The following is a 57,065-nucleotide window of genomic DNA, read 5'->3' on the forward strand; positions in this document are numbered from 1 at the left end:
CCTCACCGGCGTGGGCATCCAGCAGGCCGGCAAGGTCTTCTACGGCGGCATGCTGCTCAAGACCAGCGGCATGACCTACAAGAAGTACCGCACGGCCACGCTCAGCTCGGCCAAGACGCTCGACCCGACCTGCGCGCTGTTCACCAAGACCAAGGCCGCCTGGGACGCGATCAGCGTGCCCGCGCAGACCGGTGACCCGACCTGCACCCCCGGCCCGGGTCAGAACGACTTCTCGATCACCCTCAACCCGACCGCCGGCACGGTGGCCCCGGGCGCGTCCGTCGGCTCCACGGTGGCCACGACCATCACCAGCGGCCAGGCGCAGACGGTCAACCTGACCGCCTCCGGTCTGCCGAACGGTGTAACCGCCCAGTTCAACCCGGCCAGTGTGCAGTCCGGCGCCAACTCCACGCTGACCCTGTCGGCGAGTTCGACCGCCACGGCGGGCACGTCCACGATCACGGTGACCGGCACAGGTACCGGCGCAACGCACACCGCGCAGTACACGCTGACGGTCAGCGGCACGTCCTCCCCGATACCCGACGTCAGCGTCGCGAACGTGCAGGCGCACCTGTCCCAGCTGAACACCATCGCGACCCAGAACGGCGGCAACCGCCGCGCGGGCAGCGCCGGTTACACCGCGTCGCTGGCCTATGTGAAGGGTAAGCTCCAGGCGGCCGGCTACCAGGTCACCGAGCAGACCTGCACCTCCTGCACCTACCGCTCCAACAACCTGATCGCCGACTGGCCCGGCGGCCCCGCCGACCAGGTCGTCATGTTCGGCGCCCACCTGGACAGCGTCCAGGCCGGCCCCGGCATCAACGACAACGGCTCCGGCTCCGCCACCCTCCTGGAGAACGCGCTCGTCCTCGCGCAGGCCAACCCGAACCTGACCAAGCATGTGCGGTTCGGCTGGTGGGCCGGCGAGGAACAGGGCCTCCAGGGCTCGCAGTTCTACGTCAGCCAATTGAGCTCGACACAGCGCACCGCGATCAAGGGCTACTACAACTTCGACATGGTCGGCTCGCCCAACGGCGGCTACTTCATCAACAACATCAACTCCGCCACCGCCGCCCCGATGAAGGCCTACTGGGACTCGCTGAACCTGCGTCCCGAGGAGAACGTCGAGGGCCAGGGACGCTCCGACGACTACTCCTTCCAGCAGGGCGGTATCCCCACCTCCGGCTACGCGGCCGGTGCCGACGCGGTCAAGACCTCCGCACAGGCGCAGAAGTGGGGCGGACAGGCGAACCAGTCCTACGACTCCTGCTACCACTCCGCGTGTGACACCTCCTCCAACATCAACGCGACGGTTCTGGACCGCAGCGCGGACGGCGTCGCCTACACCATCTGGAAGACCGCGGTCGGCGGCGGCAACCCCGGCAACGACTTCTCGGTCGGTGTCAGCCCGAACTCGGGCAGCACCCAGCCGGGCGGCAACACCACCGCGACCGTCAACACCCAGACCACCAGCGGCAACCCGCAGACGGTGAACCTGACCGCCTCGGGCGCGCCGAGCGGCGTGGACGTGACCTTCAACCCGACGTCGGTCCAGTCCGGCGCGTCCTCGACGGTGACCTTCCAGGTGGGGGCCAACGTCGCGACGGGTACGTACCCGATCACCATCACCGGTACCGGCACCGTGCAGCACGCGACGACCTACACGCTGACCGTCGGCACCGTCAACCCGGGCAACTCGCTGCAGAACGGCGGCTTCGAGCAGGGCACCGCCAACTGGACGCAGAGCGCCAACGACATCACCAACAGCACGCAGGCCACCCCGCACAGCGGTGGCTGGTACGCCTGGATGATGGGTTACGGCAGCACCGCCACCGAGACCCTGAGCCAGGGGAACATCACCATCCCGGCCAACGCCACGCTGCGCGTGTGGGTCAAGATCACCACCGAGGAGGTCGGGAGCACCGTCTACGACACCCTCGGCGTCCAGATCAACGGCACCACGCTGGCCACCTACTCCAACGCCAACGCGACCGGCACCTATGTGCAAAAGACCGTGGACCTGAGCGCCTACGCGGGCCAGACGGTCAGCCTCCAGTTCTCCGGTTCCGAGGACGAGTCCGCGACGACCACGTTCTACGTGGACGACGTCTCGATCTCCTGACCCCGTCCCGAAAGGCACCGCACCACGAGTGACCGCCCCGCCCCCGGCAGCGCGCCGGGGGCGGGGCGCACTCGTGTCCGGGCCCGCGCACCGGCCGCGCCTCAGGCCCGGTCGTGTGCCCGCAGCCGGCGGCCGACCACGCCCAACGCCTCGGCCAGTACCGCCAGTTGCTCACGATCCAGGACGTCGATCAGGACCTCGCGCACCCGTGCCACATGCGCGGGCGCGGCGCCACGCAACCGCGCGGACCCCTCGTCGGTCAGCACCGCGTAGACCCCGCGCGCCTGTTCCGGGCACGCGCGCCGGCGAACCAGGCCCAGCTTCTCCAACTGGGCGACCTGGTAGGTGATCCCGCTCTTCGAGGTGATCAACCGGTCGGCCAGTTCGGCCATCCGCAATTCGCCGTCGGGCGCGTCCGCGAGGTGTACCAGGATCTCGTACTGCGGGTGGGACAACCCCGCCTCGTCCTTGAGCTGGCGCTCCAGAGCCCGGTCCACCCGGTGGCCGGCCTCGACGAAGCTCGTCCACGCGGCCATCTCCAGGTCGTCCAGCCAACGCGGTTCGCTCATGCGGCAAACCCTACCCAGCTTGTCGAAGCCGGGGTCGGCCTGTAGCGTCGAAGTAGTTCAAATTTGAACTGGCCCACCGCAACCTCGCGGCGCGCACCGCCACACGTGGTGACACCGCGTACGGCGCCGCCGCATGTCCGCACGCCGCAAGATCGCGCCGGCGACCTCGCCATCGACAGGAGCACCCGCATGTACTCCCCCGCCGAGACGACCCACCGCGACCCCGATCAGGCGACCCGCACCGCGCCGGCCGGCGCGCCCGCCGGGTCGCTGCACGGCTACGACCTCGGCCTGGCCCTGCTGCGCGTCGTGGTCGGCCTGACCATGGCCGCACACGGCACACAGAAACTCTTCGGCTGGTTCGACGGCTCCGGCCTGGACGGCACCGGCCAGTTCTTCACCATGAGCGGCTACCCGTCCGGCAAGGCAATGGCCACCGTGGCCGGCCTCACCGAGACCTTCGGTGGCCTCGCCCTCGTCATCGGCCTGTGCACCCCCCTGGCCGCCGCCGGGATCGTGGGCACCATGATCAACGCCATCGCGGTCAAGTGGGACGGCGGCTTCTTCGCGCCGAAGGGCGTCGAGTACGAACTGCTGCTCACCGCGGCCGCCGCCGCTCTCGCGCTGACCGGCCCGGGCCGGCTGGCCGTGGACCGCTTCCTGCCGGTCCTGCGCAGCCACCGCGTGGCCTACGGCATAGCCGCCGTCGCGGTCGGCGCAATCACCGCCGGCGTCATCCTGATGTTGCGCGACTGAGCACGAGCACACGAGCACGCCCCGAATCACATGCGGCCGCCCCCGGGATCCACGGATCCCGGGGGCGGCCGCATGTCGTGCCTCCGACGTTCGGGCCGGGCACCCGGCGTTCCGAATATTTTCATAGGGCCCGGGGGTATTCGACCGGCCGAAACGATACCCTACGGGGGTACCTTGCGGTCGAGCCGAGACCGCATGCGCGACCAAGGAGGCCCGCGATGACCGGATACGACGACGGCAAAGACGCCTACCTCGCCCGCCTGAAGCGGGTGGAGGGCCAGGTCAGAGGGCTGCATCGGATGGTGGAGTCGGACGCCTACTGCATCGACGTGCTGACCCAGGTATCCGCCGTGACCAAGGCGCTCCAGGCCGTCGCCCTGGGGCTGCTGACCGATCACCTGGGGCACTGTGTGGTCCAGGCCGCCGGGCAGGGCGGCGACGCGGCCGACGCCAAGGTCCGCGAGGCCGCCGACGCGGTGGCCCGATTGGTGCGCTCCTGACGGGAGTTCCCCGCGTTCGCACCCCCCGTTCGGAAACAGGAATCCATCCCCTCGGCTTGACAACATACCCAGGGGGGGTATGTTGTAGTCGAAGCCGTCGACCGGAACACCTCCGGTGCGGCGGACCCGAGAACCAGGAGGCTTCGCCATGAGCACGACCACTTCCGTCACCTCGACCTACACCGTCACCGGCATGACCTGCGGCCACTGCGTCTCCTCGGTCAAGGCCGAGGTCGGCAAAATCGACGGCGTCACGGAGGTCGCGGTCGACCTCGCGAGCGGCAAGGTGACGGTCACCTCCGATGCGGCCCTGGCCGACACGGCCGTCGCGGCGGCGATCGACGAGGCCGGCTACGAACTGGTCGCCCCGGCGGCCGAGGCCCCCGAGGCCGGCGCGAGCTGCTGCGGCAGCTGCCACTGACCCGTCGAGGGGGGCGCCGCCCGACACCGGCGCCCCCCTCATCGGACCACCCGCGGCCCCGGTCGGCCACACCACCGGGCCCGCCGCACCACGGCGACCACCCGCCCCACCGTCTCGAACGCGGCGTCCGACGCGGTGTCGAACGCGCCATCGAACAGGGAGAGAGCATGAACACCGCAGTCAAGGTCGGCGCGTTCGGCGCCGGCGTGGTGCTGGCCTTCGGGGCCGCCTTCGGCATCGGCCACGCGGTCGGCCCGGTCGGCTCCGATCCCGCCCCCGCACACGGCGGCCACGGCGGCACCCAGGCGGGCCCGTCGGGCGGCGCCCGCTCCCCCGGCGCCGCACCGGCCGCCGCCGAGATGCCGGGCGGCCTCCAGGTCTCCGAGCGGGGCTACACCCTGGTCGCCGCCACCGAGCCACTGCCGGCCGGCACCGCCACCGACTTCCGCTTCCGCGTCCTCGGCCCGGACGGGCAACCGTGGACGCGCTACGACCGGGCCCACGACAAGGACCTGCACCTGATCGTGGCCCGCCGCGACCTGTCCGGGTTCCAGCACGTACATCCCGTGCTCGGCGCCGACGGCACCTGGAGCGTGCCGCTGACCTTCGCGAACGCCGGCACTTACCGGATGTTCGCCGACTTCACGCCCACCGGCGACCCCGGCGGCACGCTCACCCTGGGCGCCGACGTCGTGGTGGCCGGCGACTACGCACCGGCCGCGCTGCCCGCGCCGAGCCGCACCGCCGTCGTCGACGGCTACACCGTCACCCTGGCCGGCGACCTGACCACAACATCCGCACCGCTCACCCTGAACGTGAGCAAGGACGGCCGCCCCGTCACCGATCTCCAGCCCTACCTCGGCGCCTACGGCCACCTGGTCGCGCTGCGCCAGGGCGACCTGGCCTACCTCCACGTGCACCCGCAGGGCGCGCCCGGCGACGGCAAGACCCCCGCGGGCCCCGGCATCGGCTTCCACGCCCAGGCCCCCAGCGCGGGCAACTACCGCCTCTACCTGGACTTCCAACACGAGGGCAGGGTCCGCACCGCCGAGTTCACCGTCACGGTGGGCGCCGCGACCGCACCGACTCCGCCGCCCGCCCAGTCCACGCAGCCCAACCAGCCCACCCAGCCCACCCAGCCCGAGCACGGCGAGCACGCCCACTAGGGATGCCCGACGCCACCCTCGGCCGTGGCCGACGTTTGACGTTTTGATACCCCCCTAGGGTATAGTTCAGGCATGATCGCGGGACGGCACCGGCCGCCACCGCCCCCGGCCCCGCGACGGCCGCGCAACCACCGATCCGAACAGGAGCAGGCGATGGGTTCGACCACCGAAACCTCGACGCCACAGGACAGCGGGCAGATCGAACTGTCGATCGGCGGCATGACCTGCGCCTCGTGCGCGATGCGCATCGAGAAGCGGCTGAACAAGCTCGACGGCGTGACCGCGACGGTCAACTACGCCACCGAGAAGGCGAAGGTCAGCTACGCCGGCGAGATCGCGCCGGCCGACCTGATCGCCCAGGTCGAGGCGGCCGGATACACGGCCGAACTCCCCGCCCCTCCCGTCACCGCCGGCGGCACCGGCGAAGCCGCGCCGGAGGCGGATCCCGAGGGTGGTCGGGTCCGGGCCCTGCGCGACCGGCTGCTGATCTCCGCCGTACTGACCGTGCCGGTGATCGCGATGGCGATGGTCCCGGCGTTCCAGTTCACCAACTGGCAGTGGTTGTCCCTCGCGCTGGCCTGGCCGGTCGTGGCCTACGGCGCGTGGCCGTTCCACAAGGCCGCCTGGACCAACCTGCGGCACGGCACCTCGACCATGGACACGCTCGTGTCGATGGGCACGCTGGCCGCGCTCGCCTGGTCGGTCTACGCACTGTTCTGGGGCAGCGCCGGCGAACCCGGCATGACCCACGCGTTCTCCTTCGCCATCGAACGCAGCGACGGAGCCGGAAACATCTATCTGGAGGCCGCCGCCGGGGTGACCACCTTCATCCTGGCCGGGCGCTACTTCGAGGCCCGCGCCAAGCGCCGCTCCGGCGCGGCGCTCAAGGCCCTGCTCGAACTCGGCGCCCGCGACGTGGCGGTGCTGCGAGACGGGCGCGAGGAGCGCATCCCGGTCGAACAGCTCGTCGTCGGCGACCTGTTCGTGGTCCGTCCCGGCGAGAAGATCGCCACCGACGGCGTGATCGAGCAGGGCACCTCGGCGGTCGACGCCTCGATGCTCACCGGCGAGTCGGTCCCCGTCGAGGTCGCTCCCGGCGACACCGTCACCGGCGCCACCGTCAATGCCGGCGGCCGGCTCGTGGTCCGGGCCACCCGGATCGGCGCCGACACCCAACTCGCCCAGATGGCCCGGCTGGTCGAGGACGCGCAGAACGGCAAGGCCCAGGTACAGCGCCTGGCCGACAAGGTCTCCGGCATCTTCGTCCCGATCGTGATCGCCCTCGCCGCCGCCACTCTCGGCTTCTGGTGGGGCACCGGCCAGGGCATCGCCGGCGCGTTCACCGCCGCCGTCGCCGTGCTGATCATCGCCTGCCCGTGCGCCCTGGGCCTGGCCACCCCGACCGCGCTGATGGTCGGCACCGGGCGCGGCGCCCAGCTGGGCATCCTGATCAAGGGCCCCGAGGTACTGGAGTCCACCCGTCGCGTCGACACCGTCGTGCTCGACAAGACCGGCACCGTCACCACCGGCCGGATGACGCTCCTGGACGTGCACCTCGCCGCCGACGAGACCGAGGCCGAGGTGCTGCGCCTGGCCGGTGCCCTGGAGAACGCCTCCGAGCACCCCATTGCCCAAGCCGTCGCCAAGGGCGCCACCGAGCGGGTCGGCGACCTGCCGGACCCGGAGGACTTCGCCAACGTCGAGGGGCTCGGCGTGCAGGGCATCGTCGAGGGCCACGCCGTTCTGGTCGGCCGCACCCGGCTGCTGACCGAGTGGGCGCTCGACCTCCCGGCGGAGCTGGAGCGGGCCATGGCCGACGCCGAGGCGCTGGGTCGTACCGCCGTCGCGGTGGCGTGGGACGGCAAGGCGCGCGCGGTGCTGGTCGTCGCCGACGCGATCAAGCCCACCTCCGCCGAGGCCATCCGCCGCTTCCGCGAGCTGGGCCTGACCCCGATCCTGCTCACCGGCGACAACACCACCGTCGCGCACACCGTCGCCGCGCAGGTCGGCATCGACCGGGAGCACGTGTTCGCCGAGGTGATGCCCAAGGACAAGGTCGACGTGGTCACCCGCCTCCAGGAGGAGGGCCGGATCGTGGCCATGGTCGGCGACGGCGTCAACGACGCCGCCGCGCTGGCCAAGGCCGACCTCGGCCTGGCCATGGGCACCGGCACCGATGTCGCCATCGAGGCCTCCGACCTCACTCTGGTGCGCGGCGATCTGCGCGCCGCCGCCGACGCCATCCGCCTCGCTCGCAAGACCCTGGGCACGATCAAGTCCAACCTGTTCTGGGCCTTCGCCTACAACGTCGCCGCCCTCCCGCTGGCCGCCTCCGGCCTGCTGAACCCGATGCTCGCCGGTGCCGCGATGGCCTTCAGCTCGGTCTTCGTGATCAGCAACAGCCTGCGGCTGCGCGGCTTCAAGGCTCTGGCCGACGACACCCACCCGACCCCGTAGTCCCGACTCGCACACACGAACGGTCCGCCCCTCACACCACGAGGGGCGGACCGTTCGTGCGTGCGAGCGGCCGATTCAGGCGGGGTGCGGCGCGCCGAGATAGGGGAAGTCGGGCAGCAGGTCGGTGTGCGGCCCGATGTGGTCACTGGTGATCCTGCCGTTGGACAACATGGTCAGCCGGGCCGAGGTGACGTCGTCGGTGAGCGTGCGGCCGTTGGGATAGGCGGCGGGCCGGGAGCGGTCGAAGCGCAGTACGTCCGGCAGGACCGTGCGCAGCGTACGTTCCGCTTCGGCCCGCTCGTAGTGGCCGAAGTGAGCGAGTGCGGCGATCCACGCCTCGTGATAGGTGTCCCAGTCCTGCGCGGGCTCGCCGGCGTTGTAGGCGTCCTTGACGTCCTCGGCGTTGAAGTACGCGGTCAGCGAGGGATGCGCGCCCCGGTCCACCGATTCCAACCCGCCGTCCTGCCGCAGACTCACCCGGGCCCAGACCCCGATCACCGGGTCGGCGCCGAGTTCGGCGTCGGGCATCTCCAGCACGATGCCGAGCACGTTCTTGTCGGCGCCCCAGTCCACTCCGGTCCACTGGAAATCCTTGACAATGCCGTCCAGATCGGCGAAGAACGGGTCGCTGCGCAGGCCGACGGCGAAGCGGTACGGATCGGCCCGAACCACGATCGCGTCGGCGTCGCCGGCCACCGGCGCGTCGACGACGATCGGCTCGCCCGTCGCCTCGTGCGCGCGGGCTGCCGCGCCGGTCGCCCGATACACGGTGGCGGTCTGGCGTCCGTCCTTGGGCACCGAGAAGACCACGCTGAACGCCACGTCGGCCTGCAGATCGCCGTCGGTGTCGACGTTGATCCGGTACACCGCGTCCGGGTGCAAGGTCGCGCCCGCCCCGGCGATGGGGTGCACGTTCATGATCAGGACGGTGCGACCGCCGGGCCGGGAGAACACGAACAGGTCGGTGAGGTCGAGCCGGGCGTCGTCCTTGGGGGACCGCAGGTCGGGTCCGCTGAGGTGATGAGACATGCGCTCAGCGTCGGGTACGTACGCCTCGCCGGCCCGGCGGCGGCAGGCGACGCGCACCGGTGGTCACCCGTCCGGCCGCACCGTCGCGCCGCCTGCCCGACGGCACCACCCGGCGATACGACCGCGCGGTCCGCCCGGCGCCCGCGTGGGATGCCGGGCGGACCGTCGGGTCACTACGGTGCCGGAGCGGTCGCGTTGATCACCGCGAACGCGCCGCCCTGCGGGTCCGTGACCACGGCCATCCGGCCGGCCATCATGTCGAACGGCGGCTTGAGCACGTTGCCGCCGGCCCGGACCAGCGCGTCGACGACGCTGTCGGTGTCGTCAACGGAGAAGTAGGTCAGCCAGTGCGACGGCGTGCCCGGCGGCAGCTGGTCGAGCCCCTGCATCCCGCCGACCACCCGCCCATCCGCGCTCAGCGAGTAGTAGCCCTCGGCCCCCTCCATCGGCTTGGCCTCCAGACCGAGCGCGGCCTTGCCGAACTTCGCCGCAGCGCCCGTATCGCTGGTGTTCAGCTCGCTCCAGATCACCGAACCGGGCTCGTTGACCACCTGCGCCCCGCCGAAGTCCCGCGCTTGCCACAGACCGAACACCGCGCCGGTGGGATCGGCGGCGACGCACATCCGGCCCAGGGTCATCACGTCCATCGCGGGCATCATCACCGTGCCGCCGGCCTTGGCGATCTTCTCCTGGGAGGCGTCCACGTCGGCGGTGGCCAGGTAGGTGGTCCAGGCCGTCGGCGGGGTCGGTCCGCCGTCGGGGGACATCGCCTTCATGATGCCCGCGACGGCCTTGCCGTTGAGCGTGCAGACCGCGTATCCACCGGTCTCCGGCGGGCCCACCTCGCCCTGCCAGCCGAACAGGTCGCGGTAGAAGTCGAGCGCGGCCTGCTGGTCGGGCACCATCAGGTCGACCCAGCAGGGTGTGCCGGGCTTATAGGGACTGGTTACCTCGGGCATGACGGAACCTCCAGAGAAGAACGACGCCCCCGAACCCGTCGTCACTCGCCATCGTGGGCAGCCCCCATCGGGCCGCCACCGACGCGCCGGTACCCGCCGGACCACGTCCGTCAACCTCCGGTCGGGCCACGTCGCTCACCCGCCCGGCCCGGGACGGGTTCGACGCGGTCGCCGTCGTTCACCCCGGGCCGATCCGCAGGGGTCGGGAACGTCCCTACCGGCCGGGTCGCCGAAGTCGTCTCCCCCGCTCCATGACACGACACCGCCGGCCGCGCGGACCAGCCTGCGGGTGAACGTGTGTCGAGGGTCGGTCAGGATCCGTCCCGCCGGGCCCTCTTCCACCAGCCGGCCCGCGTCCAGGACCGCGATCCGGTCCGCGAGCCGGGCCGCCGCCGCCAGGTCGTGGGTGATGAACACCAGGGACAGGCCGCTATGTTCCCGGGAACGGGCGAGCAGGTCCAGCAGCTCCGCCCGGGCCGCGCCATCCAGGCCCGAGGTGATCTCGTCGCAGACCAGCACACCGGGTCGGGCAAGCAGGGCTCGGGCCAACGCGGCACGCTGCAACTCGCCCCCGGACAGCGCGCCCGGTCGGCGCTCCGCCACGGGCGCGGCCAGGCCGAGTTCGGCCAGCGTGTCGAGCGCCTGCGTCCGAGCCGCGTCCGGGTGCACACCGCGCAGCCGTACGGCCGTCCGGGCCACCTGGTCCAGGACCGGCCGGCCCTCGTCGAACGAGGCCCGCGCATCCTGGAACACGTATTGCACGGCCGCCAGTTGGTCGGTGGTACGACCACGCAGCGAGCGGGGCAACGTCGTCCCGTCGAACCGGATCCGCCCGCGGTATCCACTGTGCAGGCCGGCGAGGCAGCGGCCCAGTGTCGTTTTGCCGCTGCCCGAACGGCCCACCAGGGCAAGGCATTCGCCGGGTGCCACGGACAGGCTCACCCGGTCCAGGACGGTCACCCGGCGCCGCACGCCCGCCGGGTATCCGGCCGTGAGGTCCCGAGCTTCCAGCCGAACGGCGGTGGTGGGGTCGGGGCCGTCGTCCGCGGCCGGCCCTCGGGGCCGAACCTCCACCCGCTCGGGCGCCGGCAGCACCCGCGCCGTCGGCCCGAATGCGACCGGCCGCCCGTGCGCCAACAGCACCACCTCGTGCGCGAGTCGGCGCACCACGTCGAGGTCGTGGCTGAGCAACAACACCGCGATCCCCTCTCCGGCCAGGGCAGCCAGCCGCGCCACGACACCCTGCTTGGTCAGCGCGTCCTGCCCCGTGGTCGGCTCGTCGGCAACCACGACCCGCGCACCGAGCAACAACGCCTGGGCCACCACGACGCGTTGCTGCTGCCCGCCGGAGAGCTGATGCGGGAAACGCCGCACGACCTCCTCGGGGTGCTCGATCCGCGCCGCCCGCAACGCCTCGTCCACCGCGGCCCGGTGCGACCCTCGGCCGCCCGCGCCCACCCGCGCCCGCGCTCGCGCGATGTCCCGCAACAACACGCCGACCCGACGCACCGGGTTGAGCACCGCGCCGGGATGTTGCGGGACGTACCCGACCGCTCCCCCGCCCACCACCCGTACCTCGCCCGTCACCCGGGCGCCGAGCGGGAATTCGCCGAGCAGGGCCAGCGCGGTGGTGGTCTTGCCGCTGCCCGACGGCCCCACCAGCGCGGTGATCCGCCCGGCACGCAGCGTCAGATCCACCCCGTCCACGATCGCCCGACCACCCACCGCAACCCGCAACCCGCGCACGAATGCCACGGGTTCAGCGTCGCTCATCGGCCCTTCCCCGCCCGGCCGTCGGCGTCCGCAACGCCGTGTCGAACGCCAGGTTCGTGCCCATCGACAGCGCCACGATCAGCGCCGCCGGTACCACCACGGCCCACGGTTGCAGGAACAGGCCGGGCCGGTTGCGGTCCACCATCACCGCCCAGTCGGCGGCGTCCGGGGCCACACCCACGCCCAGGAACGCGGCGGTCGCCACCAGGTACAGCGCACTGGCGAGCCGGGTCCCCGCGTCGGCGGCCAGCGTGCGCCGGATCGACCGCAGCGGGTAGCCGACCGTGATCCGCCACCAGGACTCGCCCTGCATCCGCAACGCCTCGACGGCGGGCCGCGCCGCCACCTCGGTGCCCGCCGCGGCCACCACCCGCGCGGCGTCCGGCATCGCCACCAGAGCGATCACCGGCACCAGTTCGGCCGGCCCCGGCCGAAACAGCGCGGCCACGAGCAGCACGACGAGCAGCGACGGTATCGCGATCAGCACGTCCAGCGGCCGCATCAGCACCTCGGCCACCCACCCGCGCCGCGTCGCCGCGGCGGCCAGCCCGAGCGGCACCGCCACCAGATAGGCCAGGACCGTCGCGGCCACCGCCACCAACACCACCGATCGCCCGCCGAGCAACACCTGCCGCCAGACGTCGCGCCCGGCGAAGTCGGTGCCCAGCCAATGCCCTTCCCCGGCGCTGAACGACACCGCGCGCGGCTGCACGGGCCCCGCGAACCACGGCCCGATCAACGCGATCACCAGCGGCAGCCCGATCAACGCGAGCGCCACCGCATACCGCCGACCACCACCGTCGCCCCAACTCGATTTCCCCAAACGTGAGTTCACTACGCCGCCACCTCCACGCGCGGCGCCAGCCGCAGCGTCACGAGGTCGGCGACAAGGTTGACCGAAACGGTCACCACACCGAACACCAGCGCCAGCCCCTGGATCACCGGGATGTCGCGCGCCGCGACCGCGTCCACCAGTACGGTGCCGAGCCCGGGGATCACGAACAGCGCCTCCACCACAATCACGCCGCCCAGCAACCAGTCGCAGGTGCGGGCCAGTTGCTGGATCGCGGGGGCAAGGGCGTTCGGCAGCGCATGCGTCCGGCACACCCGGGCACCGGACAGACCCAGCCGCCGCGCGTGCGCCACGTACGGCGACGCCATCGCGTCGATCATGCCCGCACGCACCAGCCGGGCGATCGTGCACACCGGCCGGGACAGCAGCACCACCACCGGCAGCACCAACACGGCCGGACGGCCGAGCAGATCACCGTCGGTACCCACCGCCGTCGGCGGCAACCACCGCAGTTCCAGCGCGAACAGCGTGATCAGCAACACCCCGAGGGCGAACTCCGGAACCGCGTGCACCGCCGACGTCAGCGCGCTGATCAGGCGATCCACCGGGCCGCCCTCGCGCCGCGCGGCAAGCACCCCCAGACCCACCGACAGCGGCACGAGCAGCACGACCGTGGCCCCGGCCAGTATCAGGGTGGGGCCGAACCCGTCGGCGAGCAGGTCGGCGACCGACCGGCCCGAGACCAGCGAGGTGCCCAGGTCACCGTGCGCCAGACGCTCGATCCAGGCGGCCAACCGTCCGCCGACCGAACGATCCAGGCCCATCGACTCCCGGATCCGAGCGATCCGCTCGGGGTCGGGCTGGTCGCCCGCCAGGGCCACCGCTGCGTCCCCCGGGAGCGCCTCGGTCAGCGCGAAGATCAACAGCACCACGGCCGCGATCTGGACCGGGCCGAGCAGCAGTCGGCGTGCCGGGCGGCCACGATCCGCGCTCACCCGAGCCAGACCTTGTCGAACCGGGCCCAGTCCAGCGTATTGGCGGGCGCGTTCGTCGCCACGCCGCGCACCCGGTTCGCGGTGGCCACGATCCAGTCCGCGAAGCCCCAGATCAAAAACCCGCCCTCGTCGTGGAGTCGGCGCTGCATACGCTCGTACAGCGCGGTGCGCAACGCCTCGTCGGGGGTGGACTGGATCTGCCGATACAGTTCGTCGAAGTCCCGGTCCCGCCAGTGTGTCGCGTTGGTGGTGGATCCGGTCAACAACCGCTGGGAGACGTGCGATTCGATCGGCATCGCCCCCGAGCGGTAGGACGCGAGCGTGCCGGAGGTGAGGATGTCCTTCCAGTAGGTGTCCTTGTTGCCGATCCGCACCTGAACGGTGACCCCGGCCTTCGCCGCCTGTTCCTTGAAGATCCCGGCGGCCTCGACGAATCCGGTGGCGGCGGGCGCGGTGTCCAGGGTGACGGTCAGACCTTCGGCGCCGGCCTCGCGCAGCAGCGCCCGGGCCCGGGCCAGGTCCTGGGTGCGCTGCGGCAGGCTCGCCGCGTAGTAGCGATATCCCTTGCCGAAAAGGTCGTTGCCCACCTCCCCGGCGCCGGACAGTGCCCCGTCCACGAGTTCCCGACGGTCGGCGATCAGGCAGAACGCCTGCCGGACCCGCCGGTCGTCGAACGGCGGCCGATCGGTCTTCATCACGAAGCCCTGCATCGCGCTGTTCCGCAACCGCAACACGGTGATCCGGCCCCGGCCCTCGTGCACCCGCGCGGTGGCCGGGTTCAGCTCGTGCGCGTACTCGACCTGCCCGCCAAGGAGCGCGTTGGTCCGCGCGGACTCCTCGCCCGCGATCACGAACTCCAGTTCGTCCAGGTGCGGACCGCCGTCCCAGTAGCCGTCGTTGCGTCGCAGCAGCAGCGAACTCCCGGGCTTGAACGACCCGAACACGAACGGCCCCGATCCCACCGGCCGCTCGAAGGAGTCCGCGCCGGTCGGCACGATGTAGGCGCCGAAAGCCGCAAGCACGTTGGGGAATTCGGCGTAGGGCAGCTTGAGCCGGAACTCCACCGTGGCCGGGTCGATCACCCGACTCGCGGCCTGGTCGATCGACTCCAGCGCGGCCTTGGCCCGAAACGCCCGTGCGGGGTCGGCGATCCGACGAAAGCTGTACAGCACGTCCTCGGCGGTCACGGGCCGGCCGTCGTGGAAGGTCGCCGGACGCAGCTGTACCCGCCAGGAGTCCAGCGTCGCGTTCGGCTCCCACCCGGCGGCGAGCCGGGGTACCGGGGCCAGGTCCGCGCCGTAGTCGGCGAGCTTGTCGAACAGCGCCTTGGCCCGGGCCACGTCGACGAACAGATTGGCCAGGTGCGGATCCAGCGTCTCGTTGGCACCGCCGCCCGGGAAGGCCGCCCGCAGTCGCCCGCCGCGCCTGGGCGTTGCCTCGCCCGGCGTACCGGCGTGCGGCCCGGGCTCGGCCGTGCCGCCGGCGCAGCCCACCGCCAGGGTCAGCGCGGCAACGCCCCCGGCGGTCAGGAAGGCCCGGCGGGAGGTTCCGGCGCGGGCTGCGCCGAGGGGTATGCGGGGGTGGATCCGGCTCATGGGTCGTTCTCTCCGTGTCGGCGGTGATGGTGGGCGGGGTGATGCCGGGTCAGCGGCGGCGGGCGACCACGTGCAGGCGGTCGCCGTGCCCGGTCGCGGCGGGCGGGGCGCCCTCGATCCAGGGCGGGTCGGTACGCGGTCCCGGGTGGTCGTAGAGGTCGAGCACGTCGAAGCCTGCGACGTCGAGGAAGTAGCCCAGCTCGCGGGGGAACAGCAGCCGCCACGCGGAGAGTTGCGTCCGGGCCGGCGCTCCGTCGTCCGACGTCCATTCCCGGCGTCGGCGCAGCAGTTGGGCGCCGTGGTCGACCCACAGGGTGGTGCGCGAGGTGTAGGTGACCCCGGCGTGCACGACGGTATCGGTCCGGGGTTCGGTTTCGGTCCGGGCACCCTCGGCGCCCTGGAGGAAATAGGCGCCGTTGCGCAGCTCGGCCACGAACAGCCCGCCGGGCACGAGGTGTTCCCGACAACGATCGAAAAACGCCGCGAGGTCGGTGTTCTCGTGGCAGTACAGCAGCGCGCTGTCCAGGCAGACCACGGCGTCGAAGACACGTCCGAGGTCGAAGTCGCGCATGTCGGCGAGGCGGTAGTCCGGGCCGGGGTGGTGGGTGCGGGCGTGGCGCAGCATCGCCGCCGAGGTGTCGATGCCGACCACCTCGCGGGCGGCATGGGCGTGCAACCAGGCCGCGTCCCGCCCGGTGCCGCACCCCACGTCCAGCACACGCGGCCCGCCGCCGTGGCCCCGCAGGGTCGCGTCGGTCCACCGGGCGGCGCGCCGGTCGGGGTCGGGGAAGCGGCGTTCGTAGAGTTCGGGGGTATCGGTCAGGAGATTGCGGGTACTCACGTCGGTTCGCTCTCGGCTTCGTACGGGTCGCGGGCGCCCATCGGGGCGAGTTCTCGGGCGTGCGGCGGTAACAGGTGCTCACGACAAGCTCTCGGCCGTGCGGCCGGCGTGGGTGCTCGTCGCGGCAAGCTCTCAGCCGCGCAGCCGGCACGGATGCTCATCACGACAAGCTCCCGACCGTGCGGCCGGCACGGGTGCTCATCGGGACTCGCTCTCGGCCCTGGGGTGGTCGGGAGTACGCGACGCCGCGGCGGGCTCGACGGCGCCGGTCCCGGGCGCGGTCGACGGCAGCGTCCCACCCCGGCGCAGCCACCCCACCGCCGAGGCCGAGACCAGGCCCAGCAGCGCGCAGCAGGCCCACGGCAACCACGCCCGGCCACCGTCCGCGCCCGCGTCCATCGCCCAGCCGATCCCGGCGTTGCCGGCCGCCGCCGCGATGCCGGACGCCGCGTAGAACAGCCCGAAGCAGGTGCCGGTCAATCGGTCCGGGCCGAAGGCGGGGACCAGTTCGAGCACGAACGGCTGGGCGATCATCACACCCAGATGCAGCAGCAGGGCGGCGGCGATCAGCGGCACCATCCGCACCACCGCGTCCCAGGTCCCGTCCGGGCCGGCGCCGCCGGCGACCACCATCGGGGGCATAAAGGCCAGTCCCGTCACGGCCGTTCCGATCGTGATCCACCGGGTACGGTCCCCGCGCGCTTGGAGGAAGCGGGTGATCCGCAGTTGCAGCAGCAGGTTCGCGACCGTCCCGGTGAGGAACAGCAGCCCGACGGCGGCCTCCTGGCCGGTCGCGTGCCGAACACCGTCCGGGAGCAGCAGGTACAGCTGCGTCTCCAGGCCGTACAACCCGGCCATCGCGATCGAGAACGCCACGAAGGCTCGGTTGCCCAGGACTTCGCGCCAGTCGGCCAGAACCGAACGCTCCGGCGCGGGCACCGGGCGCGCCGGCAGGACGAGCGCCTGGGCGATCGTCAGCGCCGCGAACAGCACGGCCGCGGTCAGTGCGGCGGCGGTGAAGTCGACCAGGAGCAGCAGGCTGCCGAGCAGCGGGCCGACCAGGGCGCCGGTGGTGGCGAAGACATTGAACAGGGCGAACGCCTCGGCCCGGCGCGGCCCCGCCTCGCGGGCGAGGTAGGTGCGCACCGCGGGGTTGAACAGCGCCCCGGCCAGTCCGCTGAGCAGCGCGGCGGCAAGCAGCACCGGAAGTCCGTCGCCCAGCGCGAACAACCCGAATCCCACGGTGCGCAGCGCACACCCGGCGATGATCACGCCGCGTGCGCCGAGCCGGTCGGCGGCGGAGCCGCCGAGGATGAACAGGCCCTGCTGCGCGAGGTTGCGCACGCCCAGGACGATGCCGACGACGGCGGCGGACATCCCCAGGTCGTCGGTGAGGTGGGTGGCCAGATACGGGATCAGCAGGTAGAAGCCGATGTTCACGCCCAGCTGGTTGACCAGCAACAACCGCACCGCGAGCGGGAATTCGGCCACCGCGCGAAGTGTCCTCATCGGGCGGCCCCGATCGTGCGCCGCACACCCAGCCCGGGCGCGTGTCCGGCGGCACGCACGGTGCCGTCGCTACCGCCGATGCCGGTCCACGGATCGTGCGCGAGCAGCAGATGCCCGTCCAAGTCGACCCAGCGGGCCCGGTCGACGAGGTGTACGGCGGGCGCGATGCCGAGCGAACTGCCGGTCAGACAGCCGAACATGACCTCGGTACCGCTGCCGCGCAGATCCTCGACGATCCGCGACGCCGCACGCAAACCGCCACATTCGGCGAGTTTGAGGTTGACCCCGGGAATCCGTCCGGCCAGCCGCAGCACATCCTCGCGGGTGATGGCGTCCTCGTCGGCGATCACCGGGATCGGCGCGTGCCGAGCGATCCGCGCCAGCACCTCGGGCCGCCCGGCGGCGATCGGCTGCTCCACCGCCTCGACCCCGAGGAGGGCGAAGCGCGGCAGCAGTTCCATGGTCTGCGCCTCGCTCCACGCGCCGTTGGGATCGAGCAGCAGCCGGGCGTGCGGCACCGCGTCGCGCACGGCCGCGACCCGGGCCAGATCGTGCGCCGGATCGGGTGCACCGGCCTTCACCTTGAGCACGGTGAACCCGAGTCCGGCCAATCGTGTCGCCGCACCGGCCGCGTGCTCGATCCCGCCCAGCCCGATGGTCCGGGCGGTCACCGCCGCCGGCGCCCGTTCGGCGCCGAGCAGCCGATGTACGGGCTGCCCGGCGCGCTTGCCCACCAGGTCGAGCAACGCCGCGTCGAGCGCGGCCCGCACCCCGAGCGGCAGCCCGCTCGCTCCGCTGCCGGCCAACTCCCGCGAAGCGCTCTCCGGTTCGCCGAACCGCCCCAGCCACGGCCGCGCCACGCGCGCCAGCGCCGCCCCGATGTCATCGGCCGACAGTCCGAGCCGAGTGCTGCCAAGCGCCTCACCCCACCCGCGTGCCCCTTCGTGCTCGACACACACCCAGACGGCGTCCCGCCCGGCCATCACCGACCGCGAAATGCGCAACGGCTCACCCAGTTCGAGCCGGGTGGTCTGCCACGTGAGCCTCATGCGGACCCCGTTATGGAGGTCTGGGGCATGCTCGCGACGCGGGACGCGGGCGTGGCGGCCGACGCGGGCGCGTGTTCCCCCACCGACGGCCCCGGGCCGCCCGGCGTGCGCGCGACCGTGCGACAGCGCGCCCAACCGCCGACCTCGACGATCCCGGGGTCCAGGATCTCCACCGGGTGGGTGGGCACGTGAGCGCCGTCCAGGCCGTGCGCGGCGCAGAAGGCGTCGTCGTAGACGGTGCCCAGGTACCGGTGCGGGCCGTCCGGGAAGATGGTGGCCACGGTCGTACCGGGGTGGACCCGGGCCGCCCACGCGGCGACCAGGGCGACCGCGCCGGTGCTCCAGCCGCCGCTGACGAAGCTGCCCTGGGCCAGCCGGCGGCATGCGTCGACGGCGGCGGCCGGGCCGACCCAGTGCACCTCGTCGAACGCGTGGTGGGCGACGTTGCGCGGCCGGATACTGCTGCCGAGCCCGCGCATCAGGCGTGGTCGGGCGGGCTGGCCGAAGATGGTCGAGCCGACCGAGTCGACGCCGATCACGGTCAGCGCCGGCCAGCGCCGACGCAGTGGCCCGATCAGCCCGGCGCTGTGCCCGCCGGTGCCCACGCTGCACACCAGGATGTCCACGTGGTCGAGCTGGTCGGCGAGTTCGGTCGCCATCGATGCGTAGCCCGCCGGGTTGTCGGGGTTGTTGTACTGGTCCGGCCAGTAGGCGCCGGGCGTGCCGCGCAGGATCTCGCGCAACCGGGCGAGCCGGGCGGCCTGCCAGCCGCCGACCGCCGCCGGATGTTCCACCAGGTCCAATTCGGCGCCGTGCGCGCGCAACAACTGCCGCATGGACGGTTCGAGTTCGCGGTCGCCGACGAGCCGGACCGGATGGCCGAGCGCCTGTCCGGCGAAGGCCAGACCGATGCCCAGTGTGCCCGAGGTGGACTCGACCACGAGCGCGCCCGGGCGCAGTTCGCCGCGTCGGCGGGCGCCGCGCAACATCGATACGGCGGCGCGGGCCTTCATGCCGCCCGCGCTCAGGTATTCGAGCTTGGCCCAGAATCCCGGGTGCGGGCAGGGCAGTTCGGTGCCGACGCGGACCACGGGGGTGCGGCCGAGCAGGGCCAGCAGGTCGGGATTGGCGCCGGTGGAACCGGCGGCGCGCGGAAGCGGGAGGGTATTCACGCGGCACCTCCGGATCGGTGCGCCGCGCTCGTACGTTCGGGCCGGTGCGCCGCACTCGGCTCTCCGGGTCGGTGTGCCGCGCCCGGGTCGCCGGGCCGGTGTGCCGCGCTCGACCCGCCGTAGCGGTAGACCACACCGGGTCCGCCGTCCAGCCAGAAGAACGGATAGGGCTCGGCGCACACCGCGCTCACCCCCGCGCCCACGAAGTGCGGCAGGATCGCGCTGCCGGTCTGGGCGAACATCACCAGCGGCTTGCCGGTGCTCGCGGCATGTGCGCGCAGCGGCTCGAAGGTGTCGTTGCCCAGCGTCATGCCGGAGGCCAGGATCGCGTCGCAGCCGTCCAGTTCGGCCTCGGCGTCACGGTGGATCGGCTCGCCCCATTCGGTACGCCCACCCTCGAAGTCGCACGGCACGCAGCCGATCCCGAGCGTACGCAGCCGCTCCAACAGCGAGTTGACCACGCCCACGACCAGCACCGTGCGTACCCGCGCCAGGGGCAGCAGCTCGACCACGGCCCGGGCCCGGGCCCGCGACTTGGTCAGCGAACTCCCGGCCGGCAGCGGGTACGCCCGGGCACCGTGCTCGGGGCCATGCGGGCGGGCCCGCATCAGGTAGGCGTCCAGGGCGGCGATCCGGACCGGCGCGAGCGGATGCGCCAGCAGGTCGGCCACGCGGGCCCCGACGCATTCGTCGATGATGTCGGCGGGCAGCGTGCCCGGCTCGGCGGCACACGAGCCGACCGCCGCGCCCAATCGCACGCTCAGCACCTCGTTGCGGTAGCCGGTGGTGCGTTCCGCGTGCCGGACGGCCTGCACGGTGCAGAAGGCGGTACTCACCCGCTCCTGGTTCGGGTCGGCCCCGAACTCCCCGGCGCGGACCCGGACGAGCAGATCGTCGAGGGCGCCCGGGGGGCCGGGCACGGATCGCGGCCGGCTCACCCGGTCACCGCCGACACGGCCGCGTAGCGGGGGCGCAGCCGACCCAGCATGCGCTCGGCCGACTCCCGCGCGCCGGCGCCCCGGGAGGCGGTCAGCACGTGGCCCAGATACTCGTTGTTGCTGGTCGCGGCCCGTACCGCCCGCCCCGGTTCGGCCAGGGTCAGCTCGACCACGCCCGGCTCGCCGCGTACCGCGTCGGCGCCGTCGATGCCGGCGAGCGTGCCCGTCCCGTCGGCCGACAGGTCGCGTTCGTCCGGCAGCAGCAGGCCGATGGCCGCACTGCGCACGCCGGTCTCCCGCACCGCGAGGTCGGGACGTCGGCCGAGCGCGACGTCGACACAGGCCACGACCAGGTCGACGCCGGTGACGTGCCGGACCAGTTCGGTGATGCGATTGCCCGCCGGCCTGGGGTTGACCTCGATCGTGCGCGGCCCGTCGGAGGTGAGCCGGATCTCGGTATGCGCCACGACGTGGTCCAGGCCCAGCGCCTCGACCGCGCGTACGGCGGTGTCCGCGGCGGCCCGCGTGTGGTCCGGCCCCAGTGCGGCCGGGAACATGTGTCCGGTCTCGACGAACGTCGGCTCGGCGCCCAGGCTCTTGTCGGTGACGCCGACCACGTGGGTGTGCCCCGCCCGGGTGACCGTCTCGACACTGACCTCGGGCCCGGTGAGGTATTCCTCGATCAGCACCACCGGGGCCCGGCGCCGGCCCCGCGCGTTCACCGTAAGGTCCGTGATCGCCCGCTGTGCGCGGGCCAGTTCGACCTCGTCGTGGACGACACGCACCAACATCCCGGCGCACAGGTCCACCGGCTTGACCACGACGGGGTAGCCGATCTCGCGCGCCGCGGCACGCGCCCGCGCCCGGTCCGCGCACAGCGCGAAGCGCGGGCCTGGCACGTCCGCCTCGGCCAGGCGCAGTCGGGTCAGATCCTTGCGGCAGGCCGCCTCCACCGCATCCGGCGCGGGAGCGGGCAGGCCGAGCCGGGCGGCGATCCGCGCCGTGGCCGGCAGGTAGTAGTCGCACGCGGACAACACCCCGTCGAACGCGAACACCTCGTGCAGTCGTTCGACGGCGGCCGGCAGTTCCGCCGCGTCGTTGGTCTCGGTCGTGACGATGTTGCGCGCGGACAGCAGCGGATGCGGCGCCGCGCCGGGCGTCGCGCGCAGGTAGTGGTGCAGGTCCCGGGTGAGGAACGTGAACTCGTGTCCGGCCTCGTGGATCGCCCGGGGCAACAACCCGCTCATCGCCCCGACCCAACTTTCGACAACCAACAGATGACCCACCGAACTCCCTCTCCGACCGCGGCGACGGCTCTCTCGCAGAGCATCGATCCGCCGTGACCGTATCGGGAATGGTTTTCATTTTCAATACAACATCAACGAGAGCCGCCGTCCGTACCCGCCGCACCCATCCGCGCCGGCCCGCCACCGCGCCGCCACCGTCCCGAAACCACACCCGAACCGCGCTCGGCAGCACATCGGTACTGCCGAATCCGGGCTTCGACCCCGCCCCGAAACCCCCGAACCCGGTTTCCCATGTCACAACCCGTCCGCAACACCGCACGCAGAGCGGCCGATCCAAGCTTTCTTCGGGCAATTCCGCACGCGGAAACGTGTTTTGGTGCATGTCACGCGCGGAACGGGCGATCATGGACCCAGCGCGGGTGGGATGCCCCCGCCCGCCGAAGGGGAACAACGTGGTCCGGTCCGCCGGATCGCGACTGCCCCGACCCGATTGCCGAACCACGAAAAGGAGTCGCCGGATGGTCGCATCGTCGGTTGACGAACTGAGAGTTGCATTGGAAAAGGAGGCCACGGAACTGGCCGGGCAACGGGACCGGCTGCAAGAGGAACTGGCCGTGGTAGAGGCCCAGTTGGCCGCTCGGCTGAGCGCGGTGGAACAACTGGCGCTGATCCGCCCGCTGACCGCGTCGGCGCCGGCCCCGGCCGAGGAGGCGGCGGCGGAGCCGGTCGCCGAAGCCGCGGTCGCCCCGGCGCCCGAGGCCGAACCCGTGCCCGAGGCCGAACCCGCCGTGGAGGCCGCGCCCGAGGCCGAGGCCACCGCCTCGCCCGAGCCGGTCGTCGAGGCAGCACCCGAACCGGCCGCTCCGGAGACCCCGGCGGCGACCGTTCCGGCCCCGCGCCGCAAGAAGCAGGCGGTCGCGGCGGTGGCGGAGCAGACGCGGATACAGTCCGCCTCCGCCCGCAAGGCTCCGGCCGGCAAGCCCGCGGCCAGGAAGTCCACCCGCACCAAGGCCGGCGCCGCGGCGAAGGCGACCGCCGCCAAGCCGGCCACCGCCAAGCCGAGCGCCACCAAGCGGACCACCACCAAGGCGGGCACCGCGACCAAGGCCGCCAAGGCCAAGGCCACGGAAGCGCCCGCTCCCGCGGCGGCGCCGGCGGCCCGTCCGGTCCGTTCCCACCTGCGCGACGAAATCGCCGCGCTGTTGGCGGGCACCGGCGAGCCGATGAACGTGCGTCAGCTCACCGAGGCCCTGGGCGAGGTCGCCACCAAGAGCCGCATGGAGAGCGTGCGCACCTCGACCGAGGGTCTGGTCAAGGCCGGACGCGCGGTCAAGACCGGTCGCGGCCTGTTCACCGGCCCCGCGGCCTGAACCACCCCGGGTCCGCCCGGTTCTCCGGACGATCGCCGGCTCGACGACCCACCTCGACACCACCGGGGCCACGTCGAGCCGGCGGTCTCCGTCCCGGCCGAAGACCGACCCGCCGACGGACCCGCCCCGCGCCTACCGCACCCGACGCCGCCAGGGCCGCCACCACGACGACCCACGCCGACGCGCGTCCGTACCCACCGGATTCGCCGGCGCCGCCGGCTCCGGCCGCGTCGCCCGCCACCGGGCGACGGCCTCCTCCTCGTCGAACGGCCGAAGGCCCAGCACCGGCCCGGGCGGCGGCATCCGCAACGCGGCGACGATCTTGGTATTGATCTCCGTCACCATGCGCCGGACCTCCCGCTCCGAGCGGGCCCGCTCGATCGCCGCCATCGTGTCCTCGGCCTCCTTGCGGAGCGCCAGGGTCGGCGGCAATACCGAGATGCCCTCGCTCTGCATCTTGCGGCGCACCCACCACAGCTCGTCGTAGGGCGCGTCGATCGCGGCCAACGGTTTACCGGCTCCGGGCAGGTCGTCGAACTCGCCCCGCGCGGCGGCGGCGTCGATCTGCCGGTCCACCCACGAGTCGAACGGAACCTCGGGCGGCTTGCGCTCGGTCACGGAACTCCTCCTCCGCACGACGACGTCGGTTCCCCTCCAGCATGCCGCACCCACCCCACCGACCGGGCGGCGGCGGATCGGCGGCGGGCCACACCCCCGACCCCGCCGTCGACCCCGAGGTCACCAGCCGCAGGAGCACACCTTCGGCTTGTCGGCCCGAACGATCGCCGACCGCATCCCGTCGGTGATCTCGTGCGAGGGCTCGACGGTGATCCGGATGAACCCGGCCGCCCGCAGCCCGGCCCGATACTCGCTCGCCGCCAACGCGCCGGCCAGACACCCGGCGAACGACCCGCGCGCGATCTGCTCCTCGATCGTCAACCCCTCGCCGGCCACCACGTCACACACAGCGAACCGGCCGCCGGGGCGCAGCACCCGAAATGCCTCGGCGAACACCGCGCCCTTGTCCACCGCCAGACTGATCACACAGTTCGAGATCACCACGTCGACCGTCGCGGCCGGCAGCGGCACCGCCTCGATCGAGCCCTTCAGGAACTCGACGTTGTCCACTCCGGCGCGCCGCGCGTTCGCCCCGGCCAACTCCAGCATCTCGTCCAACAGATCGAGCCCGTACACCCGCCCCTTCGGCCCCACCAGACGGGCCGAAAGCAGTACGTCGATGCCGCCGCCCGAGCCGAGATCGAGCACCCGCTCGCCCTCGACCAGGTCCGCCGCCGCGGCCGGATTGCCGCACCCCAGGCTCGCGGCCGACGCCGCCCCGGGCAGCCACCGCAACTCCTCCGCGCGATACCGCCCCGCCCCGAACCCCCGACCGACCCCGACCCCACTGCCGTCACAGCAGGATTCGCTGGTCACACTGCCCCCGGCCAGCACGACGCTCGCCGCCGCCACATAGGTCGCGTGCACCCCGGCACGCACATCGTCCATGGTTTCGTCTGCCACGGTGTCCTCGCTCATCCACGGTCCCACCCCCGACCCCGACCGGTCGGCGGTGGCAGTCTGGGGGCATTCGCGGGTGCAATCGCACCATGTCGGCCAATGGACGGCTATCGTTCGCCCGAAGGTCATCAACACCCGACGACCCACCCGAACAAGCCACGCCCGCGAACCCGGGTCGGCGCGAGACGCGGCCCGCTCGCGGGCGGGCCCTGAGATGATCCGCCGACCCGGTGTTCCCGCGCGGCCACGGCGTGTTCACCGCCCTCGGAGGTATCCATGTCGGTCACGATCCGCGTGGCGCCGGCCACCTCGGGCCCGGGCCTCCGGCTGGACGCGGACATGCCGCCGCTGGTGGCCGCCCTGCGCTCGCACGGCGCCGACGCCGAGGCGGTGTCCTGGGATCGCGCCGACGTGGACTGGTCGGCGTACGACGCCGTGGTGATCCGGTCCACGTGGGGCTACTGCGAGCGGCCGGTGTCCTATCTGGCCTGGGTGGACGCGGTCGAGGCGGTGACCCGGCTGGACAATCCGGCCACGCCGGTGCGCTGGAACACCGACAAGCGGTATCTGCGCGAACTCGCCGCGCACGGCGTCCCGGTGGTGCCGACCCGCTTCGTCGCCCCCGGCGAGCGGGCGATCCTGCCCGAACGCGGCCACTTCGTGATCAAGCCCACCGTCTCCTCCGGCGCCCGGGACAGCGCCCGCTACGCCGCCCCGGAGCACCACGACGCGGCGGCCCGCCACATCGCCGCGCTGCACGCCGGCGGCGAGACCGCGATGGTACAGCCGTACCTGTCCCGGATCGACGAGGGCGAACGGGCGCTGGTCTTCCTCGGCGGCACGTTCGGCCACGCCATGCGCAAGGGGCCGGTCCTGACCGAGGTCGGCGTCCTCGACAACGACCGCCACCCGCACCCGGGTCTGGCCCCGTACACCCCGACCGCCGCCGAACTCGACCTGGCCGTCGCGGCGTTGTCCGTGGTCCCGGTCGCAGCACATCCGCTGCTCTACGCCCGCGTCGACGTGGCCCCGGCCGACGACGGCTCGCCGGTGGTGATGGAACTCGAACTCGTCGAGCCCAACCTGTTCCTCGCCGACAACCCCGCCGCCCTGCACCGCCTCGCCGAGCTGATCCGCGCCCGCGCCGTCGACTGAACTCCGCGCGCCGCCAGGGCGGAACGCCGAAGGGCCCGGGTCGGAAACACTCCGACCCGGGCCCGGGCTGCCGGCTGACGCGAGGTCAGCTACTGCTCACCTCGCTCAGGGCGTCGCCCCCAGCCGTCGCCACGGCCGGCCGCCGTTGGGCTCGGCCAGTCCGGGTTCGACCGTGGTGTACCACTGGGCGTACCAGAAGTAGCCCTGCCAGGACACGAACGCCGCCGACGAACCGGCGGGATCACCCGCCAGGACGTGCGTCTCGCGCTCCGCGCTGCCGTTCTGCGCCTCGGCGTCGAACCCGCTCGCCGAACGCAACTTGGCCGCCACACCGTGCGCGGGACCGCCGGGCGTGCCCTCCGCTCCCGTTTGCAGGTCGACCGGGACGAACCGCCACTTCTGCCGATCACTGCCGTCACACCCGGTGGTGGACAGGTCCTGCCCCCCGGTGGTGGCGGTCAGGCAGCGGTTCCCGTTGACGATCCGATACCAGCCCCCACCCGCGTCGGTGACCTGCCAGTACTGGTTGTCGTTGCTCTCGATCGGCTCGATCAGGTGCACCCGGGACTGGTCCGGGTAGTGGTCCATGAGCTTGCCCTGATACTCGAACTGCCAGCCCTTGGCGCCCTTGTTCCAGGGCGACCACAACCGCCCGCCGGTCGGGCTGTACGCGGTGCCCGACCTCCACTCGGGGGCCGAGCAGGTGCCCGCCTCGGGCTCGGGCGGCTGCACGCCGGTGACGGCGCGCCGGTTCTCCGTGGTGACGCCGAACTCCCCATCCCCCACCTTCACCGTGGCGTTCGCCGGCCCGGTGATCGGCAGGTAGTACTTGATGCCGATGTCCAGGCTCTTCCCCGGCGGGATGTCCTGGCACTTCTCCAGCTTGACGGTGACCCGATGGAAGTCGGCGCCGAGGCCGCCGACGTTGGGCCCGGTGCGCCCGGGTCGGATGATCGGCATCTCCTTGTAGTTGTCGTCCTTGAGCACCGGCGGCGTCGAGGTGGGGATGTCGAACGCGATCTCGGTGCCCTGGGCGAGCGTGACCGCCGAGTCGTTGGTGATCCGCAGCTTGGGCTGCATCGGATACATCTCGGTGCTCGGGTAGTCGACCAACTGCACCTTCACGTCCACGCTTTGCGGCGGCATCGGCCGTCCCGCGCGCGTGTCACCGTAGCCGGAGGTACCCCGCAGCGCCCCGTCGATCCGGCTGGTCAGGTCGTACCCCATGCCGTATTCGCCGTTGTCGCGCAGCGCGTAGTCGCCGGCCATCTCCCACAACATCACCCCGCCGATACCGTTGTCCTTGACGTATTGGACCTTGGTATCGACGGACTGTTCGTCCTCAGTGGACAGGAACACCCGCTTCTCCGCGTTCCACAACCAGGACGCCTTCAGCGTGTCGTCCCACTTGCGGGCGTACGTCCCGGACATGCGGTCGTCCGCGTCCCGGTCCGGGGTGAGCCCGTAGCGGCCCATGTAGCGGGGCTGGATGTTGTTCTCCAGGTTCTTCGCGTGCCACAGCGGGTTGGAACCCGCCGCCACCTCGCGACCCCGGTCGGTGTCGTGCCACAGGTTGTCGATCCCGATCGCGCCGGAACCGCACTTGCTCTTCCCGCCGTTGTCACCGGTCCCGGGCGAACAGGCGCCCTGGTCCGTCTTCACCGAACTGCCCCACAGCCCGTCGGTGCCGCCCTGTACGTCCTTCCAGCCGCGCGTGTAATACGGCATGCCCAGGTTGATCCGGCCGGGTGGGAGTGCGCCCCGGTAGTAGTGGTAGGACCAGTCGACGTTGAAGTAGCCGTTCTTCTGGAAGTCCTTCGTATTAGGGTCCTGGTCGTTGTAGATCCCGGCGGCGGCCAGTTCGGCGTCCCGCCCGTCGTCGTACAGCGGTGCCTGCGGGCCCACGAACGAGTTCCACGAGCCGTGCAGGTCGTAGGACATCACATTGATGAAGTCCTGGTACTGAAGCGCGGGTTGATTCTCCTGACCACGCACCAGGTAACCCGACGAGGATGCCGCGGAGGTGAGCAGCAGGTATCGACCGCGGTCGGCGCCCGACCTGTCCAGCCGCTCCCGCAGCGTCTTCATCAGCGCGTCGTAGCTCTTGTTCAGCCCACCGCGCACCGGGTCGGAGACCGGCCAGTCCTCCGGGTTGCCGGACTGCGGCAGCGCCGACGGGTATTCGTAGTCGATGTCGACGCCGTCGAACCCGTAACGGGCCAAGAATTCGGTGACCGAGTCGGCGAACGTGTCGATGGCCGGCTGGTTGACCGACCCGTCGTCGTTCGTCGTCATCCGGTAGAAACCGCGCGATTCGGCCCAACCGCCCACCGAGATGAGCGTCTTCACCCGGGGATGGTCACGCTTGTAGCGGGTGAGCAGGTTGAAGTGCCCCTTGTACGGCAGCGCCGGGTCCATCTCGGCACCGGTCACCCCGGGCCAGGTCATCCCGGTCGACGGGTTGTTCGGGTCGTTCACGTCGCCGACCGAGATCCGGTTGTTCTCCACCTTCGCGAAGGCGTAGTTGACGTGGGTGACCTTGTTCCAGGGGATGTTCTTCACCAGGTAGCGCGGGGAGTTGTCGGCCCCGGTGCGCCAGGAGGTGAAGTAGCCGACCACCCGCCGGCTGCGGTCCTGGCCGAGCCATTCACGCCCGTCGCCCTGGTACACGTCGCAGTAGCGCGTCGCCACGCCCTGCGTCGGCTGCATCCCGTCCGGTCGGCACGCCGCCTGATCGGCCGGTCGGGCCGGTCGCGCGCCGCCGTCGTCGAAACGTCCGTCACCCGCGTCGAAGGGGTCGCCCGCGTCGCCGTCCCACACCGGGGAGGTCTGGCACGGACCCATGGTCAGCTCGCTGCCGTCGGCACCATCGCGTGCCGCCAGGCACGTGTTGGAGTGCTTGTTGCGGAACTGCTCACCGTCGGGGAACCACTGCTGATTGTTGCTGCCACCGCAGCCCCACTGCTGGATCCGTCCGGAACCCACGTCCAGGTCCAGACACTTGCCGCTGTAGCGACTCACCATCTCCATCGACCCGTCACCGTGTCGCGGCCGCAGATCCCACTGCTGGTTGTCCCAGCCGCCACACCCCCACTGGTGGATCCGACCACCGTCACGCCGCCCTTCGGCATCCCGGGTGTCCACGTCGATGCACTTGGTGCTCACCCGGTTGGTGACCAGCCCACGATCGACGACCCGCGTCCACGTGGTGGCGCGCTCCAACGGCGGCGGCGGCGGGGGTGGCGAGGCGCCGACCCGCTCGATCCACCAGCGCTGGTTCTTGGCATCACTGCACGGATCCCCACTCGCCCAGTGGGTGGGCCGCGAGGTGCTGTGCGCCAGGCAGAACGTGGCGGGCAGCCCCTGCATGATGTCCACGAACTTCAGTTGCCGGGCGCCGCCGATCGCGTCGTCCGATGTGAACCACTCGACCGAGTCGCCGAGCGCGGCCCACTGCCAGGACGCGCCACCGTCGCCACGTAGGTAGTTGTTCTGGTTGCTCCGCAGCGTCACCATGCCGGCCTGGCCGTTGGCCATGAACCACTCCTGGCCGGCCTCGCCGGACGGGCCGGTGACCACCCACTTGGAGCCCGGTTCGTATGGGCGCAGGTACTCGCCGGTCTCGGCGTTGCGCAGCCGGATCCAACCCTCCTCCACGTAACTCGGCGAGATGGGTTCACCGGTCACGCCGTCCGGCCCCTTGCCCGGTGTGTTGGTGCAGCGGAATTCGCGCCTGGTCCAGTCCGGTTCCCGGTTGGCCAGCGCGGCCAGGCAGGCCCCGATCGCCTGCTGGCCGAAGCTGTTCGGGTGCACCGCCTCGCGGTAGTCGCCCTGCTGGTGCGGCTCCGGGATCGGTACACCCGCCAGGTACGGCACCCAACGCACCCACTCGGCCTCGGCCCCGGGCACCCCGTTGGCATCCGTCCCGCCGGCCTGGCGGGCGTTCTTGGCACACAATTCGTGTCCGGCGAACGCCTTGGTCAGGTCCAGGAATTCGGCGTCGGCGGTGGTCGCCGCCGCACGCAGCATCGAGGTGATCCGCGGCACCACCGACTCGACCGCCCAATCCGAGGCGGCGTCGGTGAACGGGCAACCACCCTGCGAGTAGCGCGGCTTGATGGAGTTCTCGTAGCGGTTGTCGGCGGCCCGGGGCAGCGGTGTCGGGTAGGACTGGAGCACCAGGCGATACGAGGTGTCCGACTGCCCGGCCCGGCGCATCACGTCGCGAATCGCCGCGAGTGTCGCCGAGACCTTCTGCTGCGTGTCGGGCAGCGAGGTTTCGAGAGCCTTCTCCCAGCCCGTGCCTCCGCGATTCTCGCAATCGGGCCCGAGGTTGAAGAACGCCTTGCCGCAACTCGCCAGGATGTCGGCGAATTTCAGGTCGTTGCCGCCGATCGAAACCGCGATCAGCGTGACCCTGTTGTCCTTGGCCACATCGGCGAGTTGCTCCACCTGTGGTCGCTCACCCTTGAACGCTTCGGTGAGCAAGTTCTTCGTCTCGGCGCCGGAACAGGCCAGATTGATCCGGCGATCGACGGCCAGAGCCGCACTGTTGATCTCGGCGACGTCGGAGCGCTCGCACCCGTTGCCGCCGTCGTACTTGGTGTTGCCGTACACGGAGTCGCCCCGGTCGGTGCCCCAGTACCCGGCCTCGCCGGTATCCGCGTTGCCGGCCCAGCGGCCCGCCTCACCGGAGATGTAGCTGTCGCCCAACGACACCGCGGCGGTGGGTCGTCCGTCGGTCGAGCAGTTCGGATCCTCGGCGTCCGCGGCGCCCGCCCGGGGGCTCGATGCCTCGTCGCGAACACCTGCGGCTCGATAGCGCGTGGTGTGGTTCCATCTGGTGCAGTCCACCGGGCCCGGCGGTGCGATACGGACCGGAAAATGATCCGAGCCGATGTCGTTGCCCACGGACACGTTCACATCGCCGCGCTGCCCGGCCACCACCATGAAGTCCAGCGGGTACCCCGAGCGATGGGTCATCTGCGCCGGGTTCGTGGCGATGCCGCCTTGGCGGGCGAAGAGTCGGATACCCTGATTCTCCGGGAATGTGTCCGCCAGACTGTTGAAGTCGCCGAGAACGGCCCAGTTGTCCTCTCCGACGCCGGCCCGGATGGCCCCGAGCAGGCCCAAGGCATGCGGATTGGGCGTGCGTTCGCTGCGAATGGCGGCGGTATGCACATTGAACACCCAGTTGTCCCCGAAGCGCAGACCGAGCGCGGGCCGGCTGCGGTTGCGCGCCGGGTCGAAGACGGCGCCGAAACCGTCCGCCTCTTGTCTCGACCAGATCGCCATCGAGGTCCGGACGCCTCGCGGGTTGATCCGCGGGATGTTGCCGTTCGGCAAGGGCCTCTGAAGGGGATGGATCTTCAGGAAGTACAGGTAGCCGGAGTTGCGCCCCCCGTCACGACCCACTTTGGTCTCGGTCAGGTCATATCTGAGCGGCGGCAGATTGGGATCGTTGTTCACGGCCCCATCGTCGGCATCCTCGGGGACGTCGACCGCGTCGCCCACTTCCTCGTCCTCATAGTTCCGGTACCGGTTCAGAAGCTGCCCACCGTCGGGTCTTTCGGTTCCGGCCTCTTGCAGCGCGATGAGGTCCGCATCGCCCTTCAGGCCGTCGACCACCGGCCACTTGGACGTATCCGGGCCGTCCCCGGAACGACCCTGCATGTTCCAGGTGACGAACCGACTCGGTTGCACTGCCGCGTTGACCTGCGCCGTCCCGACCTCCGCCGTCGGTGCCGCCACCGCCGGCGACACCATCTGCGGTCCCAGCAACAGCGCGCCCAGCGCACCGGCGGCCACCACTCGCGAACGTTTGCCGCGTCGGCGGGCCCATAAGGTCGACGCGCGTAGCTGCGCGCGGAGACGAATCCGAACCATTTCCGTACCTCTCCTTGTCGAGATAACGACCGAAGGAGGATATGGGACGGCGCTCGACATCGACTGCCCGGGTACTGAACACCCACCCCGGTTCGGCGCCGAACAGCCGTACCGAAACGGGTCGTTCCGTCACCCCCCGGAAAACTTTGCCGACCCTGACGGAAGATTCACCGCCATGCCTGCCGCCTGGGGTCGAACGGCCCCTAGATTGGCCTGGACCACCCCACACGGCATCCGGAGTTGAGAGTTCGTGGCCGAGTTCATGCCCGACGCCGAATCGGCTTTACCAGAGCGGAAGATCGACACCGAGGTGGCCCATACCGCCCGGGTGTGGAACTACTGGCTGGGCGGCAAGGACAACTACCCCGTGGACCGGGAGACCGGCGATCAGATCGCCGCGATCCACCCCGGCACCCGCGATTACGCCTTGGCCGACCGGCAGTTCCTCGGTCGGGCGATCCGCTACCTGGCCCGCGATCTGGGCATCCGGCAGTTCCTCGACATCGGCACCGGATTGCCGACGGCCGGGAACACCCATGAGATCGCGCAGAGCGTGGCGCCGGAGTCCCGCATCGTCTACGTCGACAACGATCCCCTGGTGCTGGTGCACGCCCGGGCGCTGCTGACCAGCAGTCCGGAGGGGGCCACCCGCTACATCGACGCCGATCTGCGCGATGTCGACGAGATCCTGGCCCGCGCGTCGAAGACCCTCGACTTCGACCAACCCATCGCCTTGGTCCTGCTCGGCGTGATCATCTTCGTGAACGACGACGACGAGGCCTACGGCACGGTACGCCGCCTCCTGGACGCGCTTCCGTCCGGCAGCCATCTCGCGCTGTCCCACACGGTGACCAGCCCGCCCGCGCCGCCGGACGTGGACGACGCGGTGGCGTTCTGGAACGAGCACGGCACGCCCAAGCTCAAGCAGCGCTCACCGGAGGGCATCGCCCGCTTCTTCGACGGCCTGGAACTGCTCGAACCGGGTGTCGTCACCTGTTCGCACTGGCGGCCGGATACCGGGGTCCGCGCCCCCGAGGTGGCCATGTGGGGCGCGGTGGGCCGCAAACCGTAGCCCGTCGTGCACACGACGAAGCCGGGGCCGCGCCGCAGGGGGAGCGCCGCCACCGGCCGCGTGTGGCGGCCCCTCGGATCCGTCCGCATCGAGGGGCCGCCGGTACTGCGGTGTCACGCGCCGTCAGCGGAGGACGGACGGCACGAACCTCGAATCAGCCGTGCTGACCGTGGTGCGGGGCCTCGTGGTGCTCACCGTGGTGCGGCGCCTCGTGCTTGCCGTGCTCGCGCTCTTCGCCGTCGACGTTCGCGCAGACGTTGCCGATCGCCGGGTTGAGCAGCCCGATGATGTTGATGCTGTTGCCGCAGATGTTGATCGGCACGTGGATCGGAACCTGGATGTTGTTGCCGGACAACACGCCGGGCGAGCCGACCGCCGCGCCGTTCGCCTCGGACCCGGCGCTGGCGACGCCGGCACCGGCCATGACGAGAGCTGCGACACCGGCGGCCACGGAGGCCGACTTCTTGAACGTGTACATGTGATCTCCGTTTCGGATGGCGCCGCGGGTGGCGCGATCGACCGGTGCAACGAGGGGAATCCCGGGAGGCAACTGCCGTTTGCGCTCGTTCACCCGACCGGCGGCACGGATCGCGGCCGACGGAGTGGCCTGGCGCCAGGGCGTGTTCGCCGGACCGGGGCGGGGTACTGGCGCCGGATCCCGCCGGCACCCGGCGGGCGACGCCCCATCGCGAGCCGACCTCAGGAAGCAGGGCCGCACCGTTGCCTGTCCCCTCCCGCCCCACCCGCCGCTCACTGCTGCTCGGTACGGCCGGCACCGCCGCGCTGCTTGCCGCCGGCACCGGCACCCGGTTCGGCGCCGGCGCCCCCGCGCCCCTCGCGCCCGTTTCCCGCGCCGGCTCGGCCGCCGATGTCGCGGTCGTGCTCACGGCCGCGCCGACCACGGTCGACCTGGGCGCGCGCGAGGTGGCCACCTGGGGGTTCGGCGACCGCGTCCCCGGCCCGGAGATCCGCGTGGCGGCCGGCGCCACCGTGGCCGCGGACCTGCGCAACGACCTGCCGCAGGACACCACGGTGCACTGGCACGGGGTACGGATCGATCAGCGGATGGACGGCGCCCCCGGGTTCAGCCAGGCCCCGGTTCCGGCGGGCGGCGGCTTCGACTACCGCTTCGTCGCGCCCGACCCGGGCACGTACTTCTACCATTCGCACGTGGGCACCCAACTCGACCGCGCGCTCTACGGCGCGCTGGTGGTCGAGGACCCGGCCGAGCCGCTGTCCTACGACGCGGAGTGGACCGTCGTACTCGACGACTGGATCGACGGCACCGGCACCGACCCGGACGCGGTGCTGGCCGAGCTGAACGCCGGCGCGCGGCCCGCACAACCCCTGCGTAGCACGCTGCTCGGCGGCCCCGGCGGCCACATCGCCTACCCGCACTACCTGATCAACGGCCGTACCGCGCAGACCCCGACGGTATTCGAGGAGGCGCCGGGCCGGCGGGTCCGCCTGCGCCTGATCAACGCCGGGGCGGACACGGCGTTCCGGGTCGCGTTGGGCGGCCACCGGCTGACCGTCACCCACACCGACGGCTTCCCGGTGCTACCGGTGCGGGTGGACTCGCTGCTGATCGGGATGGGCGAGCGCTATGACGTGCTGGTCACCCTCGACGACGGGGTGTTCCCGCTGGTCGCCGCCGCGGAGGGGAAGAACGCCCGGGCCTTTGCGGTGGTCCGCACCTCGACCGGCGACGCCCCGCCGGCCTCGGTCGACGTCCCGGAACTGGATGGCCGAGTGCTCGACCTCGCCGACCTGAGCGCCGACCCGTCGGTCGACCCGGGCGACGGGGCCGCCCGCGAGGTGGGCCTCGTGCTCAACAACACGGGCGCACGAGGCAGGGCATGGATCGCCGCCGCCGAAACACCCGACGAGAAGTTGCCGCGGGTACCGGTCGCCGCCGGCGAACGGGTGCGGTTGTCGTTCACCAACCGGACCCGGATCTGGCACCCCGTCCACCTGCACGGGCACACCTTCCAAGTGCGTCGATCCAAGGGCCGCGGCCCGCGCAAGGACACCGTGGTGGTACTTCCCGGGAGGACCGTCGCCGTCGACGTGTTCACCGACAACCCCGGCGAGTGGATGCTGCACTGCCACAACCTCTACCACAGCGAGCAGGGCATGATGACCACCCTGGGCTACGGTGACGACCCGCCGGACCCGGGCATGTCCGGCATGGCCCCCGAACAACCCTGACCCGGGCCGACGACACGCGACGCGCCTTTGGCCCGGGTGGGTTCACTCTCCCGACAACCCGTCAGCAGTGCCCGGCGGGCTCGGACCGCTCACACACGTTCGCCTCGAACGTGTTGATCTCGGTGACCCGGTACGCCAGGTCCGAAGGCGCGTTGCCCGTCACCACGTTGCCCCGGATCACATTGCCCACGGTCGGCCGCCCGGCCTGACTGGGCATCACCACGATGCCGCCCGACATCGGCGACTCCCCCTGATTGTCCCGCACCTGATTGTCCGTCACCTGCGTCTCCCGGGCGCCGGTGAGCACGATCCCGGAACCCTGGATGAAGGCCAGTCGCGGATTCGGCGGGCAATACTTGTTGTTCTCGTCGATGCGATTGCCCCTGATCGTCAGCGGCCCGGCGGCGGGCTCCTTGTCGTCGCCCACGACGAACACTCCGGCACAGTTCCCGGTCAGTTCGTTCCGCTCGATCGCCAACTCCCGCCCGCGCCGGATCAGTACACCGAGCCGGTTGCCGGCGGAATGGTTGCGGGCGATGCTCGCGCCCATCGCATCGTCGGTGTCCGCCAGGAACAGCCCCGCCTGGCCGTTGTCCTCGGCGGTGTTGTCGGTGAGTTCGCCCCGGACCGAATTCTCCTGGCCGATCCCGTGTTCACCGTTGTGATGCGCGAACACCCGGCGCACCCGCATACGTTCGGTGTCGCTGCCCATCACGCCGGTCTTGGTGAAGCCGGTGACGGTCAACGACTGGATCCGCACGTCCGCGACCCGGTGCTCGGCCGTGCCGACCACGCACAGTCCGTTCCCGGCCGCCGCGCACTCGTTGGTCGCGTCCGCCTCGCCCGGGGTGAGCACCGTACGCTCGCCCGCCCCGCGAATCGTCAGCCGATCGGTGCGGACCAGGACGCCGCCGGCGTACGTACCGGGCGCCACCTCGATGATGTCCCCGGGTGCGGCGGCGTCCACCGCAGCCTGGATCGACTCGCCCGGATGGACGACGTGCCGGGTCTCCGCCTGCGCGGTCGGCGCCAACACCGAGCCGAGGATCGTGAGCGCGGTGACACAGCCGAGGGGAAGCAGCCGCTGTACGGGCAGTGCGTGCATGGAGTGCATGGGAAATGATCCGCCTTCGCTTGTGCAGGAACGGGTACGGGACATCGGGTCGCGCCGCAGGGCCTCAGGGCCTCACGGCACCGGTACGGGCGCGGCCGGGGCGGACTCGGTGACGTCCGAGGTCATCGTGTCCACCAGATCCGTGGTGTGTTCGCCGGCCCGGAAACGCGGGTGCGCCAACAGCCGCCGCAGGAAGCCCAGCGTGGTGTGCACCCCGCCGCCGGCCACCCGGAATTCGCCCAGAGCCCGATCGGCGCGCGCGATGGCCCGCTCCCGGTCGGGTGCCCAGACGATCGCCTTGGCAAGCAGCGAGTCGTAGTCCGGACCGACCGTCCAGCCCGGATAGGCGTGCGTGTCGATCCGCACGCACGGACCACCGGGCGGCACGAACTCCGCCAACCGGCCCGGCGTGGGCGCGAAGCCCCGCGCCGGATCCTCGGCGTTGATCCGGCACTCGATCGCCACCCCGCGCGGGACCACGTCGTCCTGACCGAACGTCAGCGGCGCGCCGGCGGCGATGGTGAGCTGTTCGCGCACGATGTCCACGCCGGTGACCATCTCGGTGACCGGATGCTCCACCTGGATCCGGCAGTTGATCTCCAGCAGGTGGAACCGGTTCGCGGGCGTGACCACGAACTCGAAGGTGCCGGCGCCCACGTAGCCGACCGCCGTCGCCCCGCGCAACGCCGCCGCGCACATCGCCTCGCGCGTCTCGGCCGGCAGGTTCGGGGCGGGCGACTCCTCGACCAGTTTCTGGTGCCTGCGCTGCGCGGAGCAGTCCCGCTCGCCCAGGTGCACGGCGCCGCCGCGCCCATCGCACAACACCTGTACCTCGACGTGCCGTGCGCCGTCGATGTAGCGCTCCAGGTACAGCCGTTCGTCACCGAAGACGGCTCGCGCACGGGCGCGGGTGTCCTGGTAGGCCCAGGCCAGCTCGTCCGGGTCGCGGACCACGCTCATCCCGCGACCGCCACCGCCCGCCACCGCCTTGAGGATCACCGGATAGCCGACCCGCGCGGCGATCTCGGCGGCCTCCATCGGCGAGCCCAACGCGCCGTCGCTGCCCGGGAGTACCGGCAGTCCGGCCGCGGCCATCACCGCACGCGCCTCGCTCTTGTCGCCGAGCCGCTGCATCACGTGCGGCGGCGGGCCGATGAAGGTGATCCCGTTCGCCTCGCAGATCTCGGCGAAGTCGGGGTCCTCGGACAGGAATCCGTAGCCGGGGTGGATCGCCTCCGCCCCCGTGCGCCGGGCCGCCTCGATGATCGCGGGCATGTTGAGATAGCTGGACCTGGCCGGCGGCGGACCGATGTGCACGGCCTCGTCCGCGAAGCGCACCACCGCGGACTCCCGGTCGGCGGTGGAGTACACGGCCACACTGCGGATGCCCATTTCGCGGCAGGTGCGGGCGACCCGCAGGGCGATTTCGCCGCGGTTGGCGATGAGCACGGTCGAGAACACGGGGACCACCTCGGGTCGTCGTCAGTGCCGGTTGTGGGAGCCGCCGGGGCGGTCGTCGGCGCCCGCGTCCGGATCGGCGCCGCCGGTGTCGATCACGAGCAGGGGTTCCTGGTACTCGACCGGTTGCGCGTCGGCCACCAGCACCTCCACCACCAGCCCGGACACCTCGGCGGTGATGGTGTTCATCATCTTCATCACCTCGAGGATGCCCACCGTCTGACCGGGGCGGACGGTGTCGCCGACGCTGACGAACGGCTTCGCACCCACCTCGGGAGCGTGGTAGAAGGTGCCGACCATCGGGGCCGACACGTAGCGGCGTCCGCCGTCCGGCTCGGCCGACCGCTCGCCGGGGACGGCGGCGACGGGCACGGCGACGGGAACGGCGGGGGCGGTGCCGGAGGGGGCGGCCTCGGGCCATTCGATCTCGATGCTGGTGTCGCCGCAGCGCAGCCGGATCCACCGCGGCGGCACGGGCGCCGGCCGCGCCGGGCCCGGCGCCTCGGGGGCGGCCGGCCGAGGATGCGCGGACGCATGCGCGGGCTCGAACGGCCTGACCCAGCGCTCGTCGGCGTAGCCGGCGGGGTGGCGGTCGGGTCGATCATCGGCGTGCGCGTCGCGCGCCTGGGTCGGTCCATGGGGCGAACTCATCGGGCACTTCCTTCGGCAGGAGCAACTTCGACGGGGGCGGCTTCCGCGCGGATCGTCTCGACACGCACTGCCGCACCCGGGGCAACTTCGTTCCGGACGGAGCGAGTACGAGCGGAGTCGCCTCGGACCGCGCCGGCATGAACGGAGTCGGCACGAACGGAGTCGGCCCGAGCATGCTCGGCGCGAACGGCCTCGGCGCGGGTGGCCTCGGGGGCGCCGAACCTCCGGAAACGTTCGCCGCGTTCGCGTAGGAGGCGGGTGCGGTTCAGGGCGAGGAGTTCGTCGAGGACGGGGACCAGGGCCGTGCGCAGCAGTGTGGCGGCTCGGCCGGGGTCGGTGTGGGCGCCGCCGGGTGGCTCGGGGACGATCCGGTCGACCACACCGAGGCGCAGCAGGTCGCGCGGCCCCATACGGAGCGCCGCCGCCGCGGCGGGGGCCGCCGACGGGTCCTTCCACAGGATGGCGGCGCAGCCCTCGGGGCTGATCACCGAGTAGACGCCGTGCTCACCGATCAGCACCCGGTCGGCCACGGCCAGCGCGAGTGCGCCGCCGCTGCCGCCCTCGCCGGTGATCACCGTGACGATGGGGGTGTCCAGTCGGGCCATCAGGCGCAGGTTCTCCGCGATGGCGACGGCCTGGCCGTCGCGTTCGGCGTCCGGTCCGGGGTTGGCTCCCGGCGTGTCGACCAGGGTGATCACCGGCAGGCCGAGTTTGGCGGCGAGCCGCATCAACCGACCCGCCTTGCGGAAGCCGGCCGGGGTGGCCATGCCGAACTTGCGGTATTGCCGCTCGGTGAGGTTGTCGCCGCCCTTCTGATGCCCGATCAGCATCACCAGCCGACCGTCGAGCCGACCGATGCCGCCCACGATCGCGGGACAGTCGGCGCCGATCCGATCCCCGTGCAACTCGTGGAAATCCTCCAGGAGTCGACCCGCATAGTCGAGCATCGTCGGCCGCCCCGCATGCCGCGCCAGCCGAACAGCCTCCCAGGACTCCCCGGGCTCCCCGGGCTCCCCGGGCTCCCCGGGCTCCCTCGCAAGCTCGCCGAGCGACGGCTCATGGCACGCATGCCCGTTCGCAGCCGACCCGTTCGCGGCGGAGCCATTCCGAGCGACCCCGTTCGGCGTAGTGCCCTTCGGGGTGGCCCCGTTCAAGGTCGAACCGTTCGCCTCCGACTCGTACCCACCCGACACGATCCCGTTCAGGAGGGTGTCGTTCCCCCCGTCCCGCCGCCCCGCCCCGCCCACCGCAAGGAAGTGCCGCAACGTCGCGCGCAGCGCCGCTCGCGCGACGATCGTGTCCACCATCCCGTGTTCGAGCAGGAATTCGGCGGTCTGGAACCCCTCGGGCAACCGTTCGCCGATGGTCTGCTCGATCACCCGCGGCCCGGCGAAGCCCATCCGTGCGCCGGGTTCGATCAGGATCACATCCGCCAGCGTCGCGAACGAGGCGGCCACCCCGCCGTACGTGGGGTCCGTGATCAGCGACAACACCAGCACGCCGGCCTCGTCCAGTTCCGCCAGGGCGTGCGCGGTCTTGGCCATCTGCATCAGCGACAGCACGCCCTCCTGCATGCGCGCCCCGCCGGAGGCGGTGATCAGCAGCAGCGGGGTCCCCGTCCGCAGGCTCTCGTCGGCGGCGGCGGCGACCAGCGCGCCCACCGCGCAGCCCAGACTGCCGCCGAGGAAGCGGAAGTCCATCGCGACGACCACCACCGGCTGCCCGTGAATGGTGCCCCGCCCGCCCACCGCGGCCTCGTCCATACCGGTCTCCGCACGCGCCCGATCCAGCCGTTCCGGGTAGGGCCGGGAGTCGACGAAGCCGAGCGGGTCGTGCGGTGCGGGGTCGGCGCGCAGCGCGGTCTCCGAGCCGGCATCGAGGAGTTGATCCAGGCGTTCCCGCGCCGTCAGGCGCGCGTGCTCGCCGCAGTCGGGACACACCCGCAGGTCCCGGGTGAAACGTTTGCCGTATACGAGTTCGGCGCAGCGTCCGCACTTGACCCAGTCGGGTCGGCTGTCGACGGTGAGCCCCGGATGGGTCTCGATCATGACATCAGGTCCTTGGACGGTCGGGCCTTGGACGGTGGTGACGGGCGGCGACGTCACCGCTGCGCGTCGCGCTCCCAGCGGTAGAACTCGCGGGCCATCGCGTCCTGGGGCGAGCGCCAGGTCTGCGGGTCGTACGCGTTCACATGCGCCGAGAGCCGTTCGCTGATGTCGCGGAACTCCGGGTGTCCGGCGATCTTCGCGACCGCGGGGCCGGGGGGCCGGTCGGCCTCGATCAGGTGCAGGTACAGGTCGCCGAACTGGAACAGGCTGCGGCCGGTGACCCCGACCAGGTGCGGGAGTTCGCCGGTGTCGGAGGCGGCGAAGATGTCGGCGATCGGGGTCGCCGAGTCGGGCTTCATCCGGGCGACGATCAGGGTGCGGTGCATGGGTGCCGTCCTTGTCGAGGGGTGGGCCGGGGGGGGCGCGCGGCGCCCCGGCCCCCCCGCGGGGGGGGGGGGGCGCGGGGCGGGCGCCGCCCCCGGGGGGGGGGGGGGGGGGGCCGGGCCGGGGCGCCCCCCCCCCGGGGGGGCGTCGGCGCGCGGGGGCGGGCGACGACGCGGGGTTCACCAGGTGCGCACGGTGGGCGCGACGCCCGTCTCCCGGGCGCGCTCCTGGATCCGGTCCCGGATCAGTTCGAGCTGGACGCGCGAGTTGCGGTTGATGTTGTCCGTCATCCACGCGTCGTCGACCGGGGCGGTCTCCTTCATCGCGAAGTCCTGGACCCAGCGCATCCGTACGCCGTCGGGCACCTCGTGGTACTCCCAGCGGATGTGCATGTGCGCGAACGGCCCGGTCTCCACCCGGCGCGCCCACACCGTGCGGGTCTCGCGGTCGGCCTCGCGCTCGGACACCCAGCTCCAGATCTTGCCGTCCTTGTCGGGTTTCATGGTCAGGCGAAAGGTGACCTTGGTGCCTTCGCGCTCGAGGACCTCCACCGACGCGTATTCGCTGAACAGGTTCGTCCAGTTGTCCACGTCGTTGGTGATGTCCCAGACCAGGTCGAACGGGGCCGCGATGACGATGTCGTTGTCGGTATGGCCGGCCATGTCACACTCCGGAGATGAGTTGGGAGTTGGTGGTTTCCAGAAACTCGCGCGGGGTCTTGCATTGGTCCACGTCCGCGCCGAGCGGGAACTCGAAGCGCCGCTCCAGCTCGGCGACGATCCCGAGCAGGCCCAGCGAGTCGAGGCCGAATTGTTCGAACGTGGCGTCGGGGTCCCGCAGTTGCTCGGGTCTGGCGGTGACGCCGGCGCATGACTTCATCACCTCGGCGAGCACTTCGTGGGTGAGCGGTCCGTTCATCGCGGGCTTCCTTTCGGATGAGTCGGATGATGCGTACGAGGGGCACGGGTCGTACCGGCCACGGGAGTAGCCGAGCGGGCTACGGCGTGTCGGGGCGGCCGTCGCCTCGGCGCAGCACCAGTGCGGCGTTGCCGCCCATCAGGCCGCGGCTGAGCACCAGGGCGGTGCGCAGTTCGGCGTTCCTGGCCCGGCCGGTGACCAGGTCGAGGTCGTGGCAGATGTCGAACACGCCCGGGGTGGGCGGCAGTACGCCGTGTTCCATGGCCATGATCGCGGCGGCGCAGTCGAGCATCGGCGCGCCGCAGTAGGCCCGGCCGATGCCGGCCTTGGGCGCGGTGACCGGCACCCGGGCGGCGCGGGCGCCCAACGCGTCGGACAGGGCAAGCACTTCGGCGTGGTCGGCCTCGGGGGTGCCGAGCGCGTCGGCGAAGATCACGTCGATGTCGGCGGGTCCGCATTCGGCCTCGGCCAGGGCGTCGCGGATCGCCCGGGCCAGTCCGTGGCGGGACGGTCCCCAGCCGCAGGTGCCGGTGAACGTCGCGCCGTGTCCGAGTACTTCGGCCCGGATCCGGGCGCCGCGCCGGCGGGCCGACTCGGCCTCCTCGACGACGAACATCGCGCCGCCCTCGGCGGGGGCGAAGCCGCGGGCGGCGGAAGTGAACGGGAGGTAGGCGCGTGCGGGGTCGGCAGCGAGGCTGAGCGCGTCGTAGCCGAGTTGGCAGACCATCGAGTAGGGGGCGAGCGGTGCCTCGGCGGCGCCGACCACGACGGCGTCGGTGCCTCGGCGGATGGTCCGGACGGCGTGCGCGAGCGCGTCCAGGCCACCGGCCTCGTCGTTGGCCAGCACCGCGCAGGGGCCTTTGAAGCCGCCTCGGATGGAGATCTGGCCGGTGGTGGCCGCGTAGAACCAGGCGATCGACTGGTACGGCCCGACGAAGCCGGGTCCCTTGCCCCACAGGTTCTGCAGTTCGCGCTGGCCGAACTCGCCGCCGCCGGAGCAGCTCGCGGTGGTCACCCCGACGCCGAAGGTGGACGTCGGGCCCAGCGCCGCGTCGGCCAGGGCCTGGTCGGCGGCGACCAGCGCGAAGTGGGTGAAGCGGTCGGTCTGGACCAGGTAGCGCTCCTCGACCACGGCGGCGGGGTCGAAGTCGCGCACCTCGCCCGCGACGGTCAGCGGCAGGTGCTCGCAGCCCTCGCGGGAGATCCGGTCCAGCACGAAGCGGCCCTCGCGGGTCGCCTTCCAGAACACGTCGGCGCCGATGCCGTTGGGCGCGACGACGCCGACGCCGGTGACCACGGTGCGCCTTGCTGTGGAGCTGTTCATCGGGGTCTCCTCTCCCGACGGTCCAGGACCACCGCGGACTGGAAGCCGCCGAACCCGCTGCCCACCGACAACACCGTCGTCAGGCCCATCGGCCGGGCGGTGCCCGGCACGTAGTCGAGGTCGCACTCGGGGTCCGGCGTCTCGTAGTTGGCCGTGGGCGGCACCGCCTTGTGCTCCATCGCCAGGGCGCACGCGGCGAGTTCGATGGCGCCGATGGCGCCGAGCGAGTGGCCGACCATCGACTTGATCGAACTCATCGGGACCTTGTGTGCGTGCGTGCCGAGCGAGCGCTTGACGGCCGCGGTCTCGTGGCGGTCGTTCTGCTTGGTGCCCGAGCCGTGCGCGTTGACGTAGTCGACGGCGTCGGGGGCGACCTCCGCGTCCGCCAGTGCGCGGTCGATCGCCTCGGACATCTCCAGGCCCTCGCGGGTCAGGCCGGTCATGTGATGTGCGTTGCCGCGCGTGGCGAACCCGCCGACCTCGCAGTACACATGGGCGCCGCGCCGGTGGGCGTGTTCGAGCTCCTCCAGGATCAGTACCGCGGCGCCCTCGCCGAGGACGAATCCGTCCCGATCCGCGTCGAACGGCCGGGAGGCGTGTGCCGGGTCGTCGTTGCGGGTCGAGGTGGCCTTGATCGCATCGAAGCAGGCGACCGTGATCGGCGAGATCGGCGAGTCGGCGGCGCCGGCGATGTACACGTCGGCGCGGCCCTCCTCGATCGCGTGCGCGGCGTAGCCGATCGCGTCGAGGCCGGAGGTACAGCCGGTGGAGACGGTCTGCACCGGGCCCTTGGCGACGAACTCCTCGGCCACCTCGGCGGCCAGGGTGCTCGGCGAGAAGGCCCGGTGCAGGAAGGGGTCGGCCCTGCGGTGGTCGACGGCCCAGGTCTTGCCGGGGCCGCTGACCGCGATGTAGTCGTGTTCGAGCCGGGTGGTGCCGCCCACGGCGGTGCCGAGGGAGACGCCGATCCGCCAGGGGTCCTCGGCGTCGCGGTCCAGGCCGCTGCCGCGGACCGCCTCGGCCGCCGCGGCGAGCGCGAACTGCACGTAGCGGTCCGCGCGTCGGGCCCGGTCGGGGTCGACGCCGCACGCGATCGGGTCGAAGTCGCATTCGGCGGCGATCCGGGAGCGGAACCCGGTGGGGTCGAAGAAGGTGATCCCGCGCGTCGCCGTGCGGCCCGCCATCAGCAGGTCCCAGAACGCGGTGACACCCACCCCACCGGGTGCCACCACCCCGACGCCGGTGACCGCGACCCGGCGCCTCAAGAGTCGGCGCCCACGGTCTCGGCGGGTTCGATCCCCTCCGTGTCGACGTGCCCGAGTTCGGGCCGCGGCGCGAGCGGGGCGAGTTGGAAGACCATCCGCGCCTGCACCCGACCGACGTTGCGGAAACGGTGGCGCATGTTCTTCGGGATCATCAGGGCCTGGTCGGGCCGGAGTTCGTGGGTGACGCCGTCCAGGTCGACCTCGATGGAGCCGACCACGACGTGGATGAACTCCTCGGAGTACGGGTGGTAGTGCTCGGCGATCATGTCCCCGGGCTCGATCAGGGCCAGGCCCATGAAGCCGCTGGTGGAGCCCACGGTCGCCGGGCCGAGCGTGACCCGGAGGTCACCGCCGCGGCGGCGGTTCGGCTCGATCTCGTCCAGGTTGACGATGCGTACGGTCTGCGTGGTCATCTGTGCCACCTCCAAGTGGCGGGGCGGCGCCGTCGGGCGCCGCCCCGGGGGGATCAGGCGTCGCGGGCGGCGCGACGGTCGGTGACGGGGGTGGTCTCGCACGCGGCGAGCAGTCGGCGCAGTCCCTCGTCGGTGTCCAACTCGCCGTCCTCGCCGAGGTCGAGCAGTCGGCTCAGCCGGGCGGCGGATTCCCGGCGGTCGACGCCGAGCAGCAGCGCCGGGTCCTGGTCCGCCGGGCCGCGCAGGTCCAGCACGCGGATCAGGGTGTCGCCGCGCAGGAAGACCTGGCTGTGCGCGATCGGCCCGCCGGCGACGGCGATCGCCTGCTCGTCGTGCCGGCGCAGCAGCGTCGCGGCGGATTCGCCGCAGCCGTGCCGGACCGGGTACAGGAACGCACGGCGGGTGGTCTCGGTCTTGTTCGACTTCTTGCCCGACGCCTTGTCCGACTTCTTGGTCGGCGCGCTCAGGTGGTAGACCTCGGCCAGCGAGGAGCGCATGAAGAACGCGCGGGCGGCCTCGGAGTCGTTCAGGTCGCGCGCCTCCTCCAGGTGCGGGTTCAGCGCCTCCTCTGCGGCGCGGACCTGGGGCTGCTCGGCCACATGGCGCAGCGCGGCGCGCAGGTCACCCTCGACCTCGATGGCCCGTACGACGCGGTTGCCGAGCATGAACACCGAGGTGCGGCGCAGCGAGGTGGTCGGGTTGACCCGGGCTTCGGGCGACTCGTAGCCGGCGAGGATGCGCGCCACCTCGGCCTCGCTGCCCGGCTTGACGGTGAAGGTGAGCGCGCAGCGCACCACGCCGGGGGCGGCCGGCGCGGCGGCGCGGGCCTTGTCGGCCGCCGCCTTCGCCTTGGGCGTGCCGCCGGTCTTCGCCTTGCCCTTCGGCGCGCGGGCGCCGGTGGTGATCACCGGGCCGTCGGGGGCGCGCAGGTCGGTCTCGCGGGCCACCGAGAAGCGCAGCGAGCGGGTGCCGCGCACGCAGCCGTGCAGCGGCTGGACCATCACCTGGTGCTCGGGGCTGTCCACCCACGCCAGGTATTGGGAGGCGCCCTCCCACTCGCTGGTGATCAGCCACTGGCTGGGGTCCTCGATGGACTGGCACAGCTGGTCGCGCAGGTGGCCCGGAACGGCGGCCACCTGGTGGCGGATGCCTTCGTAGGCCTCGAGGAAACGTTGCTCCGACCCTTCGTGCAGCTCCAGCATGAGCAGCACCCGGAGCTTGGACGTGGTGTCGGCGGTGGGATTCGCCGTGGAGTGGACGAGGGTGTCCATGTCAGTCCTTTGGTCATGGGATTCGGCCGAACGTCGTGCCCGCCCGCCGAGGCGCTCCCGGGGGACCGGGTCGCACCGACGCCGCCCGGGGAACGGGGAGGTCGAGCGGGTCGCGATCGGTCGCGCCGCTCGCGCGATCACACCGGGATACCCGCCCGATCCGTCCGTCCGGACCCGGCTTCGACTTCGAGCGTGGCGGCCGATCATCACCCTGTGCATCTTTTGAGGGCATATGAGTGACATTGGGCGACGACGACCGGCCGGCGGCGATGAGCGGGAACAGGAGGACCCCGGCGGACTCTCCTCCGCCCGCGACGGCGGCCGGGTCCGCAGTCCTCGCCAACGCAGGAGTAGTGATGAACCCCGAGATCCAACACCGGGTGCCGGTCCTGGTCGTGGGCGGCTCGCTGGTCGGGCTGTCCACGTCCGTCTTCCTGGGCCGACTCGGCGTCCCGCACATGCTGGTGGAGCGGCACGCCGACACCTCACGGCATCCGCGCGGGCGCGGCAACAACGTGCGCACGATGGAGGTGTTCCGCACCGCCGGGGTCGAGGATCGAATCCGCGCCGCGTCCGCCGTACTTGCCGACAACCACGGCATCCTCCAGGCGGACACCATCGCCGGCGACATCCAGGAGTGGCTGTTCAAGGAGATCGATCCGGGCGGCGGACTGGCCAGGTTCAGCCCGTCGTCGTGGTGTCTGTGCAGCCAGAACGACCTGGAGCCGGTACTCGCCGACTACGCCCGCGAACTCGGCGGCGACGTGCGCTTCGGTACCCAACTCCGGTCCTGCGTACCGGACGAGGACGGGGTGACCGCGGTCGTGGAGACCCGCGAGACGGGGCAACAGCTCACCGTACGCGCCGACTACGTGGTCGCGGCGGATGGGCCGCGCAGTCCGGTGCGCGACGCGCTGGGCATCGACGTGAGCGGTCCGGGCGACCTGTTCCACAACGTGAGCGTCACCTTCACCTCGCGCGACCTGGCCGCGCACGTCGGCGAACGCCGGTTCATCGTCTGCTATCTGACGAACCCTCGGGGCGAGGGCGCGCTGTTGCCGGTGGACAACCGGGAGCACTGGGTCTTCCACCTGCCGTGGCATCCGGAGGAGGACGAGCCGATCGAGGCGTTCTCCGACGAGCGCTGCGTGGCGCACATCCGCGCCGCCGCCGGGGTGCCGGACCTGGATGTGACGATCACCGGCAAGGCGCCGTGGCACGCCGCCGAGCGGGTGGCCGAACGTTACCGCTCCGGGCGGGTGTTCCTGGCCGGCGACTCGGCCCACGAGATGTCGCCCACCGGCGCGTTCGGGTCCAACACCGGGATCCAGGACGCGCACAACCTGGCCTGGAAACTGGCCGCGGTGCTGAACGGGCACGCGGGCGCCGACCTGTTGGACACCTACGAGGCGGAGCGCCGGCCGGTGGCGGTGGCCACGGCCGCGCGGGCGTCCACCCGTTCGGCCGAACACGGCCACCCCGGGTATGCCGCGCCCACGGTCGGCGGCGCCAAGCAGCCGGGAGTGCTCGGCGTGGTGCTCGGCTACCGCTACGCGTCCGCTGCCGTGCTCGGGGCGGACCCCGAACTGCCGGTACTGCCCGAGCGGTTCCGGCCGCCGAGCGGCGAGCCGGGCACCCGCGCACCGCACCTGTGGCTGCGCCGCAACGACGCGCGGGTGTCCACCCTGGACCTGTACGAGACCTCGCCGGTGTTGCTGGTCGGCGCGGGTCCGGCCGGGGCCGCGTGGCAGCGGTCGGCGCAGCGCGCGAGCCGGCGCCTGGGCGTGCCGGTGGCGGTGTACCGGGTGGGTACCGAGGCGGAGGCCGCGGTGGTGGACCTGGTCACCGCGTCGGACGTGGACTGGGCCGAGGTGCACGGAGTGACCGACGAGGGCGCGGTGTTGGTCCGCCCGGACGGGTTCGTCGCGTGGCGGGTCCCGGTCGCCGAGCCGGATCCGGAGGGCACCCTGGTGGGGGTGTTGGGCGCGGTGGCGTGCCGGACGGAGCGGGGCGCGCGGGGCGGTGAGACCGCGAAGGTCGGGGGGGACGCGCAGGTGTAGCGCGACACGCGGCGGCCGGCTCCGGGAGGGAATCCGGGGCCGGCCGCGGTGTGTGCGGGAGCGGGTGTACCAGCGCGTGCGGCTACTCCGGGGGCAGCAGGTGGGCGAAGACGACCACGTTGTCCTTGTAGTCCTTGGCCTTGCGGTCGTATGAGCCGCCGCAGGTGATCAGGCGCAGCTGGGCATCCCGGGTCTTTCCGTACACCCGCTCGTCGGGGAAGGCGTCCTTCGCGAACGACTCGACCGAGTCGACCGCGAACCTGGCCACGCTGCCGTCGGCGCGCGAGATCTCGACGGTGTCGCCGGACTTGAGGCTGCCGAGTCCCCAGAAGACGGCGGGGCCCATCATCGTGTCGACGTGGCCGAGCACGAGCGCATTGCCCCGGGAGCCGGGGGTGACGCCGTCCTCGTACCAGCCGGCCAGATTGCGGTTGCCCGCGGGCGGGACGTCCAGCACCCCGGAGGAGTTCAGGCCGAGGCCGATGAACGGGGCGTCCACCTTGATTCGGGGGATCTTGATCCGCACCGGCTGCGAACGTTTCATCGCCGGCCCGCTCTCGGGGGTCGGGCTCGGCGAGGGTGCGGCGCTCGCCGCGGCGCTCGGTTGCGCGGCGGCGGGCACGGGTTGGGGTGGCGGACCCGAGTCACTGCTCAGATCGTGCTTGATCATCAGGGCGCCCAGGAGGATCGCCACCGCGGCGATCAGCATCAGTCGAGCGGCGCTGATGCGGCGCGGCGCGGCGGGCTCGGACGTCTCGGTGGGCGGATCGGGGTCGTGCAAGACGATGCCTCTTTCCTGGCCGGAGGAGTACCGGGGCCGGCTTCGGGGGAACCGGCGGTGCGGGCCGGGGCGGGGACGACGTCACCGTGGCCACCGCCCCGGGAAGGGCGGTGGCCACGGCGGGTGTTACCTGGGGGCGGGACGGGTCAGGCCCGGGCCGCCGAGACGGCGGGACGACGACGCAGCGCGTAGACGCCGACGCCGACACCACCCGCGATCAGGGCCGCACCGGTGCCGAGCGCGGCACCGTCGTCGAGGAAGGAGCCGCCGATGCCGGTGTGCACGCCACCATGCGGGCTCTTGTGCTCCTTCCAGGACTTCTCGTGCGAGCCGCCTTCGCCGCCCTTGTCCTCGCTGGACTCGCCGCCCTTGTCGGGCGTCCACTTTCCTTCACCGGACCAGGACTTCTCCTGTCCGCCGTTCCCGGAGGCCGAGGGGGCGTTGTCCGGCTTCACCGGCGCCGGGGCATCGGCGTAGGCGGCCGGAACCGCCAGGGTCAGGGCGGCGAAGCCGAGTGCGGAACCGGCGACGAGAGCGCGTGCACGACGCATCGTGATATTCCTTCCGGCGCTCGCGAACTGCCGACGGGCATCGGCAACGGGGATCGGCGAGGCGCCTTCATCACCATCGAACGGCGCCGGCGGCCCCGCGACCCGCGTGACTGCATTCGGGGCCCGGCTCTGGGCCTCCCGGGCGGATATCCCGACCGGCTTCACCCCCGGGGAGCAGTCGCATGTTTAGCTCATGGTGATCATGCATGACTTTCCGTAGCCGGAGGCGGCGGGGCGGGTCGGGCGACTCGGGTGCGGCCCGATCACCCCGGGACCGTGCACTCGAACATGTGCAGCGACGGGTTCACCGCGCGCACGTCCCGGCCGCGCAGGCCCGCCTGCTCGATCAGGGTCAGCAGGCTGTCCTTGGTGTGCTTGCGGCCGCCGACGTTGAGCAGCAGCAAGAGGTCCATCGCCGCGGTGAAGCGCATCGAGGCGGTCTCGTCGACCAGGTTCTCGATCACCGCGACGCGGGCGCCGGGGGCAGCCGCGGCGACGATGTTGCGCAGCGTGCGGAGCGTGCTGTCGTCGTCCCATTCGAGGATGTTCTTGACGATGTACAGGTCCGCCCGCACGCCGATGTCGACCCGGCAGTCCCCGCCCACCAGGGTTGCCCGGCCGGCGAGTTCGCCGCCGTCGCGCAGTCGGCGATCCGCCGAGGCGACCACGCCGGGCAGGTCGAGCAGGGTGCCGCGCAGGGTCGGGTTGCGCTCCAGGAGGGTGGCCAGGACCAGGCCCTGGCCGCCGCCGATGTCGGCGACGGAGTCCACGCCGGTCAGGTCGAGCGCCTCGGTGACGTCCTGGGCGGAGGTCCGACTGGACTGGGTCATCGCCCGGTCGAGCGCGGCGGCCGACTCGGGGGCGTCCTCGTGCAGGTAGTCGAAGAACTGCTTGCCGTGCAGTTCGGGGAAGACGCTGCCGCCGGAGCGCACCGCGCGGTCCAGGTGCGGCCAGGCCTCCCAGGTCCACGGCTCGGTGGTCCACAGCGCCACGTCCCGCATGCTGCGGGGCGCGTCCGCGCGCAGCAGGCGGGAGGCCTCGGTGTGCGTGTAGCGACCGTCGGGCTCCTCGGCGAAGACGCCCTGGCAGGCGAGCGCGCGCAGCAGGCGGTGCAGCGCCCCGGGGTGCGCGGACACCTCGCGGGCCAATTCCTCGACGGTCGCCGGGGTGTCGCCCAGCGCGTCGGGCAGGCCCAGGCGCAGCGCGGCGCGCAGCGCGCCGGCGGACATCGCGCCGAACGCCAGCTCGCGCAGCCGGGTGGCCGCGTGCGGGGTACGGGTCACGTCGGTTTCGGTCATGCTGATCGCCTCTCGACCGGTGGGACACCCCGAGCAACCGGCGGGCTCGACCGAATCGGCCCGCGCGTCGACGTCCCGGCGGTCCGCACCGGGGCTGGAACGACTGTGACCCACACCCGGCGGCATCCCGCCGAGGCGCGGCCGATCGACGCGAACTCTCGCCCGGGAGTCATCCGGATGGCCCCACTCGGGCGCCGGAGGGCGGACGGCCCGGGGGCTTGCGGGGGGCGCCCGGGGGCGCACGCGCTCGCGGGGGTGTTACGGGACCTCTCGGAGGGCCAGGAGGAGTTCGCGGGCGGTCAGGGCGGCCTGGAGTTGGAGGGTGACCTCGGGGTCGAGGGGATTGGCGCCGAGGAGTTCGCGGATCTGGCCGATCCGGTAGCCGACCGAGTTGCGGTGCAGGTGCAGCAGCTCGGCGACCGCGGCGCGGCTGCCGTTGGTGGCCAGCCACGCGCTGAGGGTGGCCACCCATTCCTCACGTTCCAGGATCGGGCCCAGGTGTTGGTCCACGAACGCCTGGAGTCGGGCCGGCGGCACGCCGAACAGCAGTTGGGCCAGGCCGAGCGAGGAGAACATCAGCTGTACCTCGCCGGGGCGGCGGCGCAGCAGGCCGAGCACGGTCTCCGCGTCGTGGAAGGAGCGGGCCGTGCCGCGCGGGTCGCTGACCGTGGGGCCGGCGGCGGCCAGTACGGGGACGTCGCCGACCATGCCCTGGAGCCGGATGCGGATGCGGCTGATCTCGCGTTCGACGTTGCCCGAGAGCACCGCCAGGCCCAGTTCGCCCTCTTGGCGCACCGGCATCTCCAGCCAGGACAGCGCGGTGGTCCAGGTGCGCTGGTTGGGTCCGGAGTAGGCGAACACCACGGCGGAGTGCGGGCGATCGAGGTGTAGGCCGAACCGGGCGGCGGTGCGCGTGACATCGCCCAGGTTGCGCAACGCGCCGTAGCGCAGTTCGTCGATCAGGCGACCCGCGGTCTCGGCGGTCGCGGTGGCCACCGCGTCCCGCCGGATCGCCTCGATCGCCACCGCCGTGACCGCGGCGCGCAGCAGCGGCTCGTCGTCGCGGGCGCCGTCCGGCTCGCCCAACAGCAGTAGTCCGACTCGGCGTTGGGCCACCCGTACGGGCAACGCCGAGGCCCGCCAGCCCTCGTCGCAGGTGACCTCGACCACGCGGTCCTCGACGAATACGTGGGCCACCGCGACCGGGGTCATCGACTCGGTGCCGTCGTCGGTCGCGGCGAGCACACCACCGTGCACGCCCACCAGTCGGGCGGTGCGGCCGGTACGCCCGGCCAGGGCTCGCAGGATCGCGAGCCAGCCGTCGCCGGAGAGGGCGAGGACGTTCAGCTCACGCTCGAACGCCTCGGCCCGGTCCGGCACGGGGGTCCGGTTTTCCGTGACTTCTGCCTTGTCGATCATGGATTTCCGCACCTTAGCCGGTCGTTGTTACGCGGAACAGATACTTCGTTCGGTCACTTCCCGTTACGTCCGTCGTGGGGCAGGATGCGCCCATGCGAGCCTTCGACCTCGCGGCACCCGCAAAGGCCGCCGCCCAGGCGGCGGTGGACGCCGCCGCACCAGAGCTGGTTGCACTCAGTCACCGCCTGCACGCCCATCCCGAACTCGGCTTCGCCGAGGAACGCGCCTGCGGATGGTTGGGCGAGCAACTGACCGAACACGGCTTCACCGTCACCCCGGGCGTGGGCGAGTTGCCGACCGCGTTCGTCGCCGAGCGCGGCGACGGGCCGCTGGTGCTCGGAATCTGCGCGGAGTACGACGCGCTGCCGGGGATCGGGCACGCGTGCGGGCACAACGTGATCGCGTCCGCCGCGGTCACCGCCGCGCTCGCGCTGGGCGCGGTCGCCGACGACCTGGGCGTGACCGTTCGCGTGTTCGGCACCCCCGCCGAGGAGAACGGCGGGGGCAAGGTGCTCATGCTGGAGCGCGGCGCGTTCGCCGGGGTGCACGCGGCGATGATGGTGCACCCCTCGCCCCGGGAGCGGCTCGATCCGACCTGTCTGGCCCGCGCGCAACTGCACGTCGAGTACGACGGCCGGGCCGCGCACGCGTCGGCCTGCCCGGAGGACGGGATCAACGCGGCCGACGCGCTGACCGTCGCGCAGGTGGCGATCGGGCTGCTGCGCCAGCACATGACGCCGGATCAGCGGGTGCACGGGATCACCACCACCGGCGGGCAGGTGCCGAACGTGATCCCCGAGCACACCGAGGCCGACTACTACGTACGCGCCGCCACGTTGGCCGGGTTGACCGACCTGGAGGCGCGGGTGCGCGAGTGTTTCCAGGCGGGCGCGGTGGCCACCCGGTCGCGGCTGACGTTGTCCTCGACCTCGCCCGCGTACTCGGAATTCCGGCACGACCCCGGCCTGTTGGCCGCGTACGAGCGCAACGCGCTGCTGGTGGGGCGAGAGTTCCCGCCGGTGACCGCCGAGGACGATCGGCAGGCCGGGTCCACCGACATGGCCAACGTGTCGCTGGCGATCCCGTCCATCCAGCCGCTGATCTCCATCGACTCCGGCGATGTGGGGCTGCACCAGGCCGAGTTCGCCGCGTATGCGGCGCGGCCGGCCGCGGATCGGGCGCTGCTTGACGGTGGTCTGGCGATGGCGTGGACGTGTGTGGACGCCGCGCTGGACGAGGGCCTGCGCGCGCGGCTGCTCGCAGGGGCGCCGGCCGGGGGCTGAACCGCCGATGGGCTCCGGGGTGATCGCCCCGGAGCCCGTCCGCCGGGTTCGGCCCGGCATGCCTGCTCACGCGTCGGCGACGGTCACCGGCAGGGCCGCGAGGTAGGCGTCGGCGTTGCGCCGGGTCTCGGTCACGCTGTCCCCGCCGAACTTCTCCAGGACCGCGTCCGCGAGGACGAGGGCCACCATCGCCTCGGCGACCACGCCGGTCGCGGGCACCGAACACACGTCGCTGCGCTGGGCGATCGCCTTGGCCGGATCGCCGGTGCGCACGTCGAACGTGGCCAGGGCCCGGGACAGGGTGGAGATCGGCTTCATCGCGGCACGCACGCGAAGCGGTTCGCCGGAGGTCATGCCGCCCTCGATGCCGCCGGCGCGGCCGGTCTCGCGGCGCACCCGGGTGGGGCCGGGGCGTCCCGGGGCGACCGGGGTGATCTCGTCGTGCGCGACCGAGCCGCGGCGGGTCGCGGTGGTGAAGCCGTCGCCGACCTCGACGCCCTTGATCGCCTGGATGCCCATCAGCGCGGCGGCCAGGCGCGCGTCCAGGCGGCGGTCCCAGTGCACGTAGCTGCCCAGGCCCGGCGGCAAGCCGTACGCCACCACCTCGACCACGCCGCCGAGGGTGTCGGCGTCCTTCTGCGCGGCCTCGATCTCGGCGTTCATCGCGGCGGCGGTCTCCGGGTCGACGCAGCGCACCGGGTCGGCGTCGATCGTGTCCAGGCTGCCGCGTTCGGGCACCAGCGCGGTGGGCAGGGCGACGGCGCCGATCCGGACCACGTGGCTGAGGATCTCCACGTCCAGGGTCTGGGTCAGGAACGCGCGGGCGACCTCGCCGAGCGCCACGCGGGCCGCGGTCTCCCGGGCACTGGCCCGCTCCAGGACCGGGCGGATGTCGTCGAAGCCGTACTTCTGCATCCCGGCCAGGTCGGCGTGTCCGGGGCGGGGGCGGGTCAGCGCCGCGGCCCGGCCGCGATCGGCGAGCCGGCCCGGTTCGTCGTAGCGGCGCCCGTCGGCGTCGACCGGATCCGGCGCCATCACGTCGGCCCACTTGGCCCATTCGGTGTTGGCCACGCGCAATGCCACGGGCCCGCCCAGGGTGATCCCGTGCCGCACGCCGCCGGTGAACTCCACCTCGTCCCGCTCGAATCGCATCCGGGCCCCGCGCCCGTTGCCCAGCCGCCGCCGGGCCAACGCGTGCGCCAACTCGCCGGAGGACACCTCGACTCCGGCCGGCAGACCCTCCAGTACGGCGGTGAGCGCGGGGCCGTGCGACTCCCCGGCGGTGAGCCAACGCAACATGGGATTCCTTCTTTCACGAGTGCGACGGTGGAACGGGACCGGCGGGGTCAGGTGACCAGCAGGACGAGACCCACCACCGTGCCGACGACGATGACGAGGGTGCGCAGGATCGGGGCGGGGACCCGGCGGCCGACGTGGGCGCCGACCCGGCCGCCCGCCACCGAGCCGAGGGCGAGCAACAGGACGGGAAGCCAGGCGACTTCGGCGGTGAGCGCGAACAGCACGGCGGCCACGAGGTTGACCAGCGCCTGGAGGAGGTTCTTCAGGCCGTTGAGCCGGTTCAGGTCCTCGTCCAGCACGATCGCGAGCAGCGCGAGCAGCAACACGCCCTGCGCGGCGCCGAAGTAGCCGCCGTACACGCTCACCACGAACACCGCAGCGGGCAGGGCGACGCCGACGCCGGAGCCGGGCGTGCGGGACGCGGGAGGCGACGCGGCCGAGGATCCCGGCAGCACCGCCGGGACCACCGTGTTGGCCGTGCGGCGGGCGCGCAGGCGGGCGGACAACCACGGCTGTACGCCCATCAGCGCCGCGGCGAGCAGAACCAGTACGGGCACCACCGCTCGGAACGCGCCCGGTGGCAGGCCGAGCAGGAGCAGGCCGCCGGTCGCGCCGCCCAGCACGGCGGCGGCGGACAGCGGGAGCAACCGGTGCGCCTGGACGGCCAATTCGCGCCGGTAACCGAGGGTCCCGGCGATCGACCCCGGGGTGAGGCCGATCGTGTTGGAGACGTTGGCGACCACGGGCGGGTGCCCGAGGGCGAGCAGGACCGGGAAGGTGAGCAGCGAGCCGGAGCCGACGACGGTGTTGACCGTGCCCGCGCCGAGGCCCGCCGCCAGCACGAGCAGGGCCTCGGCGGGAGTCATCGGGCGCCGCCGGGGAGCAGGGTGACCTTGCCGAACGCGGCGCCGCTCTCCAGGCGCCGGTGGGCCGCGGCCGCGTCGGCGAGGGGGAACGTGCCGTCCTGTACCGGGGTCAGCTCCCGGTCCAGGCAGAACTCGACCATGGCCGCGAAGTCCGCGTCGCCGATCGAGCCCGCGCCGAGCAGGGTCAGCCCGCTGTGGAACGCGTGCGGGAGGTCGAAGCCCGCCTCGGTGCCGGTGGTGTCCCCGCAAAAGACCAGCCGGCCGCGCGGGCGCAGTGCGTGCAGCGACGCCTGGAACAGCGCCGGGCCGACGTGGTCGAGCACCAGGTCGACGCCGGCCCCGCCGGTCGCCGCGCGGGCCCGGGCGACCAGGTCCGAGGTGCGGTGGTCGATCAGCACGTCGGCACCGAGGTCGGCCATCCGATCCAGTTTGGCCCGGGAGCCGGAGGTGACCACGACGCGCGCCCCGAGTGCGCGGGCCAGTTGTACGGCGGCGATGCTCACCCCGCTGCCGGCGCCGTGCACCATCAGCGTCTCCCCCGCGCGCAGCCCGCCGCGCACGACCAGGCCCTGCCAGGCCATGCCGTACGCGGTGGGCAGCCCGGCGGCGGCCACGTGCGGCACGTGTGCCGGGATCACGTGGGTGCGCCCGGCGGGGACCACGATCGATTCGGCGTAGCCGCCGGACCGGTTCCCGCCGACCACGCGCAGCGCCCCGCACCACGCCTCGTCGCCGCGCCCACAGGCGGCGCAACTCCCGCAGTGCACAGCCGGGTTGATCAGCACCCGGTCGCCGACCCGGCGCTCGCGCACGCCGCCGCCGACGGCCAGGACGTCTCCCGCGACATCCATGCCGGGCACGTGCGGCAGCGTGAAGCCCGGCAGCAGCCCCGGGCCGCGCCGTTGCAGCAGGTCGAGGCGGTTGACCGCGGCGGCGCGCACCGCGACCAGCACCTCGCCCGGGCCCGGTTCGGGGTCGGGCAGGACCACCTGCTCCAGGATCTCCGGGCCGCCGTGGCCGCGGTGCCGCACCGCCCTCATACGATGCCCCGCACGAACGGCGCGCCCAATGCGGCCGGTTGGCGGTGCGTCTTGGCCAGGAACATCATCGCGAGCAGCGCCAGCAGATACGGCGCGGCGATCAGCAGTTGCGAGTTGAGATGCACGCCGAGCGCGGGCAGCGCGAGCCGCATCGCGTCGGCGGCGCCGAAGACCAGGCAGCCGGCCATGGTGCCGCGCAGCGTCCAGCCGCCGAAGATCACCGCCGCGATCACCACGAAGCCGCGACCGGCGGTCATGTTCTGGTTGAACGCGCCCACTTCGCCCACCGCGAGGTAGGCGCCGCCGAGTCCGGCCAGCACGCCGCACAGCAGCACGCTCTGCCGGCGCCTGCGGCGCACGTCGATCCCGGTGACGTCGGCCGACTGGGGGTTCTCCCCGGCGGCGCGCAACTCCAGCCCGAAGCGGCTGCGTTGCACCAGCCACCACACCAGCGGGATCAGCCCGACCAGCAGATAGGCGGGCCAGCGGTGGGCGAACAACACCGGTCCGAGCAGCGGC

48 protein-coding genes (2 of these 48 cut by a window edge) are annotated in these 57,065 nt (G+C 72.2%); 12 read left to right on the plus strand and 36 right to left on the minus strand.

Going from position 1 to position 57,065, the window contains the following annotated elements; translation table 11 throughout:
* On the plus strand, nt 1-2,122 hold the 3' portion of the coding sequence (locus ACFXKZ_RS45150) for a M28 family peptidase (RefSeq protein WP_380011638.1). Its footprint begins 1,334 nt before the window's first position; 2,122 of the gene's 3,456 nt are visible here — the last part of the coding sequence; its start codon lies off the left edge, out of view; the stop codon is at nt 2,120-2,122.
* 101 nt (nt 2,123-2,223) lie between these two features.
* Here ACFXKZ_RS45150 and ACFXKZ_RS45155 read toward each other — a convergent pair whose 3' ends face one another.
* Nucleotides 2,224-2,691, minus strand: a complete 468-nt coding sequence (locus ACFXKZ_RS45155; protein ID WP_126638644.1) for a MarR family winged helix-turn-helix transcriptional regulator — start codon at nt 2,689-2,691, stop codon at nt 2,224-2,226.
* A 189-nt stretch (nt 2,692-2,880) separates the two neighbouring features.
* Here ACFXKZ_RS45155 and ACFXKZ_RS45160 point away from each other — a divergent pair, with 189 nt between their 5' ends.
* The 5 genes from ACFXKZ_RS45160 to ACFXKZ_RS45180 all read left to right on the plus strand — a co-directional run bounded on the left by ACFXKZ_RS45160 (nt 2,881) and on the right by ACFXKZ_RS45180 (nt 7,991).
* The gene (locus ACFXKZ_RS45160) at nt 2,881-3,447 is read left to right on the plus strand and encodes a DoxX family protein (RefSeq protein WP_380011641.1); all 567 of its coding nucleotides are present in this window, start codon (nt 2,881-2,883) and stop codon (nt 3,445-3,447) included.
* A gap of 218 nt (nt 3,448-3,665) precedes the next feature.
* Nucleotides 3,666-3,947, plus strand: coding sequence for a metal-sensitive transcriptional regulator (locus ACFXKZ_RS45165; RefSeq protein ID WP_078981450.1), 282 nt, complete (start codon nt 3,666-3,668; stop codon nt 3,945-3,947).
* Between the two features lie 148 nt (nt 3,948-4,095).
* Nucleotides 4,096-4,368, plus strand: coding sequence for a heavy-metal-associated domain-containing protein (locus ACFXKZ_RS45170; protein ID WP_380011644.1), 273 nt, complete (start codon nt 4,096-4,098; stop codon nt 4,366-4,368).
* Nucleotides 4,369-4,535: 167 nt separating this feature from the next.
* Nucleotides 4,536-5,534 carry a hypothetical protein gene (locus tag ACFXKZ_RS45175; protein WP_380011647.1) on the plus strand — a complete coding sequence of 333 codons (999 nt, stop codon included), beginning with the start codon at nt 4,536-4,538 and terminating at the stop codon, nt 5,532-5,534.
* Between the two features lie 153 nt (nt 5,535-5,687).
* On the plus strand, nt 5,688-7,991 hold the full coding sequence (locus ACFXKZ_RS45180) for a heavy metal translocating P-type ATPase (protein ID WP_380011650.1): 2,304 nt from the start codon (nt 5,688-5,690) through the stop codon (nt 7,989-7,991).
* Between the two features lie 75 nt (nt 7,992-8,066).
* On the opposite strand, the gene ACFXKZ_RS45185 is transcribed toward ACFXKZ_RS45180, so the two are convergent.
* From ACFXKZ_RS45185 to ACFXKZ_RS45240, 12 genes are all read right to left on the minus strand, one after another.
* Nucleotides 8,067-9,020: a DUF4331 family protein gene (locus tag ACFXKZ_RS45185; protein WP_380011653.1), complete on the minus strand. Its 954-nt coding sequence runs from the start codon at nt 9,018-9,020 to the stop codon at nt 8,067-8,069.
* A gap of 173 nt (nt 9,021-9,193) precedes the next feature.
* Nucleotides 9,194-9,979 (minus strand): VOC family protein, encoded by a 786-nt coding sequence (locus ACFXKZ_RS45190; protein WP_380011656.1) that lies wholly within the window; start codon nt 9,977-9,979, stop codon nt 9,194-9,196.
* Between the two features lie 135 nt (nt 9,980-10,114).
* Nucleotides 10,115-11,752 (minus strand): ABC transporter ATP-binding protein, encoded by a 1,638-nt coding sequence (locus ACFXKZ_RS45195; protein ID WP_380011659.1) that lies wholly within the window; start codon nt 11,750-11,752, stop codon nt 10,115-10,117.
* The gene (locus ACFXKZ_RS45200) at nt 11,739-12,587 is read right to left on the minus strand and encodes an ABC transporter permease (protein WP_380011662.1); all 849 of its coding nucleotides are present in this window, start codon (nt 12,585-12,587) and stop codon (nt 11,739-11,741) included. Before ACFXKZ_RS45200 ends, ACFXKZ_RS45195 begins: the two co-directional genes overlap by 14 nt.
* On the minus strand, nt 12,587-13,540 hold the full coding sequence (locus ACFXKZ_RS45205) for an ABC transporter permease (RefSeq protein ID WP_380011665.1): 954 nt from the start codon (nt 13,538-13,540) through the stop codon (nt 12,587-12,589). The genes ACFXKZ_RS45200 and ACFXKZ_RS45205 overlap by 1 nt, the downstream gene beginning before the upstream one ends.
* The gene (locus ACFXKZ_RS45210) at nt 13,537-15,135 is read right to left on the minus strand and encodes an ABC transporter substrate-binding protein (protein WP_380011668.1); all 1,599 of its coding nucleotides are present in this window, start codon (nt 15,133-15,135) and stop codon (nt 13,537-13,539) included. The genes ACFXKZ_RS45205 and ACFXKZ_RS45210 overlap by 4 nt, the downstream gene beginning before the upstream one ends.
* Nucleotides 15,136-15,184: 49 nt before the next feature.
* Nucleotides 15,185-15,976 (minus strand): class I SAM-dependent methyltransferase, encoded by a 792-nt coding sequence (locus ACFXKZ_RS45215; RefSeq protein WP_380011671.1) that lies wholly within the window; start codon nt 15,974-15,976, stop codon nt 15,185-15,187.
* 198 nt (nt 15,977-16,174) lie between these two features.
* Nucleotides 16,175-17,485, minus strand: coding sequence for an MFS transporter (locus ACFXKZ_RS45220; protein WP_380011674.1), 1,311 nt, complete (start codon nt 17,483-17,485; stop codon nt 16,175-16,177).
* Nucleotides 17,482-18,534 (minus strand): enolase C-terminal domain-like protein, encoded by a 1,053-nt coding sequence (locus ACFXKZ_RS45225; protein ID WP_380011677.1) that lies wholly within the window; start codon nt 18,532-18,534, stop codon nt 17,482-17,484. Before ACFXKZ_RS45225 ends, ACFXKZ_RS45220 begins: the two co-directional genes overlap by 4 nt.
* Nucleotides 18,531-19,706: a PLP-dependent cysteine synthase family protein gene (locus ACFXKZ_RS45230; protein WP_380011680.1), complete on the minus strand. Its 1,176-nt coding sequence runs from the start codon at nt 19,704-19,706 to the stop codon at nt 18,531-18,533. Before ACFXKZ_RS45230 ends, ACFXKZ_RS45225 begins: the two co-directional genes overlap by 4 nt.
* A complete protein-coding gene (locus ACFXKZ_RS45235; RefSeq protein ID WP_380011683.1) occupies nt 19,703-20,644 on the minus strand; it encodes a hypothetical protein in 942 nt (313 codons plus the stop codon). Before ACFXKZ_RS45235 ends, ACFXKZ_RS45230 begins: the two co-directional genes overlap by 4 nt.
* Nucleotides 20,641-21,930: an ATP-grasp domain-containing protein gene (locus ACFXKZ_RS45240; protein WP_380011686.1), complete on the minus strand. Its 1,290-nt coding sequence runs from the start codon at nt 21,928-21,930 to the stop codon at nt 20,641-20,643. The genes ACFXKZ_RS45235 and ACFXKZ_RS45240 overlap by 4 nt, the downstream gene beginning before the upstream one ends.
* A gap of 479 nt (nt 21,931-22,409) precedes the next feature.
* Here ACFXKZ_RS45240 and ACFXKZ_RS45245 point away from each other — a divergent pair, with 479 nt between their 5' ends.
* The gene (locus ACFXKZ_RS45245; protein ID WP_380011689.1) at nt 22,410-23,261 is read left to right on the plus strand and encodes a hypothetical protein; all 852 of its coding nucleotides are present in this window, start codon (nt 22,410-22,412) and stop codon (nt 23,259-23,261) included.
* Nucleotides 23,262-23,393: 132 nt separating this feature from the next.
* Here the strand turns inward: ACFXKZ_RS45245 and ACFXKZ_RS45250 are convergent, their stop codons facing one another.
* Entirely contained in the window at nt 23,394-23,879 is a 486-nt protein-coding gene (locus ACFXKZ_RS45250; protein WP_380011692.1) for a DUF1992 domain-containing protein, read from the minus strand.
* A gap of 120 nt (nt 23,880-23,999) precedes the next feature.
* On the minus strand, nt 24,000-24,797 hold the full coding sequence (locus ACFXKZ_RS45255) for a methyltransferase domain-containing protein (RefSeq protein ID WP_380011695.1): 798 nt from the start codon (nt 24,795-24,797) through the stop codon (nt 24,000-24,002).
* Nucleotides 24,798-25,055: 258 nt separating this feature from the next.
* Here ACFXKZ_RS45255 and ACFXKZ_RS45260 point away from each other — a divergent pair, with 258 nt between their 5' ends.
* Nucleotides 25,056-25,934: a RimK family alpha-L-glutamate ligase gene (locus tag ACFXKZ_RS45260; RefSeq protein WP_380011698.1), complete on the plus strand. Its 879-nt coding sequence runs from the start codon at nt 25,056-25,058 to the stop codon at nt 25,932-25,934.
* A 105-nt stretch (nt 25,935-26,039) separates the two neighbouring features.
* Here the strand turns inward: ACFXKZ_RS45260 and ACFXKZ_RS45265 are convergent, their stop codons facing one another.
* Nucleotides 26,040-31,820, minus strand: a complete 5,781-nt coding sequence (locus tag ACFXKZ_RS45265; protein ID WP_380011701.1) for a glycosyl hydrolase family 18 protein — start codon at nt 31,818-31,820, stop codon at nt 26,040-26,042.
* A gap of 262 nt (nt 31,821-32,082) precedes the next feature.
* On the opposite strand from ACFXKZ_RS45265, the gene ACFXKZ_RS45270 reads away from it, so the two are divergent.
* Complete coding sequence (locus tag ACFXKZ_RS45270; RefSeq protein WP_380011971.1) at nt 32,083-32,892, plus strand: SAM-dependent methyltransferase; 810 nt, start codon at nt 32,083-32,085, stop codon at nt 32,890-32,892.
* Nucleotides 32,893-33,046: 154 nt separating this feature from the next.
* On the opposite strand, the gene ACFXKZ_RS45275 is transcribed toward ACFXKZ_RS45270, so the two are convergent.
* The gene (locus tag ACFXKZ_RS45275) at nt 33,047-33,343 is read right to left on the minus strand and encodes a chaplin (protein WP_380011704.1); all 297 of its coding nucleotides are present in this window, start codon (nt 33,341-33,343) and stop codon (nt 33,047-33,049) included.
* 269 nt (nt 33,344-33,612) lie between these two features.
* On the opposite strand from ACFXKZ_RS45275, the gene ACFXKZ_RS45280 reads away from it, so the two are divergent.
* Complete coding sequence (locus ACFXKZ_RS45280; RefSeq protein WP_380011707.1) at nt 33,613-35,103, plus strand: multicopper oxidase family protein; 1,491 nt, start codon at nt 33,613-33,615, stop codon at nt 35,101-35,103.
* 61 nt (nt 35,104-35,164) lie between these two features.
* On the opposite strand, the gene ACFXKZ_RS45285 is transcribed toward ACFXKZ_RS45280, so the two are convergent.
* The 11 genes from ACFXKZ_RS45285 to ACFXKZ_RS45335 form a co-directional block, all read right to left on the minus strand.
* Nucleotides 35,165-36,217, minus strand: a complete 1,053-nt coding sequence (locus ACFXKZ_RS45285; protein WP_380011710.1) for a nitrous oxide reductase family maturation protein NosD — start codon at nt 36,215-36,217, stop codon at nt 35,165-35,167.
* 72 nt (nt 36,218-36,289) lie between these two features.
* Nucleotides 36,290-37,678, minus strand: a complete 1,389-nt coding sequence (locus tag ACFXKZ_RS45290) for an acetyl/propionyl/methylcrotonyl-CoA carboxylase subunit alpha (protein ID WP_380011713.1) — start codon at nt 37,676-37,678, stop codon at nt 36,290-36,292.
* Between the two features lie 21 nt (nt 37,679-37,699).
* On the minus strand, nt 37,700-38,326 hold the full coding sequence (accB, locus tag ACFXKZ_RS45295) for an acetyl-CoA carboxylase biotin carboxyl carrier protein (protein ID WP_380011716.1): 627 nt from the start codon (nt 38,324-38,326) through the stop codon (nt 37,700-37,702).
* A complete protein-coding gene (gene accD, locus ACFXKZ_RS45300) occupies nt 38,323-40,374 on the minus strand; it encodes an acetyl-CoA carboxylase, carboxyltransferase subunit beta (RefSeq protein WP_380011719.1) in 2,052 nt (683 codons plus the stop codon). The genes accB and accD overlap by 4 nt, the downstream gene beginning before the upstream one ends.
* Nucleotides 40,375-40,427: 53 nt before the next feature.
* Nucleotides 40,428-40,760: a TcmI family type II polyketide cyclase gene (locus ACFXKZ_RS45305; protein WP_380011722.1), complete on the minus strand. Its 333-nt coding sequence runs from the start codon at nt 40,758-40,760 to the stop codon at nt 40,428-40,430.
* A gap of 177 nt (nt 40,761-40,937) precedes the next feature.
* Complete coding sequence (locus ACFXKZ_RS45310) at nt 40,938-41,420, minus strand: SRPBCC family protein (RefSeq protein WP_380011725.1); 483 nt, start codon at nt 41,418-41,420, stop codon at nt 40,938-40,940.
* A gap of 1 nt (nt 41,421) precedes the next feature.
* Nucleotides 41,422-41,676, minus strand: coding sequence for an acyl carrier protein (locus ACFXKZ_RS45315; protein WP_126638622.1), 255 nt, complete (start codon nt 41,674-41,676; stop codon nt 41,422-41,424).
* 79 nt (nt 41,677-41,755) lie between these two features.
* Complete coding sequence (locus ACFXKZ_RS45320) at nt 41,756-43,000, minus strand: beta-ketoacyl synthase N-terminal-like domain-containing protein (protein WP_380011729.1); 1,245 nt, start codon at nt 42,998-43,000, stop codon at nt 41,756-41,758.
* Nucleotides 42,997-44,265: a beta-ketoacyl-[acyl-carrier-protein] synthase family protein gene (locus ACFXKZ_RS45325; protein ID WP_380011732.1), complete on the minus strand. Its 1,269-nt coding sequence runs from the start codon at nt 44,263-44,265 to the stop codon at nt 42,997-42,999. The genes ACFXKZ_RS45320 and ACFXKZ_RS45325 overlap by 4 nt, the downstream gene beginning before the upstream one ends.
* Nucleotides 44,262-44,678, minus strand: a complete 417-nt coding sequence (locus ACFXKZ_RS45330) for a cupin domain-containing protein (protein WP_380011735.1) — start codon at nt 44,676-44,678, stop codon at nt 44,262-44,264. The genes ACFXKZ_RS45325 and ACFXKZ_RS45330 overlap by 4 nt, the downstream gene beginning before the upstream one ends.
* 53 nt (nt 44,679-44,731) lie before the next feature.
* Complete coding sequence (locus tag ACFXKZ_RS45335; RefSeq protein ID WP_380011738.1) at nt 44,732-45,949, minus strand: SchA/CurD-like domain-containing protein; 1,218 nt, start codon at nt 45,947-45,949, stop codon at nt 44,732-44,734.
* A 356-nt stretch (nt 45,950-46,305) separates the two neighbouring features.
* On the opposite strand from ACFXKZ_RS45335, the gene ACFXKZ_RS45340 reads away from it, so the two are divergent.
* Nucleotides 46,306-48,009 carry an FAD-dependent oxidoreductase gene (locus ACFXKZ_RS45340; protein WP_380011741.1) on the plus strand — a complete coding sequence of 568 codons (1,704 nt, stop codon included), beginning with the start codon at nt 46,306-46,308 and terminating at the stop codon, nt 48,007-48,009.
* 82 nt (nt 48,010-48,091) lie between these two features.
* Here the strand turns inward: ACFXKZ_RS45340 and ACFXKZ_RS45345 are convergent, their stop codons facing one another.
* From ACFXKZ_RS45345 to ACFXKZ_RS45360, 4 genes are all read right to left on the minus strand, one after another.
* Nucleotides 48,092-48,790 (minus strand): class F sortase, encoded by a 699-nt coding sequence (locus tag ACFXKZ_RS45345; protein ID WP_380011744.1) that lies wholly within the window; start codon nt 48,788-48,790, stop codon nt 48,092-48,094.
* Between the two features lie 146 nt (nt 48,791-48,936).
* Nucleotides 48,937-49,341, minus strand: a complete 405-nt coding sequence (locus ACFXKZ_RS45350) for a hypothetical protein (protein WP_380011747.1) — start codon at nt 49,339-49,341, stop codon at nt 48,937-48,939.
* 263 nt (nt 49,342-49,604) lie between these two features.
* Nucleotides 49,605-50,639, minus strand: coding sequence for a methyltransferase (locus tag ACFXKZ_RS45355; RefSeq protein WP_380011750.1), 1,035 nt, complete (start codon nt 50,637-50,639; stop codon nt 49,605-49,607).
* A gap of 258 nt (nt 50,640-50,897) precedes the next feature.
* On the minus strand, nt 50,898-52,058 hold the full coding sequence (locus ACFXKZ_RS45360) for a PucR family transcriptional regulator (protein WP_380011753.1): 1,161 nt from the start codon (nt 52,056-52,058) through the stop codon (nt 50,898-50,900).
* A 92-nt stretch (nt 52,059-52,150) separates the two neighbouring features.
* Between ACFXKZ_RS45360 and ACFXKZ_RS45365 the strand changes: the two genes are divergently transcribed.
* Nucleotides 52,151-53,341, plus strand: coding sequence for a M20 family metallopeptidase (locus ACFXKZ_RS45365; RefSeq protein WP_380011756.1), 1,191 nt, complete (start codon nt 52,151-52,153; stop codon nt 53,339-53,341).
* A gap of 66 nt (nt 53,342-53,407) precedes the next feature.
* Here the strand turns inward: ACFXKZ_RS45365 and aroC are convergent, their stop codons facing one another.
* The 4 genes in view from aroC to ACFXKZ_RS45385 are tightly spaced (at most 47 nt apart) and all read right to left on the minus strand, a layout consistent with a single transcriptional unit that may run on beyond the window.
* Nucleotides 53,408-54,640, minus strand: coding sequence for a chorismate synthase (aroC, locus tag ACFXKZ_RS45370; RefSeq protein WP_380011759.1), 1,233 nt, complete (start codon nt 54,638-54,640; stop codon nt 53,408-53,410).
* A 47-nt stretch (nt 54,641-54,687) separates the two neighbouring features.
* Entirely contained in the window at nt 54,688-55,506 is an 819-nt protein-coding gene (locus ACFXKZ_RS45375; protein ID WP_380011762.1) for a sulfite exporter TauE/SafE family protein, read from the minus strand.
* The gene (locus tag ACFXKZ_RS45380) at nt 55,503-56,546 is read right to left on the minus strand and encodes a zinc-binding dehydrogenase (RefSeq protein WP_380011765.1); all 1,044 of its coding nucleotides are present in this window, start codon (nt 56,544-56,546) and stop codon (nt 55,503-55,505) included. The genes ACFXKZ_RS45375 and ACFXKZ_RS45380 overlap by 4 nt, the downstream gene beginning before the upstream one ends.
* Nucleotides 56,543-57,065: the 3' portion of an ABC transporter permease gene (locus ACFXKZ_RS45385; protein ID WP_380011768.1), read on the minus strand. The gene runs 386 nt beyond the window's last position; the window shows 523 of its 909 coding nt (coding positions 387-909); the start codon falls outside the window, past its right edge; the stop codon is at nt 56,543-56,545. Before ACFXKZ_RS45385 ends, ACFXKZ_RS45380 begins: the two co-directional genes overlap by 4 nt.

It is taken from the genome of Embleya sp. NPDC059237 (assembly GCF_042754105.1).
In the GTDB taxonomy this organism is placed as follows: domain Bacteria; phylum Actinomycetota; class Actinomycetes; order Streptomycetales; family Streptomycetaceae; genus Embleya.

What these genes read in the sequence shown, in the direction of transcription:
- ACFXKZ_RS45255 (WP_380011695.1), bottom strand. Translation starts at nt 24,797, where the DNA reads ATGAGCGAGGACACCGTGGCAGACGAAACCATGGACGATGTGCGTGCC.
- ACFXKZ_RS45185 (WP_380011653.1), bottom strand. Translation starts at nt 9,020, where the DNA reads ATGTCTCATCACCTCAGCGGACCCGACCTGCGGTCCCCCAAGGACGAC.
- ACFXKZ_RS45285 (WP_380011710.1), bottom strand. Translation starts at nt 36,217, where the DNA reads ATGCACTCCATGCACGCACTGCCCGTACAGCGGCTGCTTCCCCTCGGC.
- ACFXKZ_RS45380 (WP_380011765.1), bottom strand. Translation starts at nt 56,546, where the DNA reads ATGAGGGCGGTGCGGCACCGCGGCCACGGCGGCCCGGAGATCCTGGAG.
- ACFXKZ_RS45310 (WP_380011725.1), bottom strand. Translation starts at nt 41,420, where the DNA reads ATGGCCGGCCATACCGACAACGACATCGTCATCGCGGCCCCGTTCGAC.
- ACFXKZ_RS45365 (WP_380011756.1), top strand. Translation starts at nt 52,151, where the DNA reads ATGCGAGCCTTCGACCTCGCGGCACCCGCAAAGGCCGCCGCCCAGGCG.
- ACFXKZ_RS45320 (WP_380011729.1), bottom strand. Translation starts at nt 43,000, where the DNA reads ATGAACAGCTCCACAGCAAGGCGCACCGTGGTCACCGGCGTCGGCGTC.
- ACFXKZ_RS45265 (WP_380011701.1), bottom strand. Translation starts at nt 31,820, where the DNA reads ATGGTTCGGATTCGTCTCCGCGCGCAGCTACGCGCGTCGACCTTATGG.
- ACFXKZ_RS45360 (WP_380011753.1), bottom strand. Translation starts at nt 52,058, where the DNA reads ATGATCGACAAGGCAGAAGTCACGGAAAACCGGACCCCCGTGCCGGAC.
- ACFXKZ_RS45260 (WP_380011698.1), top strand. Translation starts at nt 25,056, where the DNA reads ATGTCGGTCACGATCCGCGTGGCGCCGGCCACCTCGGGCCCGGGCCTC.
- ACFXKZ_RS45330 (WP_380011735.1), bottom strand. Translation starts at nt 44,678, where the DNA reads ATGACCACGCAGACCGTACGCATCGTCAACCTGGACGAGATCGAGCCG.
- ACFXKZ_RS45160 (WP_380011641.1), top strand. Translation starts at nt 2,881, where the DNA reads ATGTACTCCCCCGCCGAGACGACCCACCGCGACCCCGATCAGGCGACC.
- accD (WP_380011719.1), bottom strand. Translation starts at nt 40,374, where the DNA reads ATGATCGAGACCCATCCGGGGCTCACCGTCGACAGCCGACCCGACTGG.
- ACFXKZ_RS45245 (WP_380011689.1), top strand. Translation starts at nt 22,410, where the DNA reads ATGGTCGCATCGTCGGTTGACGAACTGAGAGTTGCATTGGAAAAGGAG.
- ACFXKZ_RS45190 (WP_380011656.1), bottom strand. Translation starts at nt 9,979, where the DNA reads ATGCCCGAGGTAACCAGTCCCTATAAGCCCGGCACACCCTGCTGGGTC.
- ACFXKZ_RS45180 (WP_380011650.1), top strand. Translation starts at nt 5,688, where the DNA reads ATGGGTTCGACCACCGAAACCTCGACGCCACAGGACAGCGGGCAGATC.
- accB (WP_380011716.1), bottom strand. Translation starts at nt 38,326, where the DNA reads ATGAGTTCGCCCCATGGACCGACCCAGGCGCGCGACGCGCACGCCGAT.
- ACFXKZ_RS45195 (WP_380011659.1), bottom strand. Translation starts at nt 11,752, where the DNA reads ATGAGCGACGCTGAACCCGTGGCATTCGTGCGCGGGTTGCGGGTTGCG.
- ACFXKZ_RS45375 (WP_380011762.1), bottom strand. Translation starts at nt 55,506, where the DNA reads ATGACTCCCGCCGAGGCCCTGCTCGTGCTGGCGGCGGGCCTCGGCGCG.
- ACFXKZ_RS45225 (WP_380011677.1), bottom strand. Translation starts at nt 18,534, where the DNA reads ATGAGGCTCACGTGGCAGACCACCCGGCTCGAACTGGGTGAGCCGTTG.
- ACFXKZ_RS45340 (WP_380011741.1), top strand. Translation starts at nt 46,306, where the DNA reads ATGAACCCCGAGATCCAACACCGGGTGCCGGTCCTGGTCGTGGGCGGC.
- ACFXKZ_RS45210 (WP_380011668.1), bottom strand. Translation starts at nt 15,135, where the DNA reads ATGAGCCGGATCCACCCCCGCATACCCCTCGGCGCAGCCCGCGCCGGA.
- ACFXKZ_RS45270 (WP_380011971.1), top strand. Translation starts at nt 32,083, where the DNA reads ATGCCCGACGCCGAATCGGCTTTACCAGAGCGGAAGATCGACACCGAG.
- ACFXKZ_RS45350 (WP_380011747.1), bottom strand. Translation starts at nt 49,341, where the DNA reads ATGCGTCGTGCACGCGCTCTCGTCGCCGGTTCCGCACTCGGCTTCGCC.
- ACFXKZ_RS45315 (WP_126638622.1), bottom strand. Translation starts at nt 41,676, where the DNA reads ATGAACGGACCGCTCACCCACGAAGTGCTCGCCGAGGTGATGAAGTCA.
- ACFXKZ_RS45220 (WP_380011674.1), bottom strand. Translation starts at nt 17,485, where the DNA reads ATGAGGACACTTCGCGCGGTGGCCGAATTCCCGCTCGCGGTGCGGTTG.
- aroC (WP_380011759.1), bottom strand. Translation starts at nt 54,640, where the DNA reads ATGTTGCGTTGGCTCACCGCCGGGGAGTCGCACGGCCCCGCGCTCACC.
- ACFXKZ_RS45335 (WP_380011738.1), bottom strand. Translation starts at nt 45,949, where the DNA reads ATGGACACCCTCGTCCACTCCACGGCGAATCCCACCGCCGACACCACG.
- ACFXKZ_RS45175 (WP_380011647.1), top strand. Translation starts at nt 4,536, where the DNA reads ATGAACACCGCAGTCAAGGTCGGCGCGTTCGGCGCCGGCGTGGTGCTG.
- ACFXKZ_RS45155 (WP_126638644.1), bottom strand. Translation starts at nt 2,691, where the DNA reads ATGAGCGAACCGCGTTGGCTGGACGACCTGGAGATGGCCGCGTGGACG.
- ACFXKZ_RS45355 (WP_380011750.1), bottom strand. Translation starts at nt 50,639, where the DNA reads ATGACCGAAACCGACGTGACCCGTACCCCGCACGCGGCCACCCGGCTG.
- ACFXKZ_RS45170 (WP_380011644.1), top strand. Translation starts at nt 4,096, where the DNA reads ATGAGCACGACCACTTCCGTCACCTCGACCTACACCGTCACCGGCATG.
- ACFXKZ_RS45305 (WP_380011722.1), bottom strand. Translation starts at nt 40,760, where the DNA reads ATGCACCGCACCCTGATCGTCGCCCGGATGAAGCCCGACTCGGCGACC.
- ACFXKZ_RS45165 (WP_078981450.1), top strand. Translation starts at nt 3,666, where the DNA reads ATGACCGGATACGACGACGGCAAAGACGCCTACCTCGCCCGCCTGAAG.